The following is a 57671-nucleotide window of genomic DNA, read 5'->3' as shown; positions in this document are numbered from 1 at the left end:
AAGGTTTGAACATCCCTTCCATTAACGAAAAACAATAAGTCATCACGATGGGGACCAAACAGGGTCGTACCTCGCTCCATTTCCCTTGTTCTTACCTTAGAAAATTTTTCCTGAAAGCTTTCTATCATTTTCGACAAATCTTGGCCTTCTAATACCTCTACTGAAGGTTTATACATAATTTCAAGTGTTTCTAAGCCTCTTGAAATTCCTTGATGAATAGGTTTCGCCCAATTTTCAAGTAATCTCAGGAATTCAAATCTCTTTTTAACCACTTTCACAGCCATGTCAATAAATTGCTCGGTTAAGACCTCGAGCATAGTTGGATCGTTTTGTTTTTTGATTTGCATCATTTTTAAATAATGGTTGCGTTGTTGAAGTATTTTTTGATATTGACTCATATCATGTAGATAAATTGGCGATACCTGGCCAATTTCCATATCAATAAATCGTCTCCGTACTTGTGGGCTGCCTTTAACAATATTTAAATCCTCGGGTGCAAACATGACCACATTCATGTTTCCAACGTATTGACTTAATTTTTGCTGTTCAATATGATTGCACCTGGCTTTTTTTCCCTTTTTAGAAATAACCAGCTCGAGGGGCAGAGAGCTGTGTTGTTTTTGAATCCTTCCCTCTATTTTAGCATACTCCTGGTCCCAGCGAATAAGTTCTTTATCGTTCGATGTGCGGTGAGACTTGGCCATTGCTAACACATAGATGGATTCCATCACATTCGTTTTTCCTTGGGCATTTTCACCCAAAATAACATTTACTTTATTTTCAAACTCTACGAATAATTCGTCATAGTTCCGATAATTTTTAAGTGCTAATTTCTCTATAAACATGGTAACAACATCCTTTAGCTACTCGCTAATCACAAATTCTCCAAAGCCGGCTATCTGGACTGTGTCACCAACGCGGAGCTTTCTTCCTCTTCTTTGGTCTTGCTCACCATTGATAAATATTTCATGCTCACTCAAAAACCATTTGGCCATACCGCCTGTCTGGATTACATCAGCCAGCTTTAAAAATTGCCCTAATGTAATATATTCGGTATCCAATTTAATTTTTTCAGGCATCTTTTCATCCTCATTTCTAAAAATGGTCCCAATACTTTATTTTACTAAAAAAATGAGTCGGACACAAAGGAAACTCGAAAAAAATAATAGCAAACGATTAGGACTGCATCGAAAAAAACCTTCTGTTACATAAAGATAGCCACCAAAAAGATGGTGGCGTATAGGTTGTAAGCTTCGTTGATTAGTATGTCCTTACTGGTAAAATAAGCTGCAAAATAGTTTCATCATGAAGTGGACGAATAACAAACGGACGCATCGCACCAGTAAAGCTTACTTTAATATCCGTTCCTTCAAATGCCTTAAGGGCATCCATCATATATTTTGCACTAAAAGAAATTTTCAACTCTTCACCATCAATGGACTGGCTTTGAATTTCCTCTACTACTTTCCCGATTTCCGGTGTATTCGAAGATATTTCAATGGTTCCTTCATCAAACGTGGACAACTTAACCACATTATTTCTTCCTTCGCGTGCTAAGAGGGAAGCACGGTCAATAGCCTGTAAGAATTCCTTGGTATTTACGGTTACCTCGGTTTTACTTTCATTTGGAATTAATCTAGAAGTATCAGGATAGTTTCCTTCTAATAATCTTGAGAAAAATAATAAATGCTTTGCTTTAAATAAAATTTGATTTTCTGTAATAACAATATCAATTAATTCATGCGAGTCATCAATAATTTTACTTAATTCATTTAAACTTTTTCCAGGAATAACCACATTATAGTTTTCATGATTTTCTGTTTCAATTTTAGCTTTTCTTAATGCAAGACGATGGCTGTCTGTTGCAATACAGGTTAATTCCTCATTTTCGATCTGCCAGTTTACACCTGTCAAGATGGGGCGTGTTTCTGAGGTGGACACTGCAAAATGTGTTTGACGGATCATCGCTTTTAAAAGATCGGTTGCAATATGAAATTTGTTGTTCTCTTCAATTTGCGGAAGATGTGGATATTCTTCTGCATCAAGACCGTTTAGGTTAAATTCTGACTTACCAGAGCGAATCACGGTTTGTAACGAGCCTAAGACTTCGATTTCAACTGTATCGGTAGGTAGCTTCTTAACGATTTCACTAAAAAATTTAGCTTGGAGGACAATCGCACCAGTTTGTCTGATTTCAACAATTTCATCTCCAGCAACCTCTTTTGGAATAAACGATTCAATTGATATATCTGAGTCACTTCCGGTTAGAGTAACTCCCTCAGCTGTTGCTGTAATTTTAATCCCCGTTAAGATTGGTATCGTCGTTCTGGATGTGACAGCCTTCATTACCTCTTGAACACTTTGAACTAATCGGTCCCGCTGGATGATAAATTTCATGGCATTTAATCCTCCGTTTTATGCATATTTTTTTTGCTGTAACATATAATAATATTTTTTAAAAAATTAGTAGAAGTACTAGTAGGCCCTGTTAGTATGTGGATAACTCTAATTTATCAATAGAAACACAGCCTATCCACATGTGGACAGACTGTGTATAGATTCTAAGAAGTTATTCACAGTTTGAACAAAAAAATTTATCTATATTTTTAAAATTTCATGAAGTTCCTTCATTTGTTTTTGCAAGGTTGAATCTGTTTGAAGGAGCTTCGAAATTTTTTCATGTGCATGAATGACGGTTGTGTGGTCACGACCGCCGAACTCTTCTCCTATTTTTGGCAAGGAGTAATCGGTTAATTCACGTGATAAATACATCGCAATTTGCCGTGGGAATGCTACAGACTTAGTCCGTTTTTTTGCTTTGAAGTCCTCTAATTTAATACTAAAATGCTCCCCAACAGTCTTTTGAATTTCATGGATGGTTATGACCTTGGGCTTAGAGCTTGGGATAATATCTTTTAATGCTTCAGCAGCCAGATCGGCATTTATATCTTTATTGATTAAAGAGGAGTAGGCCACCACACGAATGAGTGCACCTTCAAGTTCCCTAATATTCGAATCAATTTGATTAGCAATATAAAGCATGACTTCATTAGGAATATCTAAACCTTCTGCCTTCGCCTTTTTCCTGAGAATCGCTATTCTCGTCTCCAAATCAGGAGGAGTGATATCGGTGATCAGCCCCCATTCAAATCGTGAACGCAGGCGGTCCTCAAGCGTTGGAATCTCCCTTGGCGGGCGGTCACTTGAGATAATAATTTGTTTGCTCTCCTCATGCAGGGCATTAAAGGTATGGAAAAATTCTTCCTGGGTTGATTCTTTTCCGGCCAAAAACTGAATATCATCAATAAGTAAGATATCAACATTTCGATACTTATTGCGGAAACTCTCTGCTTTATTGTCACGAATCGAGTTAATGAATTCATTCGTGAACTTTTCAGATGATAGATAAACTACCTTTGCAGCTGGATTATGATCCAAAACATAATGGCCTATCGCGTGCATTAAGTGTGTTTTTCCTAATCCCACGCCCCCATAGATAAATAAGGGATTATATGCTTTAGCTGGTGCCTCTGCTACCGCAAGGGAGGCTGCGTGGGCAAAGCGGTTGCCTGAGCCGATAACAAAAGTATCAAAGGTATATTTCTGATTTAAGATGCCCTGCGGGAATTCGGCATGGTCATCATCCTTTTTCACCTTTTTAGGCGGCAGCTGGACGTCATTATCTGCATCATTTTGGTTTTGCGGAATGATAAATTTTACAGATAGCTCTTCACCAGTTATTTCATAAAGGATTCCTGAGATTAACTGGGAGTATCGCTCCTCAAGCCAGTCGCGTGCAAATTCATTTGGAGCGGTAATCACTAGAAGATTACCTTGAAGGGAATGGGCCTTTGTAGATTTTAGCCAAGTATCAAAGCTAGGCTTGCTTATTTTCTTCTCGATATTTGCCAGCGCTGCATTCCAAAGATCCGCAATATTTTCCAACTAGTATCCCTCCTTCATATTTTTTATAAAAACCATTTATCTTAACTGACACTCTCTCTATTACTGTCTAACTCCCAAATAATATTTTTCAATCGGCTGATGCCCCAGAAAAATAGATTGTACCGGCAGTACAACCTATTAATTTATAAATATACAAAATAGTGATTGTGGAAAAACTTATAATAAGGAAATAAAGTGGAGTTTCGACAATATCCACCGCTTGTGGACAAGTTTTTACAGAACGCTTGGATAAACTATCCACATGTTATCCACAATTTGTGGATAACTTATTATCTGTGATGAAGTTATTCAGAGTGAAAACACAAATATAATAACAAATAATTGCCTTGGGTGCAATGCTTTTTCGTAGTTTATCCACAAGTGTCACAATCTGTGTGCAAAAATTGTCCACAACCTGAAGGTTTGTGTAAAACCTGTCAATATCATGTGTGGATAATAAAAATAATGTCGAAAAATTATCCACAACACAGAAAAGCGGAGGCGACCGTTTAGCGACGTATGGATTGGTACCGCTTCGTATGAGATAAAGGAAACACGAAGAGCGCTAGCGATTCGATGTTGACTTATCGTAAGGAGGAGCGGGCCAATACACTAGTCGCTGGTCGCCGGAGCTAGACAATCCAGAAAAGCGGAAGCGCCTTGATCAGGGGCGACAGGCATAAGACGGGCCGGCGAGAAGGCTGCACTTTAGCCTTCTTGACGGAATGGCTTATGACCCCGAGCCCCTAGGCGCTGAAGCTGGACAACATAGAAAAGCGGAGGCACCGTTTAGCGACGTATGGATTGGAACTGCTCCGAATGAGATAAAGGAAACACGCTGGACAATTTTTAAAGCAGTATGTAGTATGTGGAAGTGTTCAGGTCTCTGTTAAAGGATCGACATCTTATCGATATAATTTCTAGTATCGGTAGAACTCATACCGAAAAATATTGGAAATTAGGAATAATCTTTAGAGGGTTGTTGACAATTGCAAGTAGACGTCTTTATAATAAGTAAGACTGTCAATTAAGTTTTAACTTGATAGCTATTCCTCAGGGAGGTGTCATATATGAAAAGAACGTATCAACCAAATAAACGTAAACATAGTAAAGTTCACGGATTCCGCAGTCGTATGAGCTCAGCAAACGGACGTAAGGTTCTTGCTCGCCGTCGTCAAAAAGGAAGAAAAGTATTATCAGCTTAGGCCACTGAACGTCTCAGTGGTCTTTTTTTCAATTATAGTGGAAGCGCTGTAACATAGCCTTGACCATTATTTTATGAAAATTGAAAGAATACATCATAAGATAAAGGAGTTTTTTTTATGAAAAAAGAATTCCGAATAAAGAAGAATAATGACTTTCAGGCTGCATTTAAGAAGGGCCGATCGTTTGCGAACCGGCAATTTGTAGTCTATTCATTAGAAAAAGAGGAACAAGATTATTTTCGCATCGGCTTGTCTGTAAGTAAAAAGATTGGAAATGCTGTTACCAGAAATAGAATTAAACGCTATGTGAGACAAGCTGTCTTTGAACTTCAGGAGCAACTAGCGATGGGGAACGACTATGTGATTATTGCTAGAAAACCTGTTGCTGAGATGGACTTTTTTGAAGTGAAAAAAAGTCTTACCCATGTAATGAAGGTTGGTAAAGTATTGAAGAAAAACTAAATTACTAAGAAAAAAGTTAAAATAAACCAGAAGAGTGAAGACATTCTCTTAAAAAAAATGCTAAAATAAAACCTGAAGTGCTAAGTTTTCAAAAAAATGCCTTGATTAGTAATAAGAAGAAGTGATTACATATCAAATAATAGTTACTACATAGAGGTAAGGAGGAAATTTTGGTTGAAAAAACGAATATTACTTTCGTTCGGCGTTCTAACTGTATTCTTATTTTTAACTGGCTGCAGTGAAATTAAAAGGCCAATTACATCAGAAAGTACAGGCTTTTGGAATGAATATATTGTCTATCCCTTGTCATGGTTACTAAAAGAAGGTGCACATTTGCTGGGGGGAAGCTATGGTTTATCGCTAATTGTGGTAACCCTTGTCATTCGTCTAGCGATCCTGCCGCTTATGATCAAGCAAACGAGAAGCTCTAAGGCGATGCAGGCTTTGCAGCCGGAGATGAAAGCACTACGTGAAAAGTATAGCTCTAAAGACCAAAAGACACAGCAAAAGCTTCAGCAGGAAACAATGGCACTTTTTCAAAAGCATGGTGTGAATCCGATGGCCGGCTGTTTCCCGTTAATCGTGCAAATGCCGATTTTAATTGGTTTCTATCATGCTATCTCAAGGACAAGAGAAATTGCCTCAGACAGTTTCCTTTGGTTTGATCTCGGAGAAAAGGACCCTTATTATATCCTGCCAATCATTGCAGGAATTACGACCTTTATCCAGCAAAAAATGATGATGGCAGGACAAGAGAAAAATCCGCAAATGGCCATGATGCTCTGGATGATGCCAATTATGATTGTTTTCTTTGCATTTAGTTTCCCTGCAGCCCTTTCATTGTATTGGGTTGTCGGAAATATATTTATGATTGTACAAACCTACTTTATCAAAGGACCGGACCTAAAGGCGCAGGCCGCCGGTAATGCGGGAGGAGCAAAAAAGTGAAACAGGTAACTGCTACAGGACAAACTGTCGAAGAAGCAGTAGGATCAGCTTTAGCTCAATTAAATATCACCAAAGACCGCGCAGATGTGGATATAATCGATGAAGGCAAAAAAGGAATCTTCGGTATTTTCGGATCAAGGCCAGCTGTTGTTAAAGTGACCGTGATTTTTGATCCGATTGAAGAGGCAAAGAAGTTTTTAACACAAGTTAGCGAACAAATGGGTGCACCGGCGGAAATTGAAATTAAGCGGGACGGTAAACAAGTGACCTTTGTAATGACGGGTGAAAAAATTGCTCTTTTAATTGGAAAAAGAGGTCAAACGCTAAATTCACTTCAATATTTAACACAGCTAGTCATTAACCGCTTTTCAAATCAGTATTTAACTGTGATTTTAGATGCCGAAGATTACCGGAATCGCCGAAGTGAAACACTCATTCAGCTGGCCTACCGGCTTGCTGGTAAAGCAATAAAGACGGGAAAAGATGTAGCATTGGAACCAATGCCGTCGTATGAGCGTAAAGTTATTCACTCTGCTTTATCTGAAAACAGACGCGTTAAAACACTTTCAGACGGAACTGAACCTCATCGATTTATCGTTATTACTCCAGTGAAAAGATAAGAATTAAAAATTATTGAAGACATTCTACCAGTAGAGTGTCTTTTTTTTGTGCTGTTTTTTTAAAATTGTTAGCTGTTGATAACTTTTATTATTTCATCAAAAGAAATGTGCTGACCTCATCTTATTGTTATTCACATGTTGATAAGTTAAAATAATAAAAGGACAAATGGAGATTGTGGATAAGTGGTTAGACCAAGTTTGTTTACTTTTTTAACAGATACTGATGTGGTATTCTATTTTTTTGGATATAAAACTTGAATCAATACAATAGATTTAACTTTTAAAATGTGAGGTGAAATAAATGGAATTTGATACAATTGCGGCGATTTCAACTCCGATGGGAGAGGGTGCAATTGCGATTGTGCGCTTGAGTGGTGATGATGCAATTCGAATAGCGGACAAGCTGTTTAAAGGAATTGGCGGGAAAAAGCTTATCAATGTTCCCTCTCACACCATTCACTACGGGCACTTACTCGATCCGAAAAGTGGTGAAGTGATCGAAGAGATTATGATTTCGGTTATGAAGGGACCAAAAACGTTCACGAAAGAGGATGTAGTCGAAATTAATTGCCATGGAGGAATAGTTTCTGTCAATCGAGTGCTCCAGCAGGTGTTAAAATATGGAGCAAGATTGGCTGAGCCGGGAGAGTTTACGAAACGTGCCTTTTTAAATGGACGGATTGATTTATCGCAGGCAGAGGCCGTAATGGATTTAATCCGGGCAAAAACAGATCGGGCAATGAATGTAGCCCTTGGCCAAATGGAAGGCCGACTCTCAAAATTAATTCGAACATTACGCCAGGAAATATTAGAAGTTTTAGCGCATGTGGAAGTAAATATTGATTATCCGGAATATGACGATGTCGAGGAAATGACACATAAGCTGCTTTTAGAAAAAGCCCATTTTGTGCGGGAGGAAATCCAAAAACTATTACAAACATCCGAACAAGGAAAAATATTACGAGAAGGCTTATCGACCGTTATTGTTGGCCGGCCAAATGTCGGAAAATCTTCTTTATTAAATAGTCTTGTTCATGAAAATAAAGCAATTGTTACGGATATCCCAGGGACGACCCGGGACGTCATTGAAGAATATGTGAATGTCCGTGGTGTTCCACTTCGATTATTAGATACGGCCGGAATTCGGGAAACTGAGGATATTGTTGAACGAATTGGCGTCGAGCGTTCCCGTCAAGTTTTAAAAGAAGCGGATCTGATTTTACTTGTGTTAAATTATTCAGACCAACTCACCGAGGAAGATGAGAATCTGTTTGAAGTGGTCAATGGAATGGATGTTATCGTGATTGTAAATAAGACAGACCTGCCGCAACAAATTGATATGGAACGGGTTCGTGAGCTTGCTAGAGAGCATAAATTGGTGACCACTTCTTTATTGGAAGAGCTTGGTGTCGATGCTCTTGAGGAAGCCATTTCTTCTTTATTTTTCTCAGGGTCTATTGAATCAGGAGATATGACATATGTTTCAAACACCCGCCATATTGCAGTATTGAATCAAAGTCTTCAAACCATAGAAGATGCAATTGAGGGTGTTGAAATGGGTGTTCCCATTGATATCGTTCAAATTGATATGACTCGGACATGGGAGCTGCTTGGTGAAATTATTGGTGATAGTGTTCATGAAAGCCTGATTGACCAGCTGTTCTCACAATTTTGCTTAGGAAAGTAGAAATCCAGACGGGCGTTCGTTTTACTATCGCCTGTTCTGGACAGGATAATTAAAAAAAGCGTTCGTTTTCATTCTTGGTAAGAATGGAGCCTAGGAGAAGCAACGTTTCCGTAATGGTACGGAAAAGGAGGAAACACATGCAATACGAAGCAGGAAAATTTGACGTTATTGTCGTTGGTGCTGGGCATGCCGGATGTGAATCAGGATTGGCTGCAGCAAGACTTGGCGCAAATACATTAATGATTACAATCAACTTAGATATGGTGGCATTTATGCCATGCAATCCGTCTGTAGGCGGACCGGCAAAGGGAATTGTGGTCCGTGAGATTGACGCTCTCGGCGGGGAAATGGGGAAAAATATTGATAAAACCTATATCCAGATGAGGATGTTAAATACAGGCAAGGGACCAGCTGTTAGAGCCTTAAGGGCGCAGGCAGATAAATATGCTTATCAACATGAAATGAAAAAGACACTCGAAGAGGAACCTAATTTAACCCTGCTCCAAGGTATGGTTGAACAATTAATCGTTGAGGATGGAATTGTTCAAGGGGTTATCACAAAAACAGGTGCAATCTACCGCTCCAAAACGGTGGTTATTACAACAGGAACCTATTTACGCGGAGAAATTATCCTAGGTGAATTAAAATATTCAAGCGGTCCCAATAACCAGCAGCCGTCTATTAGATTGTCTGAGCACTTGGAAGAGCTTGGATTTGAATTAGTCCGCTTTAAAACTGGAACACCGCCAAGGGTAAATAGCAATACCATTGATTATAGCAAGACGGAAATACAACCGGGTGACGAGGTTCCAAGAGCCTTTTCCTATGAAACGACTAAATATATTACCGACCAGCTGCCATGCTGGTTAACTTATACAAATGATCAAACACATCAAATTATTGATAACAATCTGCATCGTTCGCCAATGTTTTCCGGCATGATTAAAGGAACAGGCCCAAGGTACTGTCCATCTATCGAAGATAAAGTGGTTCGTTTTAATGACAAGCCGCGTCATCAAATCTTCCTTGAACCGGAAGGAAGACATACACAAGAGGTCTATGTGCAGGGAATGTCCACAAGCCTTCCTGAAGATGTGCAGATACAGATACTTAAAACCGTTCCTGGCCTGGAAAATGCTCAAATGATGAGGGCTGGGTATGCCATTGAATATGATGCAATTGTTCCAACACAGTTATGGCCTACATTAGAAACAAAGGTTGTCAAAAACCTATACACAGCCGGCCAAATTAATGGAACGAGCGGTTATGAAGAAGCCGCGGGTCAGGGTATTATGGCTGGTATAAATGCAGGGTTAAATGCTTTAGGCAAAGAGCAATTAATTTTAAGTCGTTCAGATGCTTATATTGGTGTATTAATTGATGATTTAATCACAAAAGGAACCAATGAACCTTATCGTTTGTTGACCTCACGTGCAGAATATCGCCTGTTACTGCGTCATGATAATGCCGATCTGCGTTTGACGGAGATTGGGCATAAGATTGGCCTAATCCGTAATGAACGGTATGAAGCATTTTTAGTTAAGAAAAAGGCGATCGAGGCAGAAAGGGAACGTCTACAGTCGATTATTTTAAAACCATCTGCTGAAGTCCAAGAGTTGATTCGCAGCATCGGCGGCAGTGAGCTTAAAGACGGGATCCGTGCTTCCGACTTATTAAAGCGGCCAGAGATGACGTATGAGTTATTAGAAAAATTAACTAAGAGCGAACTGCCTTTGGATGATGACATCAAAGAACAAGTAGAAATTCAAATTAAATACGAGGGCTATATTGATAAATCAATACAGCAAGTTGAACGGCTTAAGAAAATGGAGAACAAACGAATACCTGAAAATATCGATTACGATGCGATTAACGGACTGGCGACAGAAGCAAAACAAAAACTTAAGAAAATTAAACCTGTTTCCATTGCTCAGGCATCCCGTATTTCCGGCGTTAATCCAGCAGATATTTCCATCCTGCTTGTATACCTCGAACAAGGCCGAATTGCCAGGGTATCAAACGAATAAGAAAAGCAAAGGAAGAAGAGCTCTAATATAATGGGCTCTTCCCAGTGAGGAAGATTTGTTAATGAATATTGAACAATTTACAGCGAACCTTCAGGAGAAGGGGATCTCCCTTTCTGAAAAACAGCTTAACCAGTTTGAAGTCTATTTTACAACCTTGGTTGAGTGGAACGAAAAAATGAACCTTACCGCCATCACAGAAAAGAAGGATGTATATTTAAAGCATTTTTATGACTCAATTACCGCTTCCTTCTATTTTGATTTTTCAAAGCCTTTTCATTTATGCGATGTAGGTGCCGGGGCTGGTTTTCCAAGCATCCCGTTAAAAATTGTTTATCCACAGATTGAAGTGACGATTGTAGACTCGTTAAACAAGCGGATTTCCTTCTTAAACCATCTGGCAGATGTTTTAAATTTGGAAAATATTCATTTTGTTCATGACCGCGCGGAAACTTTTGGTGTCAATCCTGCTTACCGGGAAACCTTTGATGTCGTGACGGCACGAGCGGTGGCCAGAATGTCTGTATTAAGTGAGTTTTGTTTACCATTAGCAAAAGTAGGCGGACATTTTCTTGCAATGAAAGCTTTACACGCTAAGGATGAATTAGACGCCGCGCAAAAGGCAATTTCGACTCTCGGAGGCAAGGTTGAAAAGGTCCATACATTTACGCTGCCAATGGAAGATAGTGAACGAACCATATTGATTATAAAAAAAGAAAAACAGACGCCAAAGAAGTATCCGCGCAAGCCAGGTACACCTGGCAAATCGCCAATTGAATAACCCCAGCTGCTGCAGGTTTTGGCTGGTTTACGTTTAATAGCACATAACAATTTTTACAAAAATAGTATCCCAGGCAGGAAGAAATTATTTGCATATAGAATAAGTAATAGGGAGTTTCTTAAAGGTGGTGTTGGGGATGAAGAGTTCATTTACACGCTTTTTTGGCCTCGGCGAAAAGGGAGAGCAAGAGGTTGAGCAGGAGCTGAATATAGAACGAAGCGAAGAGATCAAGAAAATACCGATTAACCAAATTATTCCGAACCGATTCCAGCCACGGACGGTATTTGATGAAGAGAAAATTGAAGAATTATCTCGTACGATTCATATACATGGTATTATCCAGCCGATTGTCGTCCGAGAGTTTGCTGACAATAAATATGAAATTATAGCCGGAGAGCGCCGTTGGCGGGCAATGAAAAAGCTTGGCTGGACAGAAGCCCCGGCAATTGTTAAAAACCTTTCCGATACGGAAACAGCATCTGTAGCCCTCATTGAAAATTTACAACGTGAGGAACTATCTCCGATTGAGGAAGCAATTGCGTACGGTAAACTGCTTGAACTGCACAACTTAACGCAGGAAGCATTAGCACAGCGCCTAGGAAAAGGTCAGTCTACCGTCGCTAATAAGCTGCGTCTTCTTAAATTGCCTCAGCCTGTTCAGGATGCCTTGTTAAGCAAGGTCATTACTGAGCGCCATGCACGTGCCCTCATTCCGCTTAAGGATCCAGAAAAACAAGTGACCTTATTAGCAGAAGTGATGGAGAGAAATTTAAATGTAAAGCAAACGGAGGAACGAGTTGTCCGCCTGCTTGAACAAAAAAATCAACAGCCAAAGCCGAAGCGTAAAGCTTTTAGTAAAGATATGAGAATTGCCGTTAATACCATCCGGCAATCACTTTCCATGGTATCGGACAGTGGGATTAATTTAGACTCTGAAGAAGAAGAGTTTGATGAATTTTACCAATTTACCATCCGCATTCCTAAGAAAAAGTAAATCAATAAAAAAGAAGAACCAGACAGAGTGATGTTTGGTTCTTCTTTTTTATTGATTCTGTGTGACTGTTAATTTCTACTAGGCACGGGCGGTTGGCGGGATTGAGAAAAAATAAGTATAATTTCCTAATGGAATTTTTTTAGGAAAAAAACCAACTACTATTAAAATCATGGTAAAATAAAGGAATGGAAATTTTACTTCCTTTTCTGTTATTGAGATAATTATTACATTTGATAGAACGAAAGATTACTATTTTTTAATTTTAGGGTAGGTGACAACGTGGGGAAAATCCTTTCAATTGCAAACCAAAAAGGTGGAGTCGGGAAAACGACAACCTCTGTCAACCTAGGTGCCTGCTTAGCATACATAGGGAAACGGGTCTTACTGGTAGATATTGACCCGCAGGGAAATGCAACAAGCGGAGTTGGTATTGAAAAGGCTGAAGTAGAACAGTGTATATATGATGTTTTAGTAGATGATGTGGAGGCAAAGGATGTCATTAAAGCAACCTCTGTTGAAAATTTGTATGCGATTCCGGCTACTATTCAACTGGCAGGAGCCGAAATTGAGTTGGTCCCAACTATTTCAAGAGAAGTTCGTTTAAAACGTGCTCTTGGGGAAGTGAAGGATCAGTTTGATTATATTATAATCGATTGTCCGCCGTCATTAGGGCTATTAACATTAAATGCATTAACTGCATCGGATGCGGTTTTAATCCCGGTTCAATGTGAGTACTATGCATTAGAAGGACTTAGTCAATTATTAAATACGGTCAGACTCGTCCAAAAACATTTAAATCAAGATTTGAAAATTGAGGGCGTGCTATTAACCATGCTCGATGCAAGGACCAATCTTGGGCTTCAAGTCATTGAAGAGGTAAAAAAATATTTCCAAGATAAAGTCTATAAAACCATTATTCCAAGAAATGTACGTCTAAGTGAAGCGCCAAGTCATGGAGAGCCAATTATTACCTATGATGCGAAATCCCGTGGAGCTGAAGTTTATTTAGATTTAGCGAAGGAAGTGGTCACAAATGGCTAAAGGCTTAGGAAAAGGGCTGAATGCTTTTTTTAATGAAGCAAGTAAAGAAGAAACAGTCCAAGAAATTAAGCTTAAGGAACTTCGTCCAAACCCATATCAGCCACGGAAGACCTTCCAGCAAGAAACAATTGATGAATTAAGAGATTCTATTATTGAGCATGGAATTCTGCAGCCAATTGTGGTCCGCAAAAGTATTAGAGGCTATGAAATTGTCGTAGGTGAACGTCGCTTTCGCGCTGCCAAGGAAGCAAAGCTCGAAACAATCCCTGCTGTTGTCCGTGAGCTAACGGAGCAGCAAATGATGGAATTAGCTGTCCTTGAAAACTTGCAAAGAGAAGATTTAAATCCAATCGAAGAGGGACAAGCATATCAAACCTTAATTGAAAAGTTAAAGCTGACACAGGAGGAAGTAGCCAAGCGCTTAGGCAAAAGCCGGCCGCATGTAGCCAATCATATCCGCCTGCTCTCCCTCCCTCCAAAAATTCAGGAACTTATTTCAAGCGGGAAAATTTCAATGGGGCACGGCCGTGCGTTACTAGGACTCAGACAGAAAGCAAAGCTTCCAGTTCTAGTAGAAAAGGTAGTCAATGAAGGGCTTAATGTTCGTCAATTAGAAAAACTAATCCAGCAAATAAACGAAAATGTTTCACGTGAAACAAAAAAGCCGGAAAAGAAAAAGGATGTATTTGTACAGCAGCATGAGCATTCTCTTCGTGAACGGTTTGGAACAACCGTAAATATCGTACAAAAGAAAAATAAAGGAAAAATTGAAATTGAATTTTTCTCACAAGCTGATTTAGAGCGGATATTAGAAATGCTTGATCAGGAAGACTCTAATATATAAATAGACTCGCCACTCGGCGGGTTTTTCTTTGTTAAAAAATCTTCCAATTCATTCATGGACATGATAGGTTATAACTATTATTATTTCGAGAGGCGAAGAAGGAGAAAGCGTATGTTTTTATTAGGAACACTTGTTAACGGTTTGTTAATTATTATTGGGACTCTTCTCGGTAAATGGTTAAATCGGATACCGGAGGGCATGAAAACGACGGTCATGTATGCGATCGGACTTTCTGTTATGGTTTTAGGATTACAAATGGGCTTGAAGAGTGAAAACTTTCTGATCGTTATTATTAGCTTGGTAGTAGGTGCAGTTGCAGGTGAGCTATTAAAATTAGAGGAAAAATTAAATGATTTAGGCGGTTGGCTTGAGCGCAGGGTTGGATCTAATGGGAAAGGAAGCATTTCTGAGGGATTTGTTACCGCAACTTTAATCTTTGTGATTGGGGCAATGGCGATTATAGGTGCACTTGATAGCGGTATTCGCGGCGACCATGACGTATTGTACACAAAATCAATTATCGATGGCTTTACGGCCTTAATCTTAACGACTACGCTTGGAATTGGCGTTATTTTTTCAGCAGTCCCTGTTGTTCTCTATGAGGGGTTGATTGCCCTATTTGCTACGCAAATAAATCAATTTGTTCCAAAGGAATTAATGGATCAATTTATTACGGAAATGACCGCAACGGGCGGTGTAATGATTTTTGCGATCGGCTTAAATTTAACTGGCATAGTAAAGATTAAGGTGGCCAATCTGCTTCCAGGTATCGTGGTGACAGGGATTATTGTCACAATCCTCTATAACTATCATCATATTTTATAATAAGAAAAGCGCAAGGCGCTTAGACTTCGGCGACAAGCACAAGTCGAGCCGGCTGAAAGGTTGTTCTTTAACCTTTTGGACGGATTGATCTAAATGTGGAGGCGATTGTTCTGGGACGAAGGAATAAGACGCACCATGTAAGAAGGCGTTTTTTGCCTTCGTCAGGGAGTGGCTTATGACTTGAGTCCCAAGGAGCCGCAACTGGATAAGCTTGTGACCTCGAGCCGATGGCGCCTGAAGCTGGACAATTCTCGAAGTCAAGAACTTTTATACTTTCTTATCTCATGGAAAAAGAGCAATCGACTTGATTGCTCTTTTAATTTGTTTTTTCTTCTTCGATCCAATTTAATTCAGCCCAGTTTTGCTTTGGGTAAAGTTGGCTTGCTTGAACTATTCCAGACGCAATGGTTTTGGCCATTCTCATCACAAGATTTAACCTGGTATTTTGTAAAACAAAGAACTCCATAAAGCCGCTGACGTTGACAATACCGGTGATATGGATGTCTCCTACAGCAGGTAATTCCTTATTTACCCCTGCTCCTGGTTTGACAGGCCCATTTCCTATTTGGATGACACCGACATTTTTTATCCTCCCTAAGCAGGCATCAATCCCAATTATGTATGGATTGGCATGAGTGGCGCTGATTTCTCGCAGCTTATCAGCAAGATTCACAGCATGGATAGGCTCATCTAAAGTTCCGTAAACGTAAAACGATTGGAGCTGTTTCTCCTCAAGGAGACTCCCAACTAGCGGTCCTAATGAGTCTCCTGTGGAGCGGTCGGTTCCAATACATACAAATACAATGGGACGTCGAGTTACACTAGGGATGTTCAGAAGTAATTCACGAGCAAGCTGTTCAGCCGCGTTAGACTCATCATGAACGATGCTTACCTTGCTCCTCCTGTCAAAAAAGCCAGTCTTTAAATTCATTCCTTCCACTCCCTAGCACATAATTAGTCCTTTACTTATACAGGTGCTACCATAGTTGTTTCTACTTTTTATTCAGTATACGGAAAATTTTGAAAATCTATACATCGTAGTGGTAAAAAATGAAAATTCATAATGCTATTATCTAAATCGAATTATTGTTAAAATAAAATGGGTGAAAAGGGTTTAGGAAGGTGACTTATGAGTATTACACAAAGAGGAATACAAAAGCTTATTGATAAATATCAAAATGAAGATACATGGTTAAATATAGGCGAAGGCTTGCTTAAAATAATTGTAATCATGCTGATTGCTAATATACTAATCCGAATTGGCAAGTTGACGATCCATAATATTTTTAAAATCAGAAACCTCTCCCCATTGAACACATCAGAACGCAGGGAGGCTACACTATCTAAGCTGCTTGATAACATTCTGACATATGTCGTTTATTTTATTGCCTTTATGATGATCCTCTCGGTGCTAGGATTCGATGTGAAGGCGCTAATTGCTGGAGCTGGAGTAGTTGGCTTAGCTGTCGGATTTGGTGCACAGAGTTTGGTGAAGGATGTGATCTCCGGCTTCTTTATTATTTTTGAAGATCAATTTTCGGTTGGCGACCACGTCCGAATCGGGCAGTTTGAAGGCAATGTCCAAGCGATTGGATTAAGAACGACGAAATTAAAAAGCTGGACCGGAGAAGTTCATATTTTACCTAATGGAAACATTATGGAAGTAACAAACTTTTCAATTAATAATAGTTTAGCGATAATAGATGTTGGAATCGCTTATGAAGAGGATCTAGATAAGGCTGAAATGGTTATTAGGGAACTACTTCAAAAAATGCCGGAAAGATATGAAGAATTGGTTAGAGAACCTGATTTTCTAGGTATCCAAAACTTCAGTCCTTCTGAAGTGACATTAAGAATTGTTGCAGAAACACTGCCAATGCAGCATGCTGCTGTAGCAAGGAAAATGCGTAAAGATATTAAACTCTCTTTAGATGAGCATGGAATTGAAATCCCATATCCACGAATGGTTATGTATTCGAAGGATAATGGTAACATAAAAGAACCTAGTGTATAAGGGGGATAAACTGATGGAGGAAAAAGAATTTGCCCTGAATGATGTTGTTGAAATGAAGAAACAACATCCATGCGGAACCAATCGCTGGAAGATTATTCGGATGGGAATGGATGTCCGAATTAAATGTGAGGGCTGCGGTCATAGTGTTTTGATCCCAAGAAGAGAGTTTTCAAGGAAAATGAAAAAGATTTTAGTCAAGCATGAAGGATAATTTTTCATGCTTCTTTTTTTATTCAGCTCTATGTAGGTAGTTAATAAATAGAAGTGCGTAAGACGGGGGTGGAATTGATGGCAGAAATACGAAAAGCTGCGTGTCCATTAAATTGTTGGGATAACTGCGGTTTTCATGTAACAATCGACGATGGCAAAGTTGTTAAAGTGGAGGGTGACGAGACACATCCGATCACTAGAGGTAAAATTTGCGGGCGCGGCCGGATGCTGGAGAAAAGGACCAATTCTGAGCAGCGTCTGTTATACCCGTTAAAAAAGATGAATGGGGAATTTGTACAAATTTCTTGGGATCAGGCACTTGATGAAGTAGCAGTGAAGTTACGCGAAATAAAACAAACAGTTGGGACGACTGCTGTACTGCATAGCCATGACTACGCCAATAATGGAATCTTAAAAAACCTAGACCAGCGTTTTTTTAATTGTTATGGCGGGGTAACGCAAGTTTATGGATCTCTCTGCTGGGGAGCAGGAATTGAAGCCCAAAAGTGGGATTTTGGCAATGCCTACAGCCATGGACCCGATGATATTGTTAATAGCAAAAACATAATTATTTGGGGACGAAATGTTGCCAGAACCAATATGCATTTATATGAAAGATTGCTAGAGGCAAAGAAACAAGGGATTAAGGTTTTTGTAATTGACCCGCTCTATAATGCCACTGCCAAACTGGCAGATCAATTTATTACCGTAAAGCCGGGGATGGATGGATTATTGGCGGCAGGAATGATGAAGGAAATTCTCCGGCTTGGCATAGAGGACCGGGATTTTATTGAGCAATTCACACATGGATTTGCAGACTTAGTGAGGCTTCTTGATAGTATTACCCTAGAAAAGATCGGTGAAATGACGGAAGTTTCATCGGAGGTTATCACCCAATTAGCTCTTGTGTATTGTGATAGACCAACCGCCACTTTTATGGGCTTAGGAATGCAGCGGTATAAAAATGGCGGAAATACCATTCGTTTGATTGATGCCCTTGCGGCTATAAGTGGAAATATTGGCATTCCGGGAGGGGGAGCCAATTATGCTAATCTCCAGGTTGGTCAAAGTTTTGCTTTTAATGAGTTAACCCTCCCTCATCGTAAACAAGACAGTCGGCAATTTTCTATTATGAAACAGGCCGAAGAGACCTTAAAGGCTGCCGACCCGGCTATCGAAATGATTGTGGTGACATGTGGAAATCCACTCACACAGGTCCCGGATAGCGGTGTAGTTGAAAAAGCATTCTCTTCCGTGCCAACTGTTGTAGTGTTAGATCAATTTATGACGGATACGGCTTTATTAGCTGATTACGTTTTGCCGACAACAACTGCTTTTGAAGAAGAAGACTTTTATTATTCTTCTATGTATCATCATTATATAAATTATGGGCCAAAACTTGTTTCGGCCCCTGGAGAAGCGAAATCTGACTTGTGGATTTGGACACAGCTGGCAGCAAGACTTGGATTTGGTGCCGATTTTGCTTATACGCGAGATGAATGGTTAAGGATGACCTTAAAGCCACTGGAAGATTCAGGAATTACTCTTGAGAAATTAAAAGAGCAGCACACGATGGAACTGCCAGTTGAAAAGGTGCCATGGCATAATCGTAAATTCCAAACCCCAACAGAAAAGTTTGAATTCACTTCACTTTTGGGTCAGTCAAAGGGCAAGAATGGATTGTTAGCGTTAGCCGTTCCTGATGAATCAAAATGGAACAATCCTTTGCTAGCCGAAACCTATCCTTATCAACTGCTTACTATCCATCCGCTGCGTTCGAACCATTCGCAGAATTATCATCTTTTAGGTGACAGCCTCAAGCTTAAAGTAGAGATTGCCTCTAATATTGCCGAAGATCGGGGACTTTTAGATGGTGATTATGTAAGGGTGTGGAATGACCGCGGTGAAGTGAGGGGATATATTTCAATATTGGTGAAGGCACATCCTAACACGATTAATATTGATGAAGGTATTTGGAAGAGGTTTGGCGGCTCAGTTAATCAACTGACCTCAAGCCGGGAATCAGATAATGGCCTTGGCAGTACACTTTATGATTGTCTTGTAAACCTTGAAAGAATTGAAACAAACTAACTGACGCACAAAAGCGGCAGTTGTATTTTTTATGACAGTTGCCTTATAATTGTGAGAGGCTTTTTAATATAAAAGAACTTATTTTTATATAGATGATTATTAGGAGTGAACGTGAATGGCTTTAACAGCTGGTATTGTAGGTTTGCCGAACGTTGGTAAGTCGACATTATTTAACGCAATAACACAAGCAGGAGCGGAATCAGCGAATTACCCCTTCTGTACGATAGACCCGAACGTAGGGATTGTAGAAGTACCTGACCATCGACTGCAAAAACTAACTGAACTTGTACAGCCGAAAAAGACAGTTCCAACGGCATTTGAATTTACCGATATTGCCGGGATTGTTAAGGGTGCTAGTAAAGGTGAAGGACTAGGAAACAAGTTCCTTTCACATATTCGTCAAGTAGATGCGATTTGTCAGGTAGTCCGTTGTTTTGCCGATGAAAACATTACCCATGTATCAGGGAAGGTCGACCCAATTGATGATATCGAAACCATCAACCTTGAGTTGATTCTTGCTGATATGGAATCAGTGGAAAAGCGAATTAGCCGTGTAGAAAAATTGGCCAAGCAAAAAGATAAAGATGCAGCTGCTGAATTTGAGGTTCTTTCAATGTTGCGCGATGCTTTTGAAGCAGAGAAACCGGCTCGTACAGTGGATTTCACAGACGAACAAATGAAATTAGCAAAAGGACTCCATCTTTTAACCATTAAGCCTGTTCTGTATGTGGCTAATGTGAGTGAAGATGATATTGTAGATCCATCTGGTAATGAATATGTTCAAAAGGTTCGCGAATTTGCTGCTGCTGATAATGCGGAAGTTATTGTGATTTGTGCGAAAATTGAAGAGGAAATTGCTGAACTTGAAGGCGAAGAAAAGGCAATGTTCCTTTCAGAGCTAGGCATTGAGGAATCTGGTTTAGACCAATTAATTCGTGCTGCCTACAGCCTGCTTGGATTAGCTACTTACTTCACAGCAGGTGTACAAGAAGTCCGTGCCTGGACTTTCAAAAAAGGGATGAAGGCTCCGCAATGTGCCGGAATCATCCACTCTGATTTTGAACGCGGATTTATCCGAGCGGAAATTGTTTCTTATGATGACTTATTAGCTGCTGGCAGCCATAATGCGGCAAAGGAAGCAGGAAAGGTCCGTTTAGAAGGTAAGGATTATGAAGTTAAAGACGGCGATGTGATTCATTTCCGTTTTAACGTATAGTATGACACGGCTCTGCTTGATTGCGGAGCCTCTTTTATAACGCTTTTCTATGAATAAAATGTGGCAGTAACGTGAAGGACATTGCATTTTAATTTCTTCTGTGCTATAATTTCAACTTGTGAGTAATTAAATAATTGCTCCTTGCCCATTATTGGGCCGTTTAGACCAAAAGGAGGTGACTGTGATGAATAAGTACGAAATCATGTACATCATCCGCCCAAATATTGAAGATGAAGCAAAGAAGGCTCTTGTTGAGCGTTTTAACACAATTCTTCTTGAAAACGGTGCGGAAACTGCTGAAACAAAAGATTGGGGTAAGCGCCGTCTAGCATACGAAATCAACGATTTCCGTGACGGATACTACGAAATTGCTAAAACTACATCTTCAGCTGCTGCAGTACAAGAATTTTCTCGTCTTGCAAAGATCAGCGAAGATATCATTCGCCATATCGTAATTAAAGAAGAAGCATAAGAATTATATATATCTTGGTAAAATGTTTCATATGGAATGTTTTGCCAAAAGAAAAGGAGTTGATTCTGATGATGAATCGTGTCGTTCTTGTCGGCCGTTTAACAAAAGATCCTGATTTGCGTTATACACCAAATGGGGTTCCTGTTGCTACTTTTACTTTAGCTGTTAATCGCCCATTTTCTAGTCAGTCAGGTGAGCGTGAAGCAGACTTTATTAACTGTGTTGTTTGGCGTAAACCTGCTGAGAATGTGGCAAATTTCCTAAAAAAAGGCAGCCTTGCAGGTGTTGATGGCCGTATTCAAACGCGCAACTATGAAGGACAAGATGGTAAACGTGTTTACGTTACAGAGGTTCAAGCGGAAAGTGTTCAATTTCTGGAGCCTAAGTCGTCTTCTGGTGGTGGCGGTAGAAGCAACAACGATTATTATGGTGCTCCTCCTATGGAACCTCAACAAGGTAATTCATATGGCAGCGGCAATCAGAATCAACGTCCAAATCAAAACCAAAACAAAGGGTTTACCCGCATGGATGAAGATCCATTTGCAGGAACTGGTCAGATTGACATCTCTGATGACGATCTACCATTCTAAAATTAACCTTTTGAACGTTACCATATAAAAAAATAAAGGAGGGAATTTTCATGGCAGGAGGACGTAAAGGCGGTCGCGCAAAGCGTCGTAAAGTGTGCTATTTCACATCAAATGGTATCACTCGCATCGATTACAAAGATGTAGATTTACTTAAAAAATTCATCTCTGAGCGTGGAAAAATTTTACCACGTCGTGTAACTGGTACTAGCGCTAAATACCAACGTAAACTAACAGTTGCAATCAAACGTGCACGTCAAATGGCATTACTACCATTCGTAGCTGGTGAATAAATAAAAGCATAAGCGCCTTGAATTGGGCGATATAGGGAGACTTGGGCAGTGGCGAGCAAAGCGAGCCAATGTCCTAGTCTCCTTTAATGCGTACATAAAGTGTTAACTTTCTGTAGCCAAGCATAGGTCGAGCTGGTGAGAAGGTGGCTTTTTAACCTTCTTGCCGGCTTGGCTGTGCGATCTTATTGCATCTCGAATAAAGACAGTAAGGACATCCTTACTGTCTTTTTCTTTTATCAAAAGTTGTATCAAAACGAGTTAGTGGCTAAAATAAAGAAATAGATGTAATTATTTATGAGGTGTTGAAGTGAAAAATGTCCGTAATTTAACGGAAGGTGCTATTCTTTTAGCAGCCTTTACCGTCTTTTTATTAATAACAATCTACATACCACCCTTAAGTATAATCAGTGTTTTTATCCTGCCGCTGCCATTTATCATGTTTTCAGCGAAAAATAACCTGAAATATATTGCTGTCTTTTTTATTGCGGCTATTATTATCTCGTTTATCTCTAGTTCCTTACAAGGTCTGGGGTTAATGGCCCTATTTGGTGCTGCTGGTGTTGTCATGGGCTATATAACTCAAAAAACAAAAAGCAGGTCAGCGGTATTAATAGGAGGTACACTTACCTTTATTATTGGTTTGGTCATTTTTTATGCCGTACTTGTTACATTTATGAACATTAATTTTCTCCATGAGCTAAATACAATGTTAGAACAATCCATGAAACAATCACAAGCAATGCTGCAGGCATTAGGAAAAGAAGACCAAGTCAAGCTTTTGCAGGAGCAAAATGCCAATTTAATTAAAAACATCAAGACATTGGCGCCAGGTTACTTAATAACGGTGGCGATTGTGTATGCTTTTATTACACAGTGGATTTGTTTCCCAATTGCCAAAAGGTTTGGTGTTACAGCTCCGTCGTGGGGGAAATTTAGGAATCTTATGCTGCCTAAAAGTCTTCTTTGGTATTACTTAGCAGCATTAGGAGGCTTTTTATTATTTCACCCTCAAGAGGGTACATATTTATATCTAGTTATCATTAATGCCAGATTTATTTTAGAATGGTTTATATTTTTACAGGGTTTAGCTTGTTTATTTTTTATTTTTTATCAGCGTTCGTTTGGAAAAGGCTTTGCGATCTTCATCGTAATTCTATCTTTCATCATACCGATTGTTCATTATATAATAATGATATTAGGGATTACTGATTTAGGTTTTGATTTTAGAAAACGATTTGCCAAAAAAGAGTAAAACGTCAAGGAGCTGAAGACTTTGCCTGCATTTTTTGAAAAGCGGTCAATTCGTTACCCTTTTTATGGGCTTATTGGCGTTACTGTGGTTCTGCTTATCATCCTGCTTTTATATAATTGGATTTTGAGCGTAGCTGGGTTTTTATTAATGTTAGTGCCCCTCTACTATATGTTAGTCATTGACCGCAAAGAGCGAAAAGAGATGGAAAAATATATTTCCACTCTGTCCTATCGAGTGAAAAAGGTTGGCGAAGAAGCCCTGATGGAAATGCCAATCGGGATTATGCTTATCAATGAGGAATATTATATCGAGTGGACAAATCCGTATCTCTCCTCCTGCTTTGATGAGGTTACATTAGTAGGCAGATCACTTTACGATGTTGCAGATGCATTGATTCCTTTAATTAAACAAGAGGTAGAAACAGAAGTTTTTACCCTTCATGAACGAAAATTCCGGGTTGTCCATAAACGGCAAGAACGGCTGTTATATTTCTTTGATGTAACGGAGCAAACGGAGATCGAGAAAAGGTATCAGGATGATCGGACGGTTATTGCCACGATTTTTCTTGATAATTATGATGATCTTACACAGGGCATGGATGATCAAATGCGTGGCAGCATTAATAATTTAGTTACGTCGATTTTAAATAAATGGGCCCAGGATAATGGTATTTATTTAAAAAGGGTTTCATCTGAACGTTTTATTGCCGTTTTTAGTGAAAGAATTCTTCGTATTCTTGAAAAGGGCAAGTTCACGATCCTCGATGAAGTGAGAGAAATGACCTCTAAGCAAAATGTCACCTTTACATTAAGTATCGGTGTCGGCACAGGTGTATCTTCCCTTCCCGAATTAGGTGCTATGGCTCAATCCAGTCTTGACTTAGCCCTAGGCAGAGGCGGCGATCAAGTGGCCATTAAACTGCCAAGCGGCAAGGTGAAATTTTATGGGGGCAAAACGAACCCTGTTGAGAAACGGACAAGAGTGAGAGCAAGAGTGATCTCCCATGCCATTAGGGATTTAATTATCGCTAGTGATAAAGTCATCATCATGGGGCATAAGAATCCTGATATGGACTCAATTGGTTCAAGTATTGGTATTTATAAGGTAGCTCAAATGAACCAGAAGGAAGCTTATATCGTTGTAAACATGCAGGAAATGGAAAGTGGAGTAAAAAGATTAATGGCCGAAATCCGCCACCAAGAAGAATTATATTCTTACTTCATTGATTCTGAACTTGCATTAGAAATTGCTACAGAAAAAACATTGCTTGTCATAGTCGATACTCATAAGCCCTCTATGGTGATAGAGGAACGGTTATTAAATAAAATTGATCATAAGGTGGTCATTGACCATCACCGACGCGGAGAAGAATTTATAGCGAACCCTCTACTTGTATATATGGAACCATATGCCTCCTCAACAGCAGAGCTTGTGACAGAATTTTTGGAATATCAGCCAAAACGAGGTAAAATTGAAATGATAGAGGCGACCGCCCTCTTAGCAGGAATTATTGTCGATACAAAAAGCTTCACGTTAAGAACCGGCTCACGGACGTTCGATGCCGCTTCTTATCTACGGGCACATGGAGCTGATACGATTCTGGTTCAAAAGCTTTTGAAGGAAGACGTCGACACCTATATACGTCGATCGAAGTTAATTGAATCAGTGGCCTTTTACCGTGATGGAATTGCCATTGCTAAAGGTACAGAACAAGACCTGTATGACCAGGTCATCATTGCACAGGCTGCAGACACCTTATTAGCTATGGATGGGGTGCTCGGGTCCTTTGTGATAGCGAAAAGGGACGAAGGCGTGATTGCTATTAGTGCTAGGTCACTTGGAAATATCAATGTGCAGGTGATCATGGAGAGCCTCAAGGGCGGAGGCCATTTAACGAATGCAGCTACCCAGCTGACTGGACTGACGATTGAAGAAACAGAGGCCCAATTAAAGCTGGCGATTGATGATTATTTTGAAGGAGTGAAAAAAGAATGAAAGTCATATTTTTAAAGGATGTTAAAGGTAAAGGTAAAAAAGGAGAAGTTAAGAATGTCGCGGATGGCTATGCACATAACTTTTTAATTAAACAAGGCCTGGCGGTTGAGGCAAGTAATGCTAATATTAGTTCTCTTGATGCTCAAAAGAAAAAGGAAGAAAAGGCTGCAGCCCAAGAGCTTGCGGAAGCTAAAAAGCTGAAGGAAGTTTTAGATAAGACCACTGTTGAACTGACAGCCAAGGCTGGTGAAGGCGGCAGACTGTTTGGTTCCATAACCACTAAGCAAGTTGCAGAAGAATTACAAAAGAAACATGGCATTAAAATTGATAAACGTAAAATGGAATTAGATGACGCGATTCGGACATTAGGACATACAAAAGTGCCAGTAAAGCTTCACCATGAAGTAACAGCGACGTTAACGGTTTCAGTATTAGAAATAAAATAAGGTGAAAATTTGCCAGTGCGAAAGTACCAATAAACATGTTAAGATAAGAAGTAGCAATTCTCTTGTGATCGGTTATGACTGGTCACTTTTTTCTTTTAGAAATATGATAATTTTAATATAGCTTTTAATTATCCTTCTAAGCTAGGAGGTTTTTGATAGATGAATGATGTATTAGCAGATCGTATGCCGCCGCAAAATATCGAGGCGGAGCAAGCTGTTCTAGGGGCAATCTTTTTAGAGCCTTCTGCACTGACACTGGCTTCAGAAATATTAATACCTGAGGACTTTTACCGTGCCTCCCACCAAAAAATCTTTAATGTTATGCTAGATTTAAATGATCAAGGGAAAGCCGTTGACCTTGTGACGGTTACAGAGGAACTTGCCGCTGCCAAATTGATTGAGGATATAGGCGGTGTTAGTTACTTAAGTGATTTGTCCGGTTCTGTACCGACGGCTGCTAACATAGAGTATTATGCTAGAATTGTAGAAGAAAAGTCGCTGCTTAGAAGACTCATCCGGACAGCAACCAATATTGCATCTGATGGATATTCCCGTGAAGACGAGGTAGAAGCTCTTTTAAGTGAAGCAGAGAAAAGCATTATGGAAGTGGCTCAGAGAAAGAATGCAGGGGCATTCCATAATATTAAAGATGTTCTTGTCCGAACATATGATAATATCGAAGAAATGCATAACCGTGTTGGGGATATTACAGGGATTTCAACGGGTTTTGCTGAGCTTGACAGAATGACAGCGGGATTCCAACGTAATGATTTAATTATTGTGGGTGCCCGTCCTTCCGTAGGTAAAACGGCCTTTGCCTTGAATATTGCCGCAAATGTGGCTACAAAGACAGCTGAAAATGTAGCTATCTTCAGTCTTGAGATGGGTGCAGAACAGCTGGTTATGCGTATGCTTTGTTCAGAAGGAAATATTGATGCGCAGAGACTTCGTACCGGTTCCTTAACAGATGATGACTGGGGCAAGTTAACAATGGCAATGGGCAGTCTCTCCAACTCTGGTATATTTATCGATGATACACCTGGAGTTAGAATTAGTGATATTCGTTCAAAATGCCGCCGGCTTCAGCAGGAACACGGCCTCGGGATGATATTAATTGACTACTTGCAGCTGATTTTAGGAAGCGGCAGATCGGGTGAAAACCGGCAGCAGGAAGTTTCTGAGATTTCCCGTTCGCTTAAGCAATTAGCCCGTGAACTTAAAGTCCCTGTTATTGCCCTTTCACAGCTTTCACGTGGCGTTGAGCAGCGTCAGGATAAGCGTCCAATGATGTCCGATATCCGTGAATCTGGTAGTATTGAGCAGGACGCTGATATCGTGGCGTTCTTATATCGCGATGACTACTATGATAAGGAATCCGAGAATAAAAATATCATTGAAATCATTATTGCCAAACAGCGTAATGGTCCAACCGGAACCGTTGCATTGGCTTTTGTGAAGGAATATAATAAATTCGTAAACCTAGAGACACGTTATGAGCCTCCAGGTGCGTAGTTTTATTATAAAGGATTAGCCTATTTGGCTGATCCTTTTTTAATTTTCATATATTAATATATTTACGAACGTATTTTTCTAGTGTTATAGGAAATGTTCGTGTTTTGTTGACTTTACTCTGCTAAAATTGATAAACTATGTGTAGGTTTAAATAAGAAACAGAAATTTCGGAGGTGCCATTCATGTCATCAGTAGTGGTTGTTGGAACACAATGGGGAGACGAAGGAAAAGGGAAAATTACCGATTTCCTTTCTGAGAATGCAGAAGTAATCGCACGTTATCAAGGTGGAAACAATGCTGGACACACCATCAAATTTAACGGTGAAACCTATAAGTTACATTTAATACCATCTGGGATTTTTAATAAAGAAAAAATTAGTGTAATCGGAAATGGAATGGTTGTTGATCCAAAGGCACTTGTAGCAGAACTTGCGTATTTACATGAAAAGGGCGTGACAACGGATAATCTCCGGATTAGTAACCGTGCCCATGTCATTCTTCCTTATCACTTAAAATTAGATGAAGTAGAAGAATTACGTAAAGGTGCAAATAAAATCGGTACAACCAAAAAGGGTATTGGCCCAGCCTATATGGATAAGGCTGCCCGTGTTGGGATTCGGATTGCGGATTTGCTCGATCGTGAAATCTTTGAAGAAAAGTTAGAACAAAACCTTGAAGAGAAAAATCGTTTATTTGAACGAATTTATGAGACAGAAGGTTTTAAAAAGGAAGATATTCTAGATGAATACTATGAATATGGACAGCAAGTTAAAAAGTATGTATGTGATACATCTGTTGTCTTAAATGATGCTCTAGATGAAGGCAAACGTGTTCTGTTCGAAGGTGCCCAAGGGGTTATGCTTGATATTGACCAAGGTACATATCCATTCGTTACTTCTTCAAATCCTGTTGCAGGTGGAGTAACGATTGGGTCTGGTGTAGGTCCATCTAAAATCACACATGTTGTTGGTGTTTGTAAGGCCTATACATCACGTGTAGGTGATGGCCCATTCCCAACTGAATTAAATAATGAAATTGGAAATCGGATTCGTGAAGTAGGCCGTGAGTATGGTACAACAACAGGCCGTCCGCGCCGTGTCGGCTGGTTCGATAGTGTTGTCGTGCGCCATGCCCGTCGTGTCAGCGGCTTAACTGATCTTTCCCTAAATTCTATTGATGTGTTAACAGGGATTGAGACGTTAAGGATTTGTACGGCTTATCGCTATAAGGATGAAGTTATTACTGAATATCCAGCAAACTTAAGAATTCTTTCACAATGTGAACCAATTTATGAGGAGCTTCCTGGCTGGACCGAGGATATTACTGGTGTTAAATCACTGGATGAGCTTCCTCTTAACGCCCGTCATTATGTAGAACGTGTAACCCAGTTGACAGGTGTGCCATTGACCACCTTCTCTGTCGGCCCAGATCGCACGCAAACAAATGTAGTCCGCAGCCCTTGGAGACAAATATAAAAGCGAAAGGGTCTTGCACAGGGGCGACAGGCATAAGGGCCGACGAGAAGGTTGCTCTATAGCCTTCTTGGCGGATTTGGCTGTAGATCTTTGAGCCCCTAGGCGCTGTAGCTAGATAGTTATCAAAGATAAAAACATTCCATTCTTCTTTAATGAGGAGCCCTCTTCTATGAGGGCTTTAAACTTTTTTTAAAAACTTTTAAAAAAGGTATTGCACTAGTTATAACATCCATGCTATTATAAAAAGCGTCGTCACGATACGATGTTAAAAAGTACGAGCCATTAGCTCAGTTGGTAGAGAACGATCGAATAAGCTCCATTGAAACAGCATCAGGGCACACACCGAGCTGCTGCTTGAATAAGCTTACTGAGGCGTGGGCATCCGGCGAAAATTAAAGTTTAGGAACAACATATTAATACGAGCCATTAGCTCAGTTGGTAGAGCATCTGACTTTTAATCAGAGGGTCGAAGGTTCGAGTCCTTCATGGCTCACCAAAGTTTTTTTGCATAGCAAAATAACTTTCAATATATGGCCCCTTGGTCAAGCGGTTAAGACACCTCCCTTTCACGGAGGTAACACGGGTTCGAGTCCCGTAGGGGTCATGGCTTTTGATTGTCAGCAAAAGGCTGGCAAGGACGGTTTCCTTGCTGACAATCAATTAATTTGGTCTGGTAGTTCAGTTGGTTAGAATGCCTGCCTGTCACGCAGGAGGTCGCGGGTTCGAGTCCCGTCCAGACCGCCATTGTTGGCTCAGTAGCTCAGTCGGTAGAGCAAAGGACTGAAAATCCTTGTGTCGGCGGTTCGATTCCGTCCTGAGCCATTAAAAAGAAGCTGCATATGCAAGCTTCTTTTTTGTTTTTCGATTAGGAAATTATAAAATTTTCGCTTGTGGATAACTGTTAATAAAAGGACTGTCGACGTCCAGCTCCAGCGCCTAGCTCCTCGATGGTCTACAGACGCACAGGGAAAGAAGGCAAAGACCGCCTTCCTTCCCTGTGCGTCTTATGCTTGTCGGAGCTGTTCAAGGCGCTTGCACTTTTGTTTTTATGCAATTATTCTGTAATAATCTTCCCTCCTTTTTGCCATGATGCTTCATCCCAACTCCTCCATATAGAAAATCCCAACCTTGTTAGTCTTGTCCTATTAGAAGTTTGCACAATAAGGGTTTTTCTCCTATTACTGGATGAAATTCGACAAATACATTATGAAAATAGGACTAGTAATATGTCGGTAAAATGTGAAAAATGTCAGCGGTTATACATTTATGTTACATAATGAAGACTATTTATCTACCTAAATAAAACTATGTTAAAGTAGTAATGGTCAAAAATATGGGAAAATTCTTTACTAGACATACATATACGACTGATAAGGGTTTTACCGTGGTTTAGGAGGAGAAAATGTTATTTTCTAATAAAGGAACTAAAACAAATAAATTTTTACTGTTAAAAACAACGGTCATTACGGCTATGGCTGCTTCAGTTATTGCTTTTAGTAATGGTCCTATTGCATTTGCTTTATCATCAAACTCTACTAAAATCTATCATGTATATCTAAATGGGACCTATGTAGGTAATGTTACCGATAAGAATGTAGTGAATAAACTAATCGCCGAGAAAGTAGACACCGCGAGGAAAATGTTTACAAATGTTGACTTGAAGATTGAGCCGCAAGTCCAATACATACCGGAACAGGTCTTCAACTCAACAGCTAATAATCAGCAAACCGTTAATCATTTTAATCATATCTTCCGGCTGGAGGCTGAATCTTCAGCGATTATAATGGATGGGACACCGGTGGTTTACCTGGATAATAAAGATTCTGCTGAGGAAGTAATAAGAAAACTGAAGCTGCAATATGTATCAGAATCTCAACTGAATGAACTTGAGGCAAGGAACAAACAAAAAGATGTAGTTCTGCCCCCTCTTGAAGAAAATGAAACTCGTTTATTAGACGTCCGTTTATCAAAGGATGTATCAATTGAAGAAAAAAATATTACACCAGAAAAAATTATGACCGCTGATGATGCCGTAACCTTTTTACAAAAGGGCACTTTAGAAGAAAAGAAATATGAGGTTGCAGCGGGCGACGCTCTCGAAACCATTGCACATAAGCATGGCTTAAAAGTAGGAGATTTAATCGCATTAAATCCTGGTTTAACAGCGGGCAGCCTTTTAAAGGTTGGTCAGGAATTAAATGTGACAGAGCTTAAACCGTTTATTGAAGTGATTGTTGATAAAGAAGTCAGCCAAAAGGAAGTCATTCCATTTTCTAACCAAGTTGTTGAGGATCCCTCTTTACCAAAGGGGGAAACTAAGGAAAAGCAACCCGGGCAGAATGGATCTCGTTTGGTTACCTATCAAATTTCCGAACAAAACGGTGTAGCTGTTAAAAAAGAGCAGTCCAATGAGCAGAATGTTGTACAGCCTGTTAATCATATTGTGGTAAAAGGAACGAAAGTAATCCCTTCGCGCGGTGAGGGCAGCCTTGCATGGCCGGCTGTCGGTGGTTATATATCCAGCAAGCAGGGAATGCGCTGGGGCAAAATGCATAAGGGCATCGATATCGCTAGACCTAGTAATAAGACGATAAAGGCTGCTGATAATGGTGTGGTGGTTTTTGCCGGCTGGGGTAATGGTTATGGGAATAAAATTATTATTGACCATCACAACGGTTTCCAAACTCTTTACGGACACATGTCTTCCTTAAATGTCAAAGCAGGCCAAACGGTGTCAAAAGGCACTGCTATCGGGATTATGGGAGCAACTGGTGACGCCACCGGTGTTCATCTTCATTTTGAAGTATATAAAAACGGGAGTCTGGTCAACCCGCTATCTTATTTACATTAATGGTAAGAGTCTCTAGTGCATAACTAGAGGCTCTTCTATGTTGGACATGATTGTAAAATTTGTTAATGAATGTTATACCAAACTTACCAATTGCTACTTATAGATGAATTTCTACGTATAAAATGGTAAAGTAAAATAGAATAGGTATGACTTCTAGAAACTCATTGGTAAAGGAACGGAGCGTCGCGAAAGCAAATTGTTTTACCAATCTGAGTAAAAAATACATTTTTCACTTTTCACTGATTAAGCTTGAGCTTGCTCACACCGCCTTATTCAATTGAATAAAAAGGAGTAATTATATGGAAAAGAAAATACTTGTTGTGGATGATGAAAAACCGATTGCAGATATTTTACAATTTAACTTAAAAAAAGAAGGCTATGCCGTATATTGTGCTTATGATGGCAATGAAGCCATTCAGTTAGTCGAAGAAGTTCAGCCTGATTTGATTCTCTTAGATATTATGCTTCCATTACGTGACGGAATGGAAGTGTGTCGTGAAGTCCGTAAAAAATATGAAATGCCCATTATCATGCTGACAGCTAAGGATTCAGAAATTGATAAGGTCCTTGGTCTAGAACTGGGCGCAGATGATTATGTTACAAAGCCTTTTAGTACCAGGGAGTTAATTGCCCGTGTAAAAGCAAATTTACGCCGTCATAATCAAATTTTATCGCAGCCAGATGCTGAAAATGAGACAAATGAAATCGAGATTGGTTCACTTATCATTCATCCGGATGCCTATGTGGTTTCCAAACGAGGCGAGACCATTGAGCTGACACATCGCGAATTTGAATTGCTATATTACCTAGCCCAGCATATTGGTCAAGTTATGACTAGAGAGCATTTACTGCAAACGGTATGGGGATATGACTATTATGGTGATGTACGAACTGTCGATGTAACAGTAAGGCGCTTACGTGAAAAAATTGAGGATAGCCCAAGCCATCCAACATGGATTGTCACACGCCGCGGGGTTGGCTACTATTTGCGCAATCCTGAACAGGAGTAATTAATTAATGAAAAAGGTTGGTTTCTTTCGTTCTATACATGTAAAGTTTGTTCTCATTTATGTCCTTCTCATCTTAGTAGCGATGCAAATTATCGGTGTTTACTTTGTCAAACAACTTGAACAAACATTGCGGACAAACTTTCAAACTTCCATTAAACAGCGGGTGGATTTACTAGCTTATAATGTCGTCGAGGAAATGGAAAAAGAAAGAAAGGCAGAAGACCCAACACTTGAGGAAGATTTGAAGAAAATTCTTAAGGACTTTGATGTTGGTGATAACGATATCACAGAGGTCCAAGTGATTGAGAATCGGTCCTTAAAGATACTTGGTACCTCTCAATCCAGTAACCAGGGACTTGTTGGTCAAAGGACAACCGTACTTCAGGTAAAGCAATCAATGGTTTTGGAAGAAGATCAAAGTTCCATCAAGATTGAACAGAAAACCGGACATCGAATCTGGGTCCTCTCAACGCCTATTAAATCTGGTAAAAAGGTAATTGGTGCCATTTACCTTGTAGCAAAAATTGAAAATGTGTTTGAGCAAATGAAAACTATTAATAATATTTTTGCTACAGGTACCGCCATTGCCTTATCAATAACGGCTTTATTGGGGATTTTATTAGCCCAAACCATTACACGGCCAATAGCAGATATGAAAAAACAAGCACTTGCAATGGCCAAAGGGAACTTCTCCCGAAAGGTAAAAGTGTATGGTCAAGATGAGATAGGTACGCTCGCCATTACCTTTAACCACTTGACGAAAAAATTGCAGGAAGCCCAGGCGGGGACAGAAGGGGAACGAAGAAAGCTGTCATCCGTTCTGTCTTATATGACAGATGGGGTTATTGCGACTGATAGAAAAGGCCGTGTCATTTTAATTAATGATCCCGCAGCAGAAATGCTGAATGTTTCACGTGAAACAGTTTTATCACAGCCAATTGTTGAGTTATTGGACTTGGATGATACAAATACTTTTGAAGACCTTCTTGAAGAAAAAGATTCGTTAATTTTAGACTATAGTACAAAAGCAGAGCGCTATATACTAAGAGCAAATTTTTCCGTTATTCAAAAGGAGACGGGTTTTGTTAATGGTTTGATTGCCGTATTGCATGATATCACGGAGCAAGAAAAGATTGACGCAGAAAGAAGAGAATTCGTGGCCAATGTATCACATGAATTAAGGACACCTCTCACCACAATGCGCAGTTATTTAGAGGCACTTGCAGATGGCGCATGGCAAGATTCCGAAATAGCCCCTAACTTCTTAGAGGTAACACGGACCGAAACGGAAAGAATGATCCGTCTTGTCAATGACCTGCTCCAATTATCAAAAATGGATAGCACTGATTACAAGCTGACAAAGGAATGGGTAAACTTTGTTGACTTCTACAATAACATTATTGATCGGCTTGAAATGTCCAAGGAGCAGAACGTAACCTTTAAACGTAAGCTTCCGAACCAGGCGATCTTTGTGGAAGTAGATGAGGATAAAATGACCCAGGTCTTATACAATATTATCTCTAACGCCTTAAAGTATTCTCCTGAGGGTGGACAGGTTACTTTTTCGATAAAAGAAAAAGAAGATAAGATTATTGTCAGCGTATCGGACCAAGGGGTAGGAATTCCGAAAGAGAATATTGGGAAAATCTTTGATCGTTTTTACCGGGTCGATAAGGCAAGAACCCGTAAATTGGGCGGTACAGGTCTGGGACTTGCGATTGCTCAGGAAATGGTTAAGGCTCATGGCGGATCGATTTGGGCAACAAGTGAAGAAGGAAAAGGGACGAAGATATCCTTTTCCCTGCCGTATGAACGTTCTGAAGAGGATGAATGGTCATGAGATACGAAAATATAAAATCAGGAATTTTAACAATTTTAGTCTTGGTGAGTCTTCTGCTAACTTGGAATCTTTGGACCTACCAGCCAAACTATGACAAATTGGAAAAAAGCAAAACTTTGGAAGAGGTAACAGTCGATAAAAAACAAGAAGTGACAAAAATAGTTAGACCAGATCAGGTATTATTTCATGTGAAAGGACAGCACTATGGAACTAGTAATCCTGATGAATTGGATAAGTTAATTAAAGAAATAAGCAGCTGGACCATCTCTGATGTGAAAAACTATACCGAAAAGGCTGGAAATGTGGACAGTTTTATCCATGGCAGCGGCAATGCTGAACTAGTCTTCCCTAGTGATGTTCCGATTGAGTTATATCTTAGTGTTTTAAATATTGAAGGGAAGAAAATCCCGCCCTTCAATTTTAATCGTATTATTATTAATGTTAATAATTTGGAAAAGGGTAATAGCAGTGTTTACTTTGCCTCCACTGAAACGGGACAGGTCTATATCGGTCATATTTCATCTGCCAATTTAAATGAGTTTAATCGGGATTACTATAAAAATGCTGCAAAATATCCAAAGTTTTTTGCTTATAAAGTATCTGATAAACGCACATTTTATCTGCCAGAGGATAAAACAAAAATGACAACCTATAAGTATTTACCTGTAACGCTTAATTCCGATGAATTTAAAGATGCACTTTTTGACGATCCAAGTTTTGTTCAAAGAAGTTCTATTCCCCATGGGGAGGAATTTACGAACGATTCTAGTAAAATGACGGTCAACTATGACAGTAATATTTTGCAATATATCAATCCGACAACAGAAGACAGCTTTGTGGATAGTTCATACGATTTGGTCAAAAGAAGTATTGATTTTGTCAATGAACATGGAGGCTGGACAGATTCATTTCGTTATGTTTCTAAAAGTGAGTCCAAACGATCGGTTATTTTCCGCTTATACAGTAGGGATGGTTATCCTATTTTTAACGATAATGGATTATCCGAAATTACGGAGGAATGGGGACATGACGAGATTAATAAATATGTCCGCCCGAATATTACCTTAGATCTTCCATTAATAACAGAAATGCAAACTGTTACGCCTCCATCAGGACATGAAATCTTGGCGGTTTTACAAAGTAATAAGAACTTTAAACCGGAGCTTCTCGAAGAACTTGTCCTTGGCTATCAAATGGTAAGGAGTTCGGATGAGAATAAACTGATTCTCTTAGAACCTGCCTGGTTTTATCGGTATAACAAATCTTGGGGTCAAATTATGCTGAGTGACCTGGGAGGAGGTTCTGCGGATGGATTGGAGTAAAATAAAAACCATTTTTATCATTACCTTTTTAATTTTAGATGTGTATCTCTTATTTCAATTTATGAAAATGCGGGATGCTAATAACTACGAAGTGATAACGCCGACTTCCTTTGAAGATAAATTGAAGGCGGATGAGATTACGTATGTTGAGCTTCCAAAGGCCCCAATTAAAGATCAATACCTTAGTGCGAAGCCTAGGACATTTACAAAAGGGGATATGGCAAAATTGAAAGGACAGAAGGCCGTGTCAATGGAGCCTACCTCTACTCTCGTTGTCATGCTGGATAAACCAATTCAGTTAAGTTCTAAGTTTGAACCTGCAGATCTTGCTTCTTTTATTAAAGCAGGAATACTTTATGGTGAGCATTATCAATTCTGGGAGAAGAATGATAAGAAGCATACGATCACCTATTTTCAGCAATACGAAAGTTATCCATTATACGAAAATATCAATGGTATGATTACGTTTAATGTCAATGAGGATAACCAGATTACCTCCTATCAGCAAACCTATTTAGAGGAAGTTGAAAAGTTGACGGCTAAGGAAGAGATCCTTCCACCGTTAAAGGCAATTGAAACATTGCATCAAAAAGGCTTCTTAAAACCAAATAGTAAAATTACGAAGATTGAACTTGGCTATTCAACGCTTATCCAACTGGCTGCATCCCAAGTACTAGCTCCAACATGGCGCTTTGTGGTGAATGATAAGGACAGCCTGTTTGTCAATGCGTTTGAAGGGCAGATTATTGAGTTTAATAGCGAGGAAAATAGTAAAGTGGAGTGAAAAAGTATGTCGTTACGATATAGCATCCTAGCAAGCGGAAGTACGGGGAACGCCTTGTATGTAGAGTCTGAAGAACATTCCTTTCTAGTAGATGCCGGCTTCAGCGGAAAACAGATGGAGTCTCTTTTTGGACAGATTGACCGCGATATCAGCAAGCTTTCCGGCATCTTTGTCACTCATGAGCACAGTGACCATATCAAGGGAATTGGCGTCCTCGCCCGGAAATATCATTTGCCAGTCTATGCAAATGAAAAAACATGGCGTGCCATGGAAAGCTCAGTAGGCGTGATTCCTACAGAGCAAAAATTTGTTTTTAATATGGAAACCGTAAAGAGCTTTGGTTCGACCGATATTGAATCGTTTGGTGTGTCCCATGATGCAGCAGAACCAATGTTTTATGTGTTCCATCATGCAGGGAAAAAACTGGTGCTGATCACGGATACTGGCTATGTAAGTGACCGGATGAAGGGCACAATCTCAAATGCAGATGTCTACATCTTCGAATCAAATCATGATGTACAGATGCTGCGGATGGGCAGATATCCATGGAATATTAAGCGCAGAATCTTAAGTGATGTCGGGCATGTTTCAAATGAAGATGCGGCACTTGCGATGAGTGATGTGGTGGGAGATCAGACAAAGCGGGTCTATCTCGCCCATTTAAGCCTTGATAATAATATGAAGGATTTAGCTAAAATGGCAGTTGCACAAACATTAGAAAGCCGGGGGTTAATTGTTGGGGAACAGTTTGACCTTTATGATACAGATCCAAAAATCCCAACAATTTTAACAGCTGTATAATTTATCAGATGGAGGTCATTTAGACCTCCATTTTTTTTATAGGATAAGAAGGTATAAAGCTTTTTAACTTTGAATTGTCTAACTCCAGCGCCTATCCCCTCGATGGCCCTACAGCCAATCCGTCCAAAAGGTTAAAAAGCAACCTTTCGGCCAGCTTGTCTTATGCTTGCCGGGGCTCATCAAGGTGCTTGCGCTTTTCTTAATTGTGGGAAACGTTAGCTTTAGTAATTTCGGGAAGATTGATTATAATGGATGGTAGGAGCTAAAATAGTAAATAACACTTTTCGAAGAAGGGAATGGTGTAAATGGGTTATTATGACGATCATACACAGGGACGCTACCAGGAGCAAAGAGCTAAAAGAGGCAGTGTATTTCTCGCCAGCCTGGCCGGTGCAATAATAGGCGCAATTATTGTGATCCTTGCCATCCCAACTCTATCAAAGCAAGGAATATTGCCTTATAAACTAGCAACAGATCAAAATCAAGCAGTTGAAATGAATAATAATGATAAGCAGCAGAATGTAGTCCAGAAGGTTTCATTTGATGTTAATACAAATACAACAAAAGCGGTTGAAAAAACAGGTGCTGCAGTCGTTGGCATTAATAATATTCAATCATCAAGCTTTTGGTCTGATAATGGTGATTCGTCAGAAGAAGCTGCTGGGACCGGATCAGGAGTTATATATAAAAAGACAGGCAATAATGCCTATGTGGTCACGAACCATCATGTTGTAGAGGGTGCAACAAAACTTGAGGTAAGCTTGGATGATGGAACAAAGATTCCTGCTAAGCTGCTAGGCAGTGACGTTTGGACAGACTTAGCCGTGCTTGAGATTGATGCGAGCAAAATAAAAAACGTGGCGGAATTCGGCAATTCTGACAGTCTGAAGATGGGAGAACCAGTTATTGCAATTGGAAATCCACTTGGGGCAACCTTTTCTGGTTCTGTAACCCAAGGAATAATTTCAGGTCTAAAACGGACCATCCCTGTTGATATCAACCAGGATGGTGTGGTTGATTGGCAGTCTGAGGTATTACAAACGGATGCTGCAATTAACCCTGGTAACAGTGGCGGAGCGTTAATCAACATGGCGGGACAGGTCATCGGGATTAATTCAATGAAAATTTCTCAGGAGGCCGTTGAGGGGATTGGTCTCTCCATTCCGATTAATTCCGCTAAACCTATCATTGATGACCTTGAACAGTTTGGCGTTGTTAAACGTCCATATATGGGTGTGGATTTAAAGTCAGTGAGTGAAATTCCAGCGTATTATCAAGAGGAATCACTAAAATTACCTCGTAATATCAATTATGGCGTCGCCCTTCGTCAGGTAATGTCAAATTCACCAGCCTCCCAAGCAGGCTTACAAGAGCTGGATGTCATTGTCGAAATGGATGGAGAAAAAATAAACGATGTGATCGACCTTCGAAAACATTTATATCAGAAAAAGAAAATTGGCGAGAAATTAAAGGTTAAGTTTTATCGTCAAGGAAAGTTAAAGGAAACTACTTTAACGCTCTCAGGCGAAAAACTTGAATAAGCATTGATTTGGGAGAGTGAGTCATTCACTTTCCCATTTTTATTTGTATGTTATGATGAATGAGGTCAAAAGTATGATAAACATTGAAAAGGTAAATATAATCATAACGATATTGTTTGAAAGTGAGGAGTAAGAATGATTTATAGCTGTGAAGAGCATGTTGAAATTGCATTAGATGATATTGTGGATAAGTATCAAACATATCCAGTTTTATCACAAATATCTGTGGATAACCCAACTGCTAGTTGTGAATATTGTGAAAAACAGGCTGTATATATGGTGGCGAACAAATGATTCCATACAAGATGTGGATAAAAAATGTGAATATGTGGATAACTTCTGTGGATATCTTGTTTGTAAGCTGTTTGTAATTAAGTTGAAAAGGGTTGTGGATTGTGAATATCTCGATCATAACGGTTGGTAAGTTAAAAGAGAAATATTTACGGCAGGGAATCGAGGAGTATTTAAAGAGATTAACTGCTTATGCAAAAGTTGAAATGGTAGAGGTTGCTGATGAAAAGGCTCCTGAGGAATTAAGTGAGCTTGAAATGCTGCAGGTGAAGCAAAAAGAAGGCGAACGGATTTTATCAAAGATCAGCCAGGATACATATGTCATTGCGTTAGCGATCCAAGGAAAACTTCAGTCATCTGAGGAGTTGGCTAAAAACTTAGATCAGTTAGCTACTTATGGGAAAAGTAAGATTGCATTTGTCATTGGAGGATCGCTGGGTTTGAGTGATGAGGTAATCAAACGCTCAAATGAACAGCTGTCTTTTTCACGAATGACCTTCCCTCATCAATTAATGAGGCTGATTTTAGTCGAACAGATTTATCGGGCGTTTAGGATTAATAGGAATGAACCGTATCATAAATAGAGGCGCTTTAGTAATATTAACATTAATCAGGTAGAACCGTGTGATAAGTAGGTGAGTTTTACCAACTGGATGAACTCATGGCTTGGGATGCTTTCCAAGCCATTTTTTTATGCTTTGTACAAAGTAAGCAGCACATTCAATAGCCTTGCTATACTGTAATTTTAAGTAAAAACGTAGAGAAATGGAAGGAAACTAATTAGTGAATCACTATAAGTTTGTATGCTGTCTTGTATGATATTTTACATGAATACTGAATTACCTTACTTGTAAATTTACTATCCATAACAAATCCATACTATTTTGAATAATAACGTTTTAAATGTTAACCATATTTAATGTTAAGTTGACATTTAATTTGAGATTCATTATTATCATAGTTGTAAATAGTACATATTATTATTAGGAGAGATAATAATGAAAATTAAAGAAATTACCTTTGTAGCAGTGTTTGCCGCTGTCATGGGTGCTCTAGGGGTAGTTCCGCCTATTATGCTTTCTTTTACACCAGTTCCCATTACATTACAAACTCTAGGTGTCCTTCTTGCGGGAGGGGTATTGGGAGCAAGATTAGGGGCGATGAGCCAAACAATCTTTTTATTACTTCTCGCTGCAGGAATGCCTCTTCTATCTGGAGGAAGAGGTGGACTAAGTGTATTTGTCGGACCAAGTGTTGGTTATATAATTTCATGGCCTATTACGGCTTTCTGTATTGGTTATCTACTATCACGTTTTCAAACTTTAAAAATACAACATATTTTATTTATTAATCTGACGGTTGGAATTCTATTAATCTATTTAATTGGAATTCCTGTCCAAGCATTTATGATGGGCATTCCTCTTTTAAAAGCTGTTCAGTTAAGTTTAATTTATATCCCAGGGGATGTCTTAAAAGCCATACTAGCTTCTATTTTAGTTTACAGACTAAGAAAACACCCAGTTTTTTCACGCTCATTAGCAACAAGTTATTCCAATAACTTATCTAAAAATATCTAAATCTTAAGAGGCACCAGAATGTGTCTCTTTTTTATAGAGGAGATATATCATGGGAAATATTACAGAATCATATAAGACTTTTGCAAAATTATCCCCAGACAAAATCGCAATCCATACGAATCATCAACAAATCAGTTATCAAGAATGGTATGAATTAATCAATCAAACAGCGAACTGGCTTCATTCTCTTCATTCAGAAAATAAAACAATAGGAATCCTTTTGCCGAACGGTATCCCTTTCTTACAGCTCTTTGCAGGAGCCTCCAAGGCAGGTTGGATTGCTGTTCCATATGATTTGAAATGGAAGATAACCGAATTGGAAAAAAGGGTGAAACTTTCACATCCTTCTATCATTGTCACAACTAGAGAAATTTACTCTCAAATCGAACAAAGTATTCCTAATATAATGACTTTGGATGATAGTTTACAGGAAATCTCTCAGTTCGATCCTACAACTGTATTGAAAACGGAAGGAAATCAGCCTTTTTACATTGGATTTACATCTGGTACGACTGGAAAACCAAAAGCATTTGTTCGCTCCCAAGATTCGTGGGTGGCTAGCTTTGATTGCAATCGTTTTGATTTTGGGTTAGATGAATCCGATCAAGTTCTTATTTCTGGTGCCTTAACCCATTCTCATTTTCTGTACGGAGCCATTAGCGTTTTGTATTTAGGCGGAACCGTCTTTCTTTTAGATAAGTTCTCTCCTATTGAAGGACTATCATGGATACAGTCCTTTCCAATTACAACAATTTATGTAGTTCCGACAATGGTAGAAGCATTCTTGAAAGAAGGAATTCAAGTCGATAAGTCTATAAAAATGATTTCATCTGGTGCAAAATGGTCGGATAGATCGAAATTAGAAATCCGTAACATGATTCCTAACATGACTATGTACGAGTTTTATGGGGCTAGTGAATTGAGTTTCATTACTGTACTTCCTGATAGAGAAGGTATTCAGAAGGCTACAACTGTCGGAAAGCCTTGTTATGGTGTAGAGGTACAAATACGGCGTCCAGATCAAGAATTAGCAAAGCCAACTGAGACCGGAAAAATATATGTAAGAAGTAAATTGATGATAAATGGGTACTTTGATGATGAGGGCAGAACTATACATTCTATTCAAGATGAAGAGGGGTGGGCCACAGTCCATGATATGGGATATTTGGACGAAGATGGCTTTTTATATATTGTAGGTCGTGAACAAAATATGATTTTATATGGAGGAATAAATATTTTTCCTGAAGAAATAGAAAAAGTGCTTTCCTTACATCCAGATGTCGAAGAAGTTGCTGTAATAGGCCTATCAGATTCGTATTGGGGCCAGGTTGTTGCTGCAGTAGTGAAAGGAAAAAGCAGCCAATTAGAGTTAAAAAGATTTTGTAGGGCTCATTTATCTTCTTATAAAATTCCACGTAAGTGGTTTTTTCTATCTGAAATGCCATATACAACGAGTGGCAAGATAGCTCGTGCTGAGCTAATAAAACGAATGGAAAAAAAGGTGGTCAATGATTAAAAGAGCAGTAATTGTCCAAGCGAAACGAACACCGATTGGAAAAATGGGTGGAATCTTACGAGATATTCAGCCACATGAGCTTGCAGCTCCTATCCTCCAACATTTAGCGAATGGATTGGAAGAAAAAATAGAAGACATCATTTTGGGAAATGTAGTTGGACCAGGTGGAAATGTAGCTCGAGTTGCTGCATTAGAAGCAGGACTTCCTCTTTCTGTACCGGGAATCACAATTGACCGTCAATGTAGTGCAGGATTAGAAGCGATTCGAATGGCATGTTACTTTGTCCAAGGCGGAGCTGGCCGTTGTTATATTGCTGGTGGTGTAGAAAGTACGAGTACCTCTCCGTTTCCAGCCAGAGCAAGATTTTCTCCTGAAAAAATTGGCGATCCAGATATGGGGGTTGCAGCCGAATATGTGGCTGAAAAATATGCTATTTCAAAGGAAATACAGGATGAGTATGCACTATTAAGTTATAAACGCAGCTGGGAAGCTTATGAAAAAGGATATTTTAATCAAGAGATCATTCGAATTGGAAATTTCTACCGAGATGAAGAATTTTTTAGGAAAAGAAAGATGGAAGTACTTTTAAACAGGATGAAGCCTATATTTAAAAAGAACGGTACAGTTACTGCAGCGAACAGCTGTGGGATACATGACGGGGCTTCAGCTGTACTTGTCATGGAAGAAAACATGGCATTAAATAATGGATTCCAGCCTATTTTACGATTTTTGGATAGTGAAGTCTCAGGTGTACTTCCGAATTATCCAGGAGAATCCCCTATTCCGGCTATTCAAGCCTTAATAAAAAGGAACCAGTTAACCATTGAGGACATTGACCTAATTGAAATAAACGAAGCTTTCTCCTCTAAGATTGTTGCCTGTACAAAAGAACTTTCTATTTCTTATAGCAAGTTAAATGTTAGCGGAGGAGCTTTAACACTAGGACATCCTTATGGAGCTTCGGGAAGTATCATGATCACGAGGCTTTTCTATGAAGTACAAAGAAGAAAGGATATCAAATATGTACTAGCGGCGATTGGGAGTGGTGGAGGAATCGGAGTAGCAGTTCTATTCGAGGTGGTAACATGATAACTAATGAACATGAGATTATTTTTAATAAAGAAGATGTGCAACAATGTGTCCAATTGATTGGTGATCGAAATCCTATTTATCAGAGTTCGGAGAGGGCAAAAGACTATGGTTTCGAAACGATCCCTCTTCATCCAACCATGCCAATGATGGCTTATAAATGGCTTGCCTCCCCATGGGAGCTGCAACATCCTATTATTCATCGAAAACAGAAATGTATCCAGCATAAGAGAATGTACATTGATGAGGTCTATAGAGCGATAGTTGAAGTTACAGATCAATTCCAACGTCAAAATCTTACTGTTATTAAACAAACTCTATATTTATATAATAGGGATGGAAAACTTTGTTTTGAAGGAATATCTGATTTGATTTTGGGTGGTTTGGCATGAATATGGTTACTTTTCAAATTACCGAAAAGGACGTTGAACATTATGCTGTCATTTCTGGTGATTACAATCCAATTCATTTAGATATGGAGGCGGCAAAGCAACAAGGATTCACTAATAAAATTGCCCATGGAATGTTAACAGTGGCCAAAGTGTTAAGTGTACTTTCGAATGAATCTCTCATTCCTCAAGAGTTGTTAAGCCAGTATGAATTTACCTTTATCTCCCCTATTTATGTGGGAAATCTGGTAACACTGACTATCAAACGAGTGGAGAATAAAATAAGAGTAGAAGGAAAATGTGGAGGAAAGATAGTCGTAAAAGGATGTTTGATAGTAGTTAGAGAAAATCCCTGAGGATTTATACTACTGGAAAGATGTACAAGTTCAAGAGGAATTTCCTCATTTCATGGAGGAATAAAAATTCCAGTAATACTTCCAATAAAATTCTAGCAAAGTATTAAAAAATAAGAGCCTAAGTTAGGCTCTTATTTCAATATAAACAAAGGCACTTGACAGCCCCCTTAAGGGAATCACCTAGTAACCGGAAACTTTGGATTTCAATCTTCAATTCTACCTTAGAAATGAAAATATTTTAAGCTACTTGAAAACAAGGATCATTAAAATATACAACTTCAGAGAGAATGTTACAGCCCTTCATGTTTTTGAGAGCCTCTCTTGCTTCTTCTTCAGTTTCGAATTCAAACAGGGAGATGTTTGAATCTAAATAACGAGTTATAATCCACATAAAATTTCCTCCTATTTTTATACGTTTTTTCTGTCCTGCAAACAGGATATCAATAATTATGGCTAAAGATGACATATGCTGTGTTTAACCTTAAAGATGATTTAGCTTTAATGAAGTTGCAATCCAGGGATTGAAGAAGTAATTATTAATTGCTACGGATTAATGATAATGCAATAGTGGAAATATATAAAATGCTAAAAAATTATAATGACATATAAAAAATTTTTATATGGAAGAATTTGGGTGAAGATGATGGATTACCGTGATTGGGAAATACTGAAGGTCCTCTATAGTCAGAAGAACCTAACAAAAGCAGCACGGCTTTTGTTTATTACCCAACCTGCATTAACGAACCGTTTAAAGCACATGCAGGAAGAATTAGGTGTCAAAATAGTAACGCGTGAAAGTAGAGGAGTGCATTTTACCCCACAGGGAGAATATCTTGTTCAGTGTGCCGACGATATCCTTACTCAATATAACAAAATAAAAGAACATGTTAGAAATATGAACTATAACGCAGGTAATGAAGTTGTAGGAACATTGAAATTGGGTGTATCCAACTTTTTTGCGAATTATGAACTGCCCAATATTTTGAAATTATTTAAAAGCCAGTATCCTTATGTGGAATTTAAAGTGATTACAGGTTGGAGTAAAGATGTAACGAAACTTATACATAATAAGGATGTTCATATCGGCTTTGTGCGCGGCGACTATAGCTGTAGAGGTCTGAAGAAACATTTATTATTTGAAGAAACAGTTTCTGTTACGTCGAGGGATGAGTTTGATATCATTGATTTGCCCAATCTGCCTAGAATCGACTATAACGGAGATTATTTATTAAAATCGTTAATTGATAATTGGTGGGCCGAAAACTTTTCACAGCCGCCTTTTATCAGTATAGAAGTGGACCAGGTTGATACTTGTAAGGAAATGGTTATAAAAGGATTAGGCCATGGCTTCTTGTCCAGCCGTATTCTTAATAATATAGATGATTTAAATAAAATAGTTTTAACGGACCAAAAAGGAGATCCTATATTACGTAGAACATGGATGTATTACCATAAGGAGTCCTTGGAATGGAATGTCGTGAAGGCTTTTGTGAATTTTGTTGAGACATTGGTTATAAATACTTTAAAGCAAAATTGATGGTTTTGAGCAATGAAATTAAAAGTGAATTTGTGAAAAGGTATAAATGGTGTAACTCAAAATGTCCCTTCAAAAAAACCCTGCAGCCCCTTGGTACATATAAGGAGGTGCAGGGTTTTTTACGTATTAGGACCTCATGATAGGACGGTCTTTTAGCACGCTAGTTTAATATTGTTACCTTTACTTGTTTTACTCCAAAATTGATTGCATCATGCTCAGAAGGGATAAAGATATCAATTCGATTTCCTTTAATGGCTCCACCAGTATCTCCAGCGATTGCTTCACCGTAGCCTTCTACATGAACTTTACTGCCAAGTGGTATAACAGATGGATCAACTGCGATGACCTTTTCATTTGGGTTTGCTTTAAGGTCAATTCCGGTAGCTGTAGTACCAGAACAGCCCTCACACGAAGCAGTATAGGCAGTTGCTTTCACTGTAATTTCTTTTGAACTCGTATTATTTGTTGATGTAGCTGATACTGCAGGTGCATTTTCCTTATGTGCTTGTGCGGCAGGCTTAGCCTGTTTTTCAGTTACAGTATTACTAGTATTATTTAAACCATCAAAGATAAGTAGATTTAAACCAGGATGGATGAGATCGGTATGTAATTCGTTCCACTCTTTAAGTTGCGAAACAGTTATCTGATTATCCATGGATATATCCCATAGTGTGTCACCTTGTTTAACAGTATATTGTTTTTCCGGTGAAATGGTTAGAGTATCTCCGGGATGTATAAGGTCCGTAGTAAGACGATTCCACTTTTGGATATTTTCTAAAGATGTATTATTCTCACGCGAGAGGTCCCAAAGGGTATCACCTTGTTGTACTGTAATGGTTGCAGCTTGTATATTAGCACTTACAGTTACTGAGAGTATAGCAACTGCTAAAATTGTTATCACTTTTTTAAGCATTCTTTTTCCCCCCATGTTCTATGGTTGCTAATTTTCCATAATAGTAACATAGATATTTCTGAGACAAAGAACAGGGAGATGTTAAATCGTTTACATCCGTGGCATTTATATTGCAATAATATTTCTGAAACAAATGAATAGTCTAAAAACAGGTTTATGAATAAACTATAATTACTCTACTATATGTCAAAATGAAGGACGTTTGGTTGATTATCCAAAAAGAATTTGTTCTTCATAGGGCGGATGAAAAGCATTTTGCTGGTTCTTCAAATGGAATTGTCGTTCATAAAGGGTGAAGGACAAATTAATAAGTCTGACAAGACGAAACAAACATCATTCACCCCAAGTTTCAATATTTTTACCCAATTCTAACAATTTCCCCATCTTCTGGTACTGAAATATTAATGTCTAATTGGTTCTCCCTTATATACTCCCTAACTTCCTCCCGTTTTAATAAGCAGTGATTCCATGATTCCATATGAGAAATGATTAGTTTCGTTTGCGGTGAAGTTTTTCTTATATTTTCAATATCGGCAATTCCCATTGTGATCGGCAGGCCTTCTAAGAAACGTGCTTCGCCCGCAAAAACGATTGCCGCATCAGGGGAAAAATGTTTAAACGTATGCTCTATATCTGCGTACCACACGCTATCTCCAATTATATATAAGGTTGGCTCATCCTTTGACTTTAGAATAAATCCCGAAACAGGTCCCATAGCTTCTGCAAGTCGACCATGGCCGTGCCTTCCTTCTGTTCGGATTAGTTTGACTCCCTGCCAGACAAATTCCTTACTTATTGCTATGACATGCTCAAAACCTTTATCTTTTATTAATTGCTCATCTTCAGGTTGACAAAATAGAGGTAAATTCTTAGGTAAACTTGAAATAGCCCGATCATCAAAATGATCACGGTGCGAGTGTGTAACAATAATAGCATCAATATCTACTAGTCTCTTAAGTTCGACCGGTAATGAAGACAAAGGATTATTTAAGTGCTGATTAGGGGCATTAGGAACCGGCGCAAGTGTTCCCTGCGCGCTAAACATAGGGTCTAAAAGGAATTTTAGCCCCTTATACGTTATAAGATGTGTTGCATGGCGTATTAATTGAATCTGCATAGATTTTTCTCCCCTCGTGAGTTTGCTCTCCACATTATTGTATTATTCCCACATTTTTACTAACAGTATCTTGCGAAAAAGATCTCTGCACTTTTGTTTCATCGTGAAAGAAATTTATAACTAATCCTGCTTTTACTCATATACAATAGAATTAAAAGTCATTTACTGTTTTTTGAGGGGAGAATCGGTATGGATGAAATAGACTTCAAAATTCTTAGTTTATTAAAAGAAAACTCCCGTAAACCTTGGAAGGAAATCGGAGAATTAATCCATATGACAGGCCAGGCAGTGGGCAATAGAATTCGCCGGATGGAAGATGAGGGGATTATTGAGCAATACACCATTGCTGTTAATGAATTAAAGTTAGGAAAAAGTATTCAAGCATTTATAACGGTTTTTTTAAAATCAAATCATCACCATGAATTTCAACAATACCTAAAAGGAAATCCAGATATAAAAGAAGTTCACCGTATAAGTGGTGAGGGCTGCTATATTATTAAAGCAAGTATTTCCGACCAATTAGCTTTAAATAGTACACTTGATGAAATACTCAAATATGCTAACTATAGAGTTAATATATCGATAGGGAAAATCAAATAAATGCTTAAATAAACTCTGAAAGGCAATTGAAAGAATTTTTTTTGCAATGTATGCTAAAAGCAGTAAATGTTTACGTTAACATTCATATATAAATAACAAATATTAGAAAAGCAGTTAAATGTAATGTGATCCTATTCTTAAAGACAAACAGTTGATGGTTATAATAGTATTCAATCGATGAACTCTTGGTAAAATTAGAAGAGGAAGGTTAAATAAAGGGTGAAGGAAAATGGTTACAATTAAAGATATAGCAAAACTGGCAAATGTTTCCCATACGACAGTCTCCCGTGCATTAAATGACAGTCCGCTTATAAAGCCAGGAACCAAAAAAAAGATACAGGCAATTGCCGCTCAGCTAAACTATATTCCTAACTTTAATGCAAAAAGCCTAGTCATGCAAAAGTCTTATACCATTGGTCTTTTCTTTACAAGTATCTCAAATGGTACATCACCCAGTTTTTTTGCCGACACCGTAAAAGGTGTTAATAGTGTGATTAGTGGGAATTATAATTTATTTGTCAGAGGTATAGATGATTATCATGACTTTTCATCGATTCATCAAAAAAGATTCGATGGGATTATCTTAATGAGCCAAAGCGAAGTGGATAATGCATTTATCTATCATGTGCTTAATCAAAAAATACCTATTGTGGTCATTAATAGAGAGGTCAACGATCAATCTATAATAAATATTTTATCTAACGATCGGGAAGGCTCGTGCCATGCAGTAAAGTATCTCATTGAAAAAGGCCACAAGGATATTGCAGTTATTGAAGGAATTAAGGGATTTAAATCCTCATTAGAGCGGAGAGAAGGATATTTAAAAGCATTGATTGATGAGCAGATTCCCATTTGCAATGAATACATTGTTAACGGAAATTATGATATGGAAAGTGGATATAAGGCGATGGAAAAATTGCTGGCCCTAGAGAATCCGCCTACTGCTGTCTTTTGTTCTAATGATGATATGGCAGTTGGGGCAATCAATGCAGCTTTTGCAAAAGGGTTAAATGTACCAAAAGATATATCGGTAATCGGCTTTGATGATATTCAAGTCGCGCGATATACAAACCCTTCATTGACAACCGTAAAAAAACCGATTGAAAAGATCAGCAGACACGGGGCAGAAAAGATCTTAGAGGCTATTGAAAATCAAGACATGAAGGGTGAAAAGATTTTTATTGAAACAGAGTTAGTCATAAGAAAATCCGTTTCGGAAAAGAAATAATTATCTTCCCGTTCAGCTGCGAACTCGTAAACATTATAAACAAATAAAAAAGCCAAAGTCGAGGATCCTAGTCTTGTCTTGGCTTTTTTTATTGTAGTTTTACCGTTTCATTTCAATCATAAATTTATAGCGGTCAGCGCGGTAGGATGACCGAACATATTCAACGGGAGTTCCGTCCTTTAAAAAGGTTTGTTGTTGAATCAGCATGATCGGAGAACCTTTTTTTATTTTTAAAAATTGGGCTTCCACTTGATTGGCAATCGACGATTCAATGACTTGTGAAGCGTGGTCAATTTGGAAATTCAATTGTTCTTCAATAAAGGCATAAACCGACTTTTTAACAATCTGCTCCGTTAGACCTTTAACAAGGTTTGCCGATATATAATTTGATTCTAAGGCCATAGGGACGTCATCAGCCAACCGAATACGTTTAATTTCATAAACGGGGCCATATTCTTGAATACCGAGCTGGCTGGCAATTTGACTAGTTGCAGGTATAATTTCAAAGGAAATTAATTGACTCCCTGGTTTTAGGCCTCTAGCAACCATGTCTTCGGTAAAGCTTCTTAATCGATGAAGTGGTTGTTCAATTTTTCGCTCCGAAACGAAAGTACCTTTTCCTTGGATTCGGTGTAGATATCCATCATTCACGAGCTGGGTTAAAGCTTGTCTCACCGTCATCCGGCTGATCTGATATTTTTCAGCATACTCTCGTTCAGGCGGAATGGAATCACCAGGTCTTAACTCACCCTTATCAATTAAATCCTTTATAAGCTCTTGAAGCTGATAATATATTGGGATGGGGGAATCCTTTTTAATCATTCTCCTCTTACCTGCATCCTTTCTATTTAAACTCGAGGAACCGGTCTGCTTTTCATTTGAAAGGATTCAGAGAGGAAGAACTCAACTGTGAACCTTTAAACCAGCAATGGCCGCCTTATCTGCAATAATTGTAACATATGGATGATTTTTCAGCACGGATGCTGGAAATCTTTCATCTATATTTCCTGTTAATAGTGTTTTCAATGCGTCTTTTTTTTGCTCTCCGGAAACGAGTAATAGGATTTCTCTGCTTTTCATAATAGTAGCGATACCCATTGTTATTGCTTGAGTAGGTACTTCCTCCAAGCGGTTAAAAAATCTAGCATTAGCTTGTCTTGTAGAAGGAGCTAGTTCGACCACATGGGTTTGAGATTGGAATGATGTTCCGGGTTCATTAAATCCGATGTGGCCATTTGCCCCAATGCCAAGAATCTGTAAATCAATGCCTTTATGTTTTGTAAGTAATTCCTCATAAGATTCGCATTCTTTTAATACATCATCAATCGTTCCACGTGGAACAAACGTGTTATTCATTTGAATGTCAATATGATTAAATAAGTTATGGTTCATATAATAGCGATAGCTGTTTGGATTATCTCCGGACAGTCCGACATATTCATCTAAATTGAAGGTCATAACCCCTCGATACGAAGTCCCATTCTTTTGATGGTCGGCAATTAAATTTGAATAGATCCCCATCGGAGTCCCGCCTGTTGCGAGACCAAGCTTGATTTTTGGAAATTGATTGACCTTTTCAATAATATAATCGGCAGCAATTTTACTCATATCTTGATAATCTGTTGCTTCAATAATCCTCATGTTGTTTTTCCTCCTTTAATATAGGCGACCTTTCCACGGCATAACGTCATATAGACATCCAAATTCTCGTCAAGAATAACAATATCAGCATCCTTTCCCACAGAAATGCTGCCCTTACGATTATAAATATTCAGCTGCTTTGCCGGATTTACAGATGCCATTTCAATCGCCTCTTCGATGTGACAGCCAGTGAAAGATAATATATTTTTTACCCCTTGACCTAATTTTAAAATACTTCCAGCAAGAGTTCCGTCACTTAAAATGGCTTTACCACCCTGTACGGTTACATCCTGCCCGCCCAAATCATAATGTCCGTTTTTTAGACATTTAGCCCGCATGGAATCAGTAATTAAAATGATTCCTTTTTTTCCCTTTTGCTTGTACGCGAGTTTCACCATTTCCGGATGGACATGTACCCCGTCCACAATCAGTTCTGCTTTTAACTCGTCTTTTAAAAAGGACGCCCCTACCACACCTGGCTCACGGTGATGCAATCCGCGCATTTGATTGTACAGATGTGTAACATGGTTTACTCCTGCATCGATGGCTTCTAGCACTTGTTCATATGTTGCATCGGTGTGGCCGATTGATGCTATCATTCCATTTGCTTTTAAATACCTTACAAGCTCCAGACCCCCTGGCTGCTCGGGTGCCAGTGTGACAATCTTAATCGTTTGATCAGAGAGCTCCTCCCATTTTTTAAACAACTCCAGATTTGGATTAATAATATGTTGAATGGGTTGAGCTCCTGCTTTATTTTTATTCACAAAGGGACCTTCAAGGTGGATTCCTAGTATTTCTGCCTTTCCTGGGGTCTGCTCCCCTTTAATGTATCTACCAGCATTTATTAAGGCATCTTCAATTTTTTCCTCTTCCTGGGTCATGGTTGTCGCTAAAAAGCTTGTAGTTCCTTCGCCCGGAAGTGCCTGCGCCATTGTATCCAAAGCTTCTTTCGTGGCATCCATGGTATCTGCTCCATTAGCTCCGTGGATATGAACGTCAATAAAGCCGGGAACAGCTTTAAATTGTAATGGGATGTGGACTTCCTCAAATTCTTCCTGAAAGGTAAGAGTTTCTGTCGGCCCTAATTCCACTATTTTTTGATCTTTTACTTTTATATAGCCATTTTCAACCCAGTGATCTTCAGAATATATTTGAATGCCCTTGAGCAAAATAGGCTTAAAATTTGTTGTCATTTTCATTACATCCTTCCTAGACTACCGTAATTTTAGCATTTCCGAATTATAGATGTCTATACCAATTTTGCGGTTATTAAGGAGAAACCTTATCCAATTGGGGATACATTTAATAATTTACCAATAAATTTATGTATTATTGGTATAGACAACTATAACAATTAAATGGTATTATCGTGACTGTGTTGAAAAACCGCTTACACGAAAAAGAGGAGAGATTTATTGATGTTAGGATTTTTACAGCGAATTGGAAAAGCATTGATGCTTCCGATAGCAGTTTTACCAGCAGCTGGATTGTTGTTACGTTTTGGCCAGCCGGATCTGCTGGATATTCCATTTATCGCAAATGCGGGTAATGCTGTTTTTGCAAACTTGGCTTTAATTTTCGCCATCGGTGTTGCAATGGGGTTTGCAAAGGATAATAATGGAGCAGCTGCTTTAGCTGGGGCTATCGGCTATTTGGTTTTAACACAAGGAACCCAGGCAATTGATAAAAATATCAATATGGGGGTTCTCGGCGGGATTCTTACAGGAATTATCGCTGGATTACTTTATAACCGTTTTCGTGAAATTAAATTGCCAGAATGGTTAGCTTTCTTTAGTGGAAGACGATTTGTTCCAATTATCACTTCCATTACAATGGTTATTATTGCTGGAATCGCAGGATTTGTATGGCCGCCCATTCAAGATGCTATAAATGGAGTGGGTAACTGGATCATTGGTTTAGGTGCAATTGGAGCAGGTATCTTCGGAATACTAAACCGTTTGTTAATCCCACTAGGTCTTCACCACGTCTTAAACAGTTTGTTTTGGTTTCAATTTGGGACATTTGAAGGTAAATCAGGGGATATTGCTCGTTTCTTTGCAGGCGACCCAACCGCTGGAACTTACATGACAGGATTCTTTCCAATCATGATGTTTGGCTTGCCGGGGGCAGCACTTGCGATTATTGCAGCGGCTAAGAAGGAAAAAAGAAAATCGATAGCCGGTATGTTTATTGGTGTAGCACTCACTTCGTTTCTTACAGGTATTACAGAGCCTATTGAATTTTCCTTCATGTTCATTGCTCCGCTGCTATATGGAATTCATGCAGTCTTAACAGGTCTTTCCTTTGTAATCGTCACCATGTTGGGGGTTAAAGATGGCTTTACCTTCTCAGCTGGGGCAATTGATTATATTTTAAACTTTAATATTGCTCAAAAACCGTTACTCTTATTATTAGTTGGTTTGATTTACGGAGTTATTTATTTCGTTATTTTTTATAGCGTCATTAAGGCGTTTAACATTAAAACACCTGGTCGTGAAGACGAGGAAGAAGTGACCGTGGAGAAAGAAACAATTGAAACGGTTGTAGGAACAGATAAATTCGAAACGATGGCATATCATTTTATGAATGATATTGGCGGTAAAGAAAATATAACTAACATTGATAATTGTGCAACCCGTCTTCGTTTAAATGTTAAAGATATGGATAAGGTTAGAGATTCATCTTTAAAATCACATGGTGCAAAGGGCGTCATGAAACTGAACAAAACAAACCTACAAATCATTGTAGGGACAGAGGTTGAGTTCGTAGCAGATGCTATGAAGCGATTGGATACTAAGTCAGTAAGTAATCCTGATACACAAGAAATAACAACTTCTGAATCACAAGAATATCTGCCGTTAAATGAGCAAGATTTTGTGATGCCGATTGAGGGAGAGATTATTCCGATCACGGAAGTAGAGGACCAGGTATTCTCACAAAAGATGATGGGAGACGGTTTTGCAATTATTCCTGCTAATGGTTCTGTTGTTTCACCTGTTGATGGAGAAATTATGAGTGTCTTCCCAACTAAACATGCAGTCGGGATAAAATCTAAACAGGGATATGAGATATTGATTCATATTGGTTTAGACACAGTTAATTTAAAAGGGGAAGGATTCACTGTCCTTGTAAAAGACGGAGATCCAGTCACAAAAGGACAGGAAATTCTAAGATTTGATTTAGAAAGGATTAGGAATTCAGCAACTTCTACCGCTTCTCCTATTGTTTTTACAAACTTAGCCAAATTAAATATTAAGAAACAAGGGAAAATTTCACAGGGTCAAAATGGAATTATTTCGATCGAGTAATTGTAGTACGTTTGAACTGTATTATAAATAGAGGTGTTTCTCCCGTTTTAAAACCTCGGGGATGGATATAGTATATACATCACATCGTTTAAGGAGGCTTTATTACATGGAGAAACTACTTCAAAATCAAGTTGCTTTTGTTACAGGGGCCGGATCAGGGATTGGCAGGGCGGCTGCAATAAAGCTTGCCCAAAATGGAGGAAAGATTGCTTTAGTAGATTTACACAAAGAAAATGTAGAAGAAGTTAAAAATCAAATCGAAGAAATGGGCAGTGAGGCACTTGTCTTGGAAGCTAACGTATCTCACCCAGAGGAGGTTGAGGATTGTTACAAAAAGACGGTTGATCAGTGGGGAAGACTGGATGTTGTCTTTGCTAATGCTGGCATTAATGGGGAAGTTACACCGATTGAGGATATGGACCCGAAAGATTGGGATCTGACTATTTCCAATAACTTAACAAGTACCTTTTTAACCGTTAAATACGCCATTCCTCATTTGAAGTCTAATGGGGGAAGTATCATTATTACTAGTTCCATAAATGGAAACAGGGTCTATAAAAACTTTGGTATGTCTGCGTATAGTACATCCAAAATTGGTCAGATGGGCTTTGGGAAAATGGCTGCGCTGGAGCTTGCAAATTATCATATTAGGGTCAATGTGGTCTGCCCAGGAGCTATTGAAACCAATATCAATGAAAATACATGGAAAAATAAAGAGAAATTAAAAGAAGTTGAAATCCCGGTTGAATATCCGCAAGGCAGCCAGCCGCTAGAACATGCTGCAGGGAAACCTGAACAAGTGGCGGATCTGGTACTTTTCCTTGCTTCAAGCCAATCCAATCACATTACCGGAAGCGAAATCTTTATTGATGGAGCAGAATCTCTTTTATAATAAAGTATTTAACTAAAACTGCATCGTAAAAGGCAATAATAAAAATGCTCACATATTGTGGGCATTTTTTATGAGTAGCTTATTCTGCCCATGGCTGACGTACAGTCCGTACTAATTCGGAAGAACGAATGGCCTTTTCCATCATAAGACCAAGATACTGATCTTGGGAGGCCTCAGGCAGGCTATAAAAACTTGGTCCTCCAGCTACATATTCTCCCATTTTTTTTAAGCATGAAGCAATGGCTATCTCATCATCATAAAGCCTTGCCGGGATAAAAGGATTTCGATATACCCATTGTTCTCCTGCCATAATTCCTTCAAGATAGTAGCCCTCCTGGTTCTCCTCCTCTCCTTTGTTAATACGCTTTAAATCCAAGTGAACAGGTGTAGAATAATCAGCCAATGCCGTCATGCGGTTATCGAATATTTCCCCACGGTCGCCACGAATAGACAAATGATTGGAGCGAATCCAAGAACGATGCTGGTCTTTTGTAAAATCATAGATTCCTAACTTATGATGATCAAATTCCAACCAGACTAAGTCACGTTCAGCCATAATGATTTTTTCCTCCTTTGGAGGGCCGCTACGGTCTGGACCTGCGACTATCGGCGCTTCAAATCGCATTCCTCTAATATTTGCATCCTCAAAGCTGATTCCGAGCATTTTTCGCATTAAGCTTACGCCATGATAAAAGTGGGAAATAGAAACGGTGGCTTGTGTGACATTTCCTAATCTTCCAGATTGAATTATAGAAAGTCTTGCCTGCTGGGCCGGATGTAGATGATATTGTTCGGCGACCTGGATTTTGGCTCCTTTACATGTAAGCTGCTCGTGGAGAGTAGTTAAGCCTCCTATGGTTGGAGCTGGTGGAGTTTCAGCCAATGCGGGAATCCCGAGCTCTCCTAAGTGCAGTAAATATTCAGGGCATGCCGAACCGCTAACGGATACTACTATAAAGTCAGGATGTTCATTTTTTAACAGTTGGGTTAAATTACGGTAAGTGGCTACATTCCACTTTTGTTCTACTAATTGCCCTTTAGCCTCATCCCTTACGACCATACCGCAAACACGAAATCGGTCTGGAAGTGCCTGGGCAATTCTTAAATAATATTGTGCTCGGAAACTAGCTCCACCAATAATACTGAATTTAATCACCGTTTAATACCTCCAAATCTCTCGCCTTTTATTTTTTCTAGAAAAAGAAGTGCCAGGGTAGTCAATAGGGTTTATTGTCGACCATAGCTAGTAAAATGAGCCAACCTTGGTAGCCAAGGGTTTAAATTAAAGGTGTATGAATTCGGAGAGGTACAACAGAGGGCAACCGAGTGAACCATTCGATTGCCATTATTCTATCTGTTTTGCTATTATTTATGATTATTTTAAGTCAATGAGAATAAAGGATTCATCATCGCTATTATGATAGACACTTTTTTCACTTTTTAAGGAATGTAAAATTTCCTCTTTCAGTTTACATAAAGGTAATGATACTGTTTCCCTCAATAAAGGAGCTAAATGGTTTGAAGCAAGGGGGTCAACACCATCAGTGTAAAGGAGCAGTCTGGCTCCCTTGCTGAAAGTAAAGGTTTTAGTTTTAAATTCTATACCTTCAAAGGTTCCAAGTGGTGGGGCGGTAGAAAATAATTCATATTGTTTTCCGTCAGAGTCCTGCCATAAGGCAGGGGGATGACCTGCATTGACATACTCTATTATTTGTCTTTCTGTATCAATTAAAAGAAAGATACCGGTAGAATAATGCCTAGCTTCCTCGTTGTTCCGAAACAATTTGTGAAGGTGGCTATCCAATTCTTTCATCACCATATCAACTTTAAATCCTGCTGAAATTAATCTTCGAAACAGAGATTGAAGAGTCATCGTAATTAAAGCTGAAGAAATACCGTGGCCCATAACATCGAGCAGGATGATTCCATAGCGGTGCAGATCAATTCGATAAATCCCGTAGATGTCACCGGATAATTCACCAGATGCATTATAGAATACTTCCATTTGAACTTTTTCATTGTTAATCGGATCGGTTAGTGATGTTTCTTGAATAATTCTAGCAAGCTCCAACTCTTTCTTTGTTTCTATTTTATATTTATGATTTTGTTTGTAAAGTTCAAGTAG

General features: G+C 39.0%; 55 protein-coding genes and 4 tRNA genes (2 of these 59 running past the window's edge). 46 read left to right on the top strand and 13 right to left on the bottom strand.

All coding sequences use genetic code 11. The features are described 5' to 3' along the window. The 4 genes from recF to dnaA form a co-directional block, all read right to left on the bottom strand. A protein-coding gene (recF, locus tag M3226_RS14355) for a DNA replication/repair protein RecF (RefSeq protein ID WP_251566407.1) crosses the window boundary here: on the bottom strand, window positions 1-845 show its 5' portion. 274 nt of this gene lie to the left of the window's left edge; only the first 845 of its 1119 coding nucleotides appear in the window; its start codon is at window positions 843-845; its stop codon lies off the left edge, out of view. An 18-nt stretch (window positions 846-863) separates the two neighbouring features. Then, window positions 864-1079 (bottom strand): S4 domain-containing protein YaaA, encoded by a 216-nt coding sequence (yaaA, locus tag M3226_RS14350; RefSeq protein WP_251566406.1) that lies wholly within the window; start codon window positions 1077-1079, stop codon window positions 864-866. A 181-nt stretch (window positions 1080-1260) separates the two neighbouring features. Then, a complete protein-coding gene (gene dnaN, locus M3226_RS14345) occupies window positions 1261-2397 on the bottom strand; it encodes a DNA polymerase III subunit beta (protein WP_251566405.1) in 1137 nt (378 codons plus the stop codon). 201 nt (window positions 2398-2598) lie between these two features. Further along, a complete protein-coding gene (gene dnaA, locus M3226_RS14340) occupies window positions 2599-3945 on the bottom strand; it encodes a chromosomal replication initiator protein DnaA (RefSeq protein ID WP_251566404.1) in 1347 nt (448 codons plus the stop codon). A gap of 1070 nt (window positions 3946-5015) precedes the next feature. Between dnaA and rpmH the strand changes: the two genes are divergently transcribed. The 11 genes from rpmH to M3226_RS14285 all read left to right on the top strand — a co-directional run bounded on the left by rpmH (window position 5016) and on the right by M3226_RS14285 (window position 15376). Beyond that, window positions 5016-5150, top strand: coding sequence for a 50S ribosomal protein L34 (gene rpmH / locus M3226_RS14335; RefSeq protein WP_063255153.1), 135 nt, complete (start codon window positions 5016-5018; stop codon window positions 5148-5150). A gap of 117 nt (window positions 5151-5267) precedes the next feature. After that, window positions 5268-5612, top strand: a complete 345-nt coding sequence (gene rnpA / locus M3226_RS14330; RefSeq protein ID WP_251566403.1) for a ribonuclease P protein component — start codon at window positions 5268-5270, stop codon at window positions 5610-5612. Window positions 5613-5786: 174 nt separating this feature from the next. Further along, a complete protein-coding gene (gene spoIIIJ / locus M3226_RS14325) occupies window positions 5787-6560 on the top strand; it encodes a YidC family membrane integrase SpoIIIJ (RefSeq protein WP_251566402.1) in 774 nt (257 codons plus the stop codon). Beyond that, the gene (gene jag / locus M3226_RS14320) at window positions 6557-7180 is read left to right on the top strand and encodes an RNA-binding cell elongation regulator Jag/EloR (RefSeq protein WP_251566401.1); all 624 of its coding nucleotides are present in this window, start codon (window positions 6557-6559) and stop codon (window positions 7178-7180) included. Before spoIIIJ ends, jag begins: the two co-directional genes overlap by 4 nt. 301 nt (window positions 7181-7481) lie before the next feature. After that, complete coding sequence (gene mnmE / locus M3226_RS14315) at window positions 7482-8867, top strand: tRNA uridine-5-carboxymethylaminomethyl(34) synthesis GTPase MnmE (RefSeq protein WP_251566400.1); 1386 nt, start codon at window positions 7482-7484, stop codon at window positions 8865-8867. Between the two features lie 137 nt (window positions 8868-9004). After that, entirely contained in the window at window positions 9005-10894 is a 1890-nt protein-coding gene (gene mnmG, locus M3226_RS14310; protein ID WP_251566399.1) for a tRNA uridine-5-carboxymethylaminomethyl(34) synthesis enzyme MnmG, read from the top strand. Window positions 10895-10955: 61 nt separating this feature from the next. Further along, the gene (gene rsmG, locus M3226_RS14305) at window positions 10956-11672 is read left to right on the top strand and encodes a 16S rRNA (guanine(527)-N(7))-methyltransferase RsmG (protein ID WP_251566398.1); all 717 of its coding nucleotides are present in this window, start codon (window positions 10956-10958) and stop codon (window positions 11670-11672) included. Between the two features lie 136 nt (window positions 11673-11808). Next, entirely contained in the window at window positions 11809-12666 is an 858-nt protein-coding gene (gene noc / locus M3226_RS14300; RefSeq protein WP_251566397.1) for a nucleoid occlusion protein, read from the top strand. A 279-nt stretch (window positions 12667-12945) separates the two neighbouring features. Then, on the top strand, window positions 12946-13707 hold the full coding sequence (locus M3226_RS14295; protein WP_251566396.1) for a ParA family protein: 762 nt from the start codon (window positions 12946-12948) through the stop codon (window positions 13705-13707). After that, window positions 13700-14551, top strand: a complete 852-nt coding sequence (locus M3226_RS14290; RefSeq protein ID WP_251566395.1) for a ParB/RepB/Spo0J family partition protein — start codon at window positions 13700-13702, stop codon at window positions 14549-14551. Before M3226_RS14295 ends, M3226_RS14290 begins: the two co-directional genes overlap by 8 nt. A gap of 111 nt (window positions 14552-14662) precedes the next feature. Next, entirely contained in the window at window positions 14663-15376 is a 714-nt protein-coding gene (locus tag M3226_RS14285; protein ID WP_251566394.1) for a DUF554 domain-containing protein, read from the top strand. A gap of 316 nt (window positions 15377-15692) precedes the next feature. Here the strand turns inward: M3226_RS14285 and yyaC are convergent, their stop codons facing one another. Beyond that, window positions 15693-16307 carry a spore protease YyaC gene (gene yyaC, locus M3226_RS14280; RefSeq protein WP_251566393.1) on the bottom strand — a complete coding sequence of 205 codons (615 nt, stop codon included), beginning with the start codon at window positions 16305-16307 and terminating at the stop codon, window positions 15693-15695. Between the two features lie 198 nt (window positions 16308-16505). Between yyaC and M3226_RS14275 the strand changes: the two genes are divergently transcribed. From M3226_RS14275 to M3226_RS14130, 30 genes are all read left to right on the top strand, one after another. Continuing rightward, complete coding sequence (locus tag M3226_RS14275) at window positions 16506-17390, top strand: mechanosensitive ion channel family protein (RefSeq protein WP_251566392.1); 885 nt, start codon at window positions 16506-16508, stop codon at window positions 17388-17390. 13 nt (window positions 17391-17403) lie between these two features. Next, the gene (locus M3226_RS14270) at window positions 17404-17601 is read left to right on the top strand and encodes a DUF951 domain-containing protein (RefSeq protein WP_098530218.1); all 198 of its coding nucleotides are present in this window, start codon (window positions 17404-17406) and stop codon (window positions 17599-17601) included. Between the two features lie 77 nt (window positions 17602-17678). Next, the gene (locus M3226_RS14265) at window positions 17679-19691 is read left to right on the top strand and encodes a molybdopterin-dependent oxidoreductase (protein WP_251566391.1); all 2013 of its coding nucleotides are present in this window, start codon (window positions 17679-17681) and stop codon (window positions 19689-19691) included. Between the two features lie 115 nt (window positions 19692-19806). Next, window positions 19807-20907 carry a redox-regulated ATPase YchF gene (gene ychF, locus M3226_RS14260; protein WP_251566390.1) on the top strand — a complete coding sequence of 367 codons (1101 nt, stop codon included), beginning with the start codon at window positions 19807-19809 and terminating at the stop codon, window positions 20905-20907. 184 nt (window positions 20908-21091) lie between these two features. Continuing rightward, the gene (rpsF, locus tag M3226_RS14255) at window positions 21092-21379 is read left to right on the top strand and encodes a 30S ribosomal protein S6 (protein ID WP_098530221.1); all 288 of its coding nucleotides are present in this window, start codon (window positions 21092-21094) and stop codon (window positions 21377-21379) included. A gap of 68 nt (window positions 21380-21447) precedes the next feature. Continuing rightward, a complete protein-coding gene (gene ssb / locus M3226_RS14250) occupies window positions 21448-21969 on the top strand; it encodes a single-stranded DNA-binding protein (RefSeq protein ID WP_144566168.1) in 522 nt (173 codons plus the stop codon). A gap of 50 nt (window positions 21970-22019) precedes the next feature. Beyond that, the gene (rpsR, locus tag M3226_RS14245) at window positions 22020-22259 is read left to right on the top strand and encodes a 30S ribosomal protein S18 (RefSeq protein WP_251566389.1); all 240 of its coding nucleotides are present in this window, start codon (window positions 22020-22022) and stop codon (window positions 22257-22259) included. Between the two features lie 307 nt (window positions 22260-22566). After that, on the top strand, window positions 22567-23511 hold the full coding sequence (locus tag M3226_RS14240; protein ID WP_251566388.1) for a YybS family protein: 945 nt from the start codon (window positions 22567-22569) through the stop codon (window positions 23509-23511). Between the two features lie 21 nt (window positions 23512-23532). Continuing rightward, window positions 23533-25506 (top strand): DHH family phosphoesterase, encoded by a 1974-nt coding sequence (locus tag M3226_RS14235; RefSeq protein ID WP_251566387.1) that lies wholly within the window; start codon window positions 23533-23535, stop codon window positions 25504-25506. Beyond that, the gene (gene rplI, locus M3226_RS14230) at window positions 25503-25952 is read left to right on the top strand and encodes a 50S ribosomal protein L9 (RefSeq protein WP_251566386.1); all 450 of its coding nucleotides are present in this window, start codon (window positions 25503-25505) and stop codon (window positions 25950-25952) included. Before M3226_RS14235 ends, rplI begins: the two co-directional genes overlap by 4 nt. 159 nt (window positions 25953-26111) lie before the next feature. Beyond that, window positions 26112-27464 (top strand): replicative DNA helicase, encoded by a 1353-nt coding sequence (gene dnaB / locus M3226_RS14225; protein WP_251566385.1) that lies wholly within the window; start codon window positions 26112-26114, stop codon window positions 27462-27464. A 182-nt stretch (window positions 27465-27646) separates the two neighbouring features. After that, window positions 27647-28939 carry an adenylosuccinate synthase gene (locus tag M3226_RS14220; RefSeq protein ID WP_251566384.1) on the top strand — a complete coding sequence of 431 codons (1293 nt, stop codon included), beginning with the start codon at window positions 27647-27649 and terminating at the stop codon, window positions 28937-28939. A 420-nt stretch (window positions 28940-29359) separates the two neighbouring features. Continuing rightward, window positions 29360-29435 (top strand) — tRNA-Lys (locus M3226_RS14215). Window positions 29436-29471: 36 nt separating this feature from the next. Next, window positions 29472-29543, top strand: a tRNA-Glu gene (locus M3226_RS14210). Between the two features lie 63 nt (window positions 29544-29606). Then, window positions 29607-29683, top strand: a tRNA-Asp gene (locus tag M3226_RS14205). Between the two features lie 5 nt (window positions 29684-29688). Further along, window positions 29689-29761 (top strand) — tRNA-Phe (locus tag M3226_RS14200). A gap of 580 nt (window positions 29762-30341) precedes the next feature. Next, window positions 30342-31790: a peptidoglycan DD-metalloendopeptidase family protein gene (locus M3226_RS14195; protein WP_251566383.1), complete on the top strand. Its 1449-nt coding sequence runs from the start codon at window positions 30342-30344 to the stop codon at window positions 31788-31790. A 299-nt stretch (window positions 31791-32089) separates the two neighbouring features. Then, window positions 32090-32800, top strand: coding sequence for a response regulator YycF (yycF, locus tag M3226_RS14190; protein ID WP_251566382.1), 711 nt, complete (start codon window positions 32090-32092; stop codon window positions 32798-32800). A gap of 7 nt (window positions 32801-32807) precedes the next feature. Beyond that, window positions 32808-34640: a cell wall metabolism sensor histidine kinase WalK gene (gene walK / locus M3226_RS14185; RefSeq protein WP_251566381.1), complete on the top strand. Its 1833-nt coding sequence runs from the start codon at window positions 32808-32810 to the stop codon at window positions 34638-34640. After that, window positions 34637-35962, top strand: a complete 1326-nt coding sequence (locus M3226_RS14180) for a YycH family regulatory protein (protein WP_251566380.1) — start codon at window positions 34637-34639, stop codon at window positions 35960-35962. The genes walK and M3226_RS14180 overlap by 4 nt, the downstream gene beginning before the upstream one ends. Next, entirely contained in the window at window positions 35949-36746 is a 798-nt protein-coding gene (locus tag M3226_RS14175; RefSeq protein ID WP_251566379.1) for a two-component system regulatory protein YycI, read from the top strand. The genes M3226_RS14180 and M3226_RS14175 overlap by 14 nt, the downstream gene beginning before the upstream one ends. A 6-nt stretch (window positions 36747-36752) precedes the next feature. After that, window positions 36753-37547, top strand: coding sequence for an MBL fold metallo-hydrolase (locus M3226_RS14170; RefSeq protein WP_251566378.1), 795 nt, complete (start codon window positions 36753-36755; stop codon window positions 37545-37547). Window positions 37548-37852: 305 nt separating this feature from the next. Next, a complete protein-coding gene (locus tag M3226_RS14165) occupies window positions 37853-39088 on the top strand; it encodes a S1C family serine protease (RefSeq protein ID WP_251566377.1) in 1236 nt (411 codons plus the stop codon). Window positions 39089-39223: 135 nt separating this feature from the next. Continuing rightward, a complete protein-coding gene (locus tag M3226_RS14160; RefSeq protein ID WP_251566376.1) occupies window positions 39224-39382 on the top strand; it encodes a CxxH/CxxC protein in 159 nt (52 codons plus the stop codon). Window positions 39383-39483: 101 nt separating this feature from the next. Beyond that, window positions 39484-39963, top strand: coding sequence for a 23S rRNA (pseudouridine(1915)-N(3))-methyltransferase RlmH (gene rlmH / locus M3226_RS14155; RefSeq protein WP_251566375.1), 480 nt, complete (start codon window positions 39484-39486; stop codon window positions 39961-39963). A gap of 414 nt (window positions 39964-40377) precedes the next feature. After that, window positions 40378-40956: a biotin transporter BioY gene (locus M3226_RS14150; RefSeq protein ID WP_251566374.1), complete on the top strand. Its 579-nt coding sequence runs from the start codon at window positions 40378-40380 to the stop codon at window positions 40954-40956. Between the two features lie 49 nt (window positions 40957-41005). Further along, window positions 41006-42472, top strand: a complete 1467-nt coding sequence (locus M3226_RS14145; RefSeq protein WP_251566373.1) for an AMP-binding protein — start codon at window positions 41006-41008, stop codon at window positions 42470-42472. Then, the gene (locus M3226_RS14140; protein ID WP_251566415.1) at window positions 42468-43562 is read left to right on the top strand and encodes an acetyl-CoA C-acyltransferase; all 1095 of its coding nucleotides are present in this window, start codon (window positions 42468-42470) and stop codon (window positions 43560-43562) included. The genes M3226_RS14145 and M3226_RS14140 overlap by 5 nt, the downstream gene beginning before the upstream one ends. Next, window positions 43559-43954, top strand: coding sequence for a MaoC family dehydratase (locus M3226_RS14135; RefSeq protein ID WP_251566372.1), 396 nt, complete (start codon window positions 43559-43561; stop codon window positions 43952-43954). The genes M3226_RS14140 and M3226_RS14135 overlap by 4 nt, the downstream gene beginning before the upstream one ends. After that, window positions 43951-44307, top strand: a complete 357-nt coding sequence (locus M3226_RS14130; protein WP_251566371.1) for a MaoC/PaaZ C-terminal domain-containing protein — start codon at window positions 43951-43953, stop codon at window positions 44305-44307. The genes M3226_RS14135 and M3226_RS14130 overlap by 4 nt, the downstream gene beginning before the upstream one ends. 238 nt (window positions 44308-44545) lie before the next feature. Here M3226_RS14130 and M3226_RS14125 read toward each other — a convergent pair whose 3' ends face one another. Then, entirely contained in the window at window positions 44546-44698 is a 153-nt protein-coding gene (locus M3226_RS14125) for a hypothetical protein (RefSeq protein ID WP_251566370.1), read from the bottom strand. Between the two features lie 252 nt (window positions 44699-44950). Here M3226_RS14125 and M3226_RS14120 point away from each other — a divergent pair, with 252 nt between their 5' ends. Continuing rightward, complete coding sequence (locus M3226_RS14120; protein ID WP_251566414.1) at window positions 44951-45844, top strand: LysR family transcriptional regulator; 894 nt, start codon at window positions 44951-44953, stop codon at window positions 45842-45844. 160 nt (window positions 45845-46004) lie between these two features. Here the strand turns inward: M3226_RS14120 and M3226_RS14115 are convergent, their stop codons facing one another. Further along, window positions 46005-46757 carry a LysM peptidoglycan-binding and 3D domain-containing protein gene (locus M3226_RS14115; RefSeq protein WP_251566369.1) on the bottom strand — a complete coding sequence of 251 codons (753 nt, stop codon included), beginning with the start codon at window positions 46755-46757 and terminating at the stop codon, window positions 46005-46007. A 358-nt stretch (window positions 46758-47115) separates the two neighbouring features. Then, window positions 47116-47874, bottom strand: coding sequence for an MBL fold metallo-hydrolase (locus M3226_RS14110; protein WP_251566368.1), 759 nt, complete (start codon window positions 47872-47874; stop codon window positions 47116-47118). A 189-nt stretch (window positions 47875-48063) separates the two neighbouring features. On the opposite strand from M3226_RS14110, the gene M3226_RS14105 reads away from it, so the two are divergent. After that, entirely contained in the window at window positions 48064-48474 is a 411-nt protein-coding gene (locus M3226_RS14105; RefSeq protein WP_251566367.1) for an Lrp/AsnC family transcriptional regulator, read from the top strand. Between the two features lie 229 nt (window positions 48475-48703). Beyond that, window positions 48704-49702 carry a LacI family DNA-binding transcriptional regulator gene (locus M3226_RS14100; RefSeq protein WP_251566366.1) on the top strand — a complete coding sequence of 333 codons (999 nt, stop codon included), beginning with the start codon at window positions 48704-48706 and terminating at the stop codon, window positions 49700-49702. A 99-nt stretch (window positions 49703-49801) separates the two neighbouring features. On the opposite strand, the gene M3226_RS14095 is transcribed toward M3226_RS14100, so the two are convergent. The 3 genes from M3226_RS14095 to nagA form a co-directional block, all read right to left on the bottom strand. Further along, on the bottom strand, window positions 49802-50524 hold the full coding sequence (locus tag M3226_RS14095; RefSeq protein WP_251566365.1) for a GntR family transcriptional regulator: 723 nt from the start codon (window positions 50522-50524) through the stop codon (window positions 49802-49804). Between the two features lie 81 nt (window positions 50525-50605). Continuing rightward, the gene (nagB, locus tag M3226_RS14090; RefSeq protein ID WP_251566364.1) at window positions 50606-51343 is read right to left on the bottom strand and encodes a glucosamine-6-phosphate deaminase; all 738 of its coding nucleotides are present in this window, start codon (window positions 51341-51343) and stop codon (window positions 50606-50608) included. Next, window positions 51340-52539, bottom strand: a complete 1200-nt coding sequence (nagA, locus tag M3226_RS14085) for an N-acetylglucosamine-6-phosphate deacetylase (protein WP_251566363.1) — start codon at window positions 52537-52539, stop codon at window positions 51340-51342. Before nagA ends, nagB begins: the two co-directional genes overlap by 4 nt. A gap of 225 nt (window positions 52540-52764) precedes the next feature. On the opposite strand from nagA, the gene nagE reads away from it, so the two are divergent. After that, window positions 52765-54654, top strand: coding sequence for an N-acetylglucosamine-specific PTS transporter subunit IIBC (gene nagE / locus M3226_RS14080; RefSeq protein WP_251566362.1), 1890 nt, complete (start codon window positions 52765-52767; stop codon window positions 54652-54654). 106 nt (window positions 54655-54760) lie between these two features. Continuing rightward, window positions 54761-55546 (top strand): SDR family oxidoreductase, encoded by a 786-nt coding sequence (locus M3226_RS14075; RefSeq protein WP_251566361.1) that lies wholly within the window; start codon window positions 54761-54763, stop codon window positions 55544-55546. A gap of 79 nt (window positions 55547-55625) precedes the next feature. Here the strand turns inward: M3226_RS14075 and M3226_RS14070 are convergent, their stop codons facing one another. Both M3226_RS14070 and M3226_RS14065 read right to left on the bottom strand, forming a co-directional pair. Beyond that, a complete protein-coding gene (locus M3226_RS14070) occupies window positions 55626-56702 on the bottom strand; it encodes a Gfo/Idh/MocA family protein (protein WP_251566360.1) in 1077 nt (358 codons plus the stop codon). A 219-nt stretch (window positions 56703-56921) separates the two neighbouring features. Beyond that, window positions 56922-57671, bottom strand: the 3' portion of a protein-coding gene (locus M3226_RS14065) for a SpoIIE family protein phosphatase (protein ID WP_251566359.1). It continues 459 nt past the right edge of the window; only the last 750 of its 1209 coding nucleotides appear in the window; the start codon falls outside the window, past its right edge — the gene reads right to left on this strand; it ends in the stop codon at window positions 56922-56924.

It is taken from the genome of Neobacillus cucumis (assembly GCF_023715505.1).
This window is presented reverse-complemented; position numbering and strand designations above follow the sequence as displayed.

Excerpts from the sequence above, each read along its gene's own strand:
- yaaA (WP_251566406.1), bottom strand. The coding sequence starts at position 1,079 with ATGCCTGAAAAAATTAAATTGGATACCGAATATATTACATTAGGGCAA.
- dnaN (WP_251566405.1), bottom strand. The coding sequence starts at position 2,397 with ATGAAATTTATCATCCAGCGGGACCGATTAGTTCAAAGTGTTCAAGAG.
- rpmH (WP_063255153.1), top strand. The coding sequence starts at position 5,016 with ATGAAAAGAACGTATCAACCAAATAAACGTAAACATAGTAAAGTTCAC.
- rnpA (WP_251566403.1), top strand. The coding sequence starts at position 5,268 with ATGAAAAAAGAATTCCGAATAAAGAAGAATAATGACTTTCAGGCTGCA.
- mnmE (WP_251566400.1), top strand. The coding sequence starts at position 7,482 with ATGGAATTTGATACAATTGCGGCGATTTCAACTCCGATGGGAGAGGGT.
- mnmG (WP_251566399.1), top strand. The coding sequence starts at position 9,005 with ATGCAATACGAAGCAGGAAAATTTGACGTTATTGTCGTTGGTGCTGGG.
- rsmG (WP_251566398.1), top strand. The coding sequence starts at position 10,956 with ATGAATATTGAACAATTTACAGCGAACCTTCAGGAGAAGGGGATCTCC.
- noc (WP_251566397.1), top strand. The coding sequence starts at position 11,809 with ATGAAGAGTTCATTTACACGCTTTTTTGGCCTCGGCGAAAAGGGAGAG.
- M3226_RS14290 (WP_251566395.1), top strand. The coding sequence starts at position 13,700 with ATGGCTAAAGGCTTAGGAAAAGGGCTGAATGCTTTTTTTAATGAAGCA.
- M3226_RS14285 (WP_251566394.1), top strand. The coding sequence starts at position 14,663 with ATGTTTTTATTAGGAACACTTGTTAACGGTTTGTTAATTATTATTGGG.
- yyaC (WP_251566393.1), bottom strand. The coding sequence starts at position 16,307 with ATGAATTTAAAGACTGGCTTTTTTGACAGGAGGAGCAAGGTAAGCATC.
- M3226_RS14275 (WP_251566392.1), top strand. The coding sequence starts at position 16,506 with ATGAGTATTACACAAAGAGGAATACAAAAGCTTATTGATAAATATCAA.
- M3226_RS14270 (WP_098530218.1), top strand. The coding sequence starts at position 17,404 with ATGGAGGAAAAAGAATTTGCCCTGAATGATGTTGTTGAAATGAAGAAA.
- M3226_RS14265 (WP_251566391.1), top strand. The coding sequence starts at position 17,679 with ATGGCAGAAATACGAAAAGCTGCGTGTCCATTAAATTGTTGGGATAAC.
- ychF (WP_251566390.1), top strand. The coding sequence starts at position 19,807 with ATGGCTTTAACAGCTGGTATTGTAGGTTTGCCGAACGTTGGTAAGTCG.
- rpsF (WP_098530221.1), top strand. The coding sequence starts at position 21,092 with ATGAATAAGTACGAAATCATGTACATCATCCGCCCAAATATTGAAGAT.
- ssb (WP_144566168.1), top strand. The coding sequence starts at position 21,448 with ATGATGAATCGTGTCGTTCTTGTCGGCCGTTTAACAAAAGATCCTGAT.
- rpsR (WP_251566389.1), top strand. The coding sequence starts at position 22,020 with ATGGCAGGAGGACGTAAAGGCGGTCGCGCAAAGCGTCGTAAAGTGTGC.
- rplI (WP_251566386.1), top strand. The coding sequence starts at position 25,503 with ATGAAAGTCATATTTTTAAAGGATGTTAAAGGTAAAGGTAAAAAAGGA.
- dnaB (WP_251566385.1), top strand. The coding sequence starts at position 26,112 with ATGAATGATGTATTAGCAGATCGTATGCCGCCGCAAAATATCGAGGCG.
- M3226_RS14220 (WP_251566384.1), top strand. The coding sequence starts at position 27,647 with ATGTCATCAGTAGTGGTTGTTGGAACACAATGGGGAGACGAAGGAAAA.
- M3226_RS14195 (WP_251566383.1), top strand. The coding sequence starts at position 30,342 with ATGTTATTTTCTAATAAAGGAACTAAAACAAATAAATTTTTACTGTTA.
- yycF (WP_251566382.1), top strand. The coding sequence starts at position 32,090 with ATGGAAAAGAAAATACTTGTTGTGGATGATGAAAAACCGATTGCAGAT.
- walK (WP_251566381.1), top strand. The coding sequence starts at position 32,808 with ATGAAAAAGGTTGGTTTCTTTCGTTCTATACATGTAAAGTTTGTTCTC.
- M3226_RS14180 (WP_251566380.1), top strand. The coding sequence starts at position 34,637 with ATGAGATACGAAAATATAAAATCAGGAATTTTAACAATTTTAGTCTTG.
- M3226_RS14175 (WP_251566379.1), top strand. The coding sequence starts at position 35,949 with ATGGATTGGAGTAAAATAAAAACCATTTTTATCATTACCTTTTTAATT.
- M3226_RS14170 (WP_251566378.1), top strand. The coding sequence starts at position 36,753 with ATGTCGTTACGATATAGCATCCTAGCAAGCGGAAGTACGGGGAACGCC.
- M3226_RS14165 (WP_251566377.1), top strand. The coding sequence starts at position 37,853 with ATGGGTTATTATGACGATCATACACAGGGACGCTACCAGGAGCAAAGA.
- M3226_RS14160 (WP_251566376.1), top strand. The coding sequence starts at position 39,224 with ATGATTTATAGCTGTGAAGAGCATGTTGAAATTGCATTAGATGATATT.
- M3226_RS14150 (WP_251566374.1), top strand. The coding sequence starts at position 40,378 with ATGAAAATTAAAGAAATTACCTTTGTAGCAGTGTTTGCCGCTGTCATG.
- M3226_RS14145 (WP_251566373.1), top strand. The coding sequence starts at position 41,006 with ATGGGAAATATTACAGAATCATATAAGACTTTTGCAAAATTATCCCCA.
- M3226_RS14135 (WP_251566372.1), top strand. The coding sequence starts at position 43,559 with ATGATAACTAATGAACATGAGATTATTTTTAATAAAGAAGATGTGCAA.
- M3226_RS14130 (WP_251566371.1), top strand. The coding sequence starts at position 43,951 with ATGAATATGGTTACTTTTCAAATTACCGAAAAGGACGTTGAACATTAT.
- M3226_RS14125 (WP_251566370.1), bottom strand. The coding sequence starts at position 44,698 with ATGTGGATTATAACTCGTTATTTAGATTCAAACATCTCCCTGTTTGAA.
- M3226_RS14120 (WP_251566414.1), top strand. The coding sequence starts at position 44,951 with ATGGATTACCGTGATTGGGAAATACTGAAGGTCCTCTATAGTCAGAAG.
- M3226_RS14115 (WP_251566369.1), bottom strand. The coding sequence starts at position 46,757 with ATGCTTAAAAAAGTGATAACAATTTTAGCAGTTGCTATACTCTCAGTA.
- M3226_RS14110 (WP_251566368.1), bottom strand. The coding sequence starts at position 47,874 with ATGCAGATTCAATTAATACGCCATGCAACACATCTTATAACGTATAAG.
- M3226_RS14105 (WP_251566367.1), top strand. The coding sequence starts at position 48,064 with ATGGATGAAATAGACTTCAAAATTCTTAGTTTATTAAAAGAAAACTCC.
- M3226_RS14100 (WP_251566366.1), top strand. The coding sequence starts at position 48,704 with ATGGTTACAATTAAAGATATAGCAAAACTGGCAAATGTTTCCCATACG.
- M3226_RS14095 (WP_251566365.1), bottom strand. The coding sequence starts at position 50,524 with ATGATTAAAAAGGATTCCCCCATCCCAATATATTATCAGCTTCAAGAG.
- nagB (WP_251566364.1), bottom strand. The coding sequence starts at position 51,343 with ATGAGGATTATTGAAGCAACAGATTATCAAGATATGAGTAAAATTGCT.
- nagA (WP_251566363.1), bottom strand. The coding sequence starts at position 52,539 with ATGACAACAAATTTTAAGCCTATTTTGCTCAAGGGCATTCAAATATAT.
- nagE (WP_251566362.1), top strand. The coding sequence starts at position 52,765 with ATGTTAGGATTTTTACAGCGAATTGGAAAAGCATTGATGCTTCCGATA.
- M3226_RS14075 (WP_251566361.1), top strand. The coding sequence starts at position 54,761 with ATGGAGAAACTACTTCAAAATCAAGTTGCTTTTGTTACAGGGGCCGGA.